This is a genomic window from Hyalangium versicolor (genome assembly GCF_020103695.1).
GTDB lineage: Bacteria > Myxococcota > Myxococcia > Myxococcales > Myxococcaceae > Hyalangium > Hyalangium versicolor.
On the sequence record NZ_JAHXBF010000003.1, the window covers coordinates 1 to 57671 of the forward strand.

Consider the following 57671-nt stretch of genomic DNA (forward strand, 5'->3'; position numbering starts at 1 on the left):
TGTCCCGAAAGGGCAACTGCTGGGACAACGCCGTGGTGGAGAGCTTCTTCAGCAGCCTGAAGATGGAACTGGTCTACCTCACCAACTTCCCCACCCGGCACCACGCTCGCTCGGAGCTCTTCGAGTACATCGAGGTCTTCTACAACCGCAAGCGCCGACACTCGAGCCTCGGCTACCTGAGCCCGAGGGACTATGAACGGGCCGCACTACCTGATAGGTTGGCAGCATAACTCCCGTGTCCACTAAACCGGGGCAAGCCCACCCCCTACTTCGGCCGCGATGTGGAGATCTCACGGAGAGACGGCTTCGATAAGATCTACGAGGTGTATTGGCTCAACGTCTTCGGCCCGAAGCTGGTGGAGACCGTGGGCCGTGAGCGCATGCTGTCCACGCCGGCCCACCTGGTGGACGAGTTGCCCAACGGCTCCATCCTGCTGGTGACGTGTCCCACCGCAGCTGACTTCGCCAGTGAGGAGGCACGCCTGGCCCAGGCCCGCGCTCACGTCCACCTCCGGCCAGAGCTCGACTTCGAGACCGTCCTGCGCACCCTGCGGGAGCGCAGTGCCACGCTCGCACCCGTGGAGCCCCGCTTCCATCCAGACATCGCTCCTCTCCTGGCCCGTGTGGTGGCGGCTGTCGCCATCAGCGAGCGTCAGCGCAAGGTGGCCGAGTTCAATCGCTACGAGCCACCCGATCCGGAGGAGTGGTTGCCCGCAGTCGCCGCGCTGCCCTCGGACGTGGCGGACCCCAAGGCCGCCAGTGAACACTACTCGCTGCTCGCGGAGCACCTCGTGGCGCTGCTGCACACAAAGGTGCCCTCGGTCTTCAAGGAAACCCCCGAGTCGCTCACGGACGTGGACTACCAGTTCTGGCATGAGGAGTTCCCGAGAGTCTTCGAGCGCCGCGACATCGATGAGCATGCCGTGCCAGCGGTGGGCGCGTACCTGGGGCAGGTGCTGGTGCGCAACCTGGGCGGGCAGTGGATCCCGCGCAAGAAGCTCGAGGAGGCGCAGGTGCGCGTGGGCAACCGGGTGTGGCTTCCGTTCCTTCGGGCGCACCGGTACATGCGCTCGTGCCAGTCGCTGCTGGACTACTCCCTCACCCAGCTCTTCCGCGTCGCCGTGCATCACCGCACCTGATGGTGGAGGAGGCTGTGGTCCCAGGGGCGTTCGCCTCCTTCGGCCCCGGGAGGTGTCGGCAAAAAATGAGCGCCGCGGGCGCCGGTTGAACCTCAAGCCCCGCGAGTCGCCACGGCGCGAACGTTGACGCCGTAGCGGTCTCTTTCTCAGTGGATGGTGGGTTCCTGTGAGCTGTTCGGGTTCTTCTGCATCAACTCGAAGCTCGCATCCAGGCAGCCGATGAGAATGAGGGACTCCACGAAGACAGGGCCCCCAGGTTGCTCTGGGAGCCCTTTTCCTGAACCGTGCCGAATTCACTGTGGATCAATGCGGAGGAATGAGCTCCGTGATCTCGACCACGTTGGAGGTGGCCTGGATGTTGGTGGGCAGCAGCGTGCTGTTGTTGGAGGAGATGAAGGCGACCAGCTCCTCGGTTCCGTTGGGCTGGAACTGGACGCTGCAGGAGGTTCCCGTGCCGCAGGTCTTTAGCCACGTCCCGTTCATGTTGAAGAGGGTGATGTAATAAGCCGTAGGGCCCACGTTGATGTTCGTCGTGGCGGTCACCGTGACGAAGCAGTTCTCGCAAGAGGTCTCCGGCGCGCTGAGGCTGATGGTATAGCCAGTGCCCGTCCAGGTCACGTAGCGGACAGCGGTCTCTCCGAAGTTGTTGGCCGGCGGGTAGACGCTGCCATCGTTGGACGAGGTGAGGAAGGCTTTGTACGTGTGCGTTCCCGCCGCAGCCTGGCTGACTGTGGCCGTGCACGTATAACCCGTGCCGCAGCTCTTGATGCGGGTGCCCGCCGTGACGTCGTAGATGTCGAGGTAGAGTGGCCCCGTTGCCAGATCCCGGGTGACGCTCGCGCTCACGGTGGTGCTGGCTCCGAGCCCCACGGTGCTCGAGGCGACCGACAGATCCGTGAACACGTAGTCCCAGTCCACGTAATACACCGCCGTGGCCATGATCGTGTTACCCGAGTAGTCCTCGATGGACGCCTGGTACTGGTGGACGTGATACCAGGTGGAGACCACGTTGGCGGAGCACGTCGTGCCAGTGCCGCAGTTGGCGATGATGGGACCGCCCCAGGCATCACGGATGCGGATGTAGTAGGGCGTGGAGGAGACATCCTGGTTGGCGGTGGCGGTCAGCGTGACGTTCTGGGTCAGCCAGGGAACGCCGGCAGGGGAGGTCTTGTTCAGGCCGACACTCCAAGCGGCGGCCGCGTTCACTGTTCCCAGCGCGCGCTTCTCTGGCAACTCCGCGCCGAGCCCCTCCAGAGGGGGGGAAGCCACTCCAGGGAGCGGCTTGCTGGCCTCTGCACCGGGCTCGGTCTCCGGGAGTCCCGAGGACACACCCTGGTCGGCGGGCCCACAGGCGACAACCCACACACAGACAGCGGACAAGAGGACGTTTTTCACAGGAATCTCCAGAGCGAATGGAAGCGAAGGGTTGCACGACCTTGAGCGAGTTCGTCGCGCTCACCCCCGTGAACGGCCGCCCTGGAAGATCTTCCCGCGCCCATTTTCGGCGCATTATTCGGGCCCGGGGCGTCTCCATCCACCTGGCTGCACCCAGGAGTTCCCCCAGGAAGCAGGTCCTCATGAACGAGCGCGTCGCCCCATCGCAGCAGGCACTCTCTGAAGTTCTCGCTTCGACCACCTGGGTCTGCATTGCCAGGATCATGCGAGAGAAGGCTCCGGAAGTGCCCATCGAGGTACGGGCTCCGGAGAAGCTCGTCGAGTTGGGGCGCAGTCTGGAGCTCGTCGAGGAGGATCCGCAGGTCGTGTGCATGTGCTCCGGGGATGTCGCGCTCGAGCTCCATGACGGCGCGAAGCTCCTGGCCGTTCTCACAGTGCACCATGGTACGTCCATCAGCTGGGATCGCTGGAAGAGCCATGGCGTCCTGCGCGAGCCGCGCCCCATCCTCGACTGGCTGGCCTCGCTCGGGGTCTCGTGGCTCCTGGAGGAGCACCTGGAGGCCCAGCAGCGCAGCGTCGAGGACTCGAAAGCGGAGGCGCGTTGGATCCAGGCCATGCCTCCCTGTCTCGCTCCCTTCTGGGATCCTGCCTACGACGGCAGAGGGATGGATTGGGATTCACTCCAGGAGGCACTGGTCGCGGCCTACCCTGATCCCGAGGCCCGCGTGCGCGCGCTGCTGAGCTGGTTCGGTCAGGGGGAGGGCCCGTGGTCGGGCTTCCCCGTGTACGAGGAGATTCCCGAGGTCCTTCTGCTCGATCACTCCACGGAGGTCATTGTGTCCGCGCTCTTGCGAGATGATCTCTCACCGGCGGAGTGGGAGGGCGCTGCCAGGTACCTGTCTGGCTGGGAGTTCTCGAAGAAGAAGCCTCAGGATCGGCTTTTCCTTCCGGAGAGCCTGCGCACGCGATTGCGTCAGCACGGCATGGCTTCCTCACATAAGGGCAATCGAATGCGAGCGATGCATGCCTTTGCGGAGGACGTCAGTTCTTGCTGAAGTTGTGCTTGAGGATGAAGAACTCGCCTGGCTTGACATTGATGTCGCGCGTCTCTGTTCCGCCGAACTCACGGTTGAGGAGACGGACGATGTGGCGCCCAGACGAGATCTCGATCGCCGCGAAGGGCGTCGTCCCGATCTCTTTCCCATCCAGGAAGACGGTCGCGTAGGGCAGGACTCGAAAATCGATGCGAGCCTTGCCGGGAACGGCATGGGTCGGACGCGGGGGACGAGGAGCCGGGGCCTTGGCACGGACGGTAGCTGGCCTCGGAGTCGGCGGAGGGACGGGCGTGTTATCGGGTACGGGTAACGGAGCAGGTTCTGGGAGTCCCGCGTCAGCAGCAAAGGCCAGTGGTGCCGGGGCTTGTTGCGATATCGGAGTATGCTCCTGGTCACGATGTTCGGGTGGCGGCTCGATGGGGGCTACTTCAAGCACGGGGGTGGAGGTGGAGAACTGAGTGGGGGATGCCGTGTCGCCGCCCCACAGCAGATATCCGCCGCCACTGACTGTGAGGAGCGCGGCAATCGTGGAGAGTGCTACGTGGGCTCTCCTTCGTGGTCGCATCGTCGCTGCGGACGTGTTCGTTGCGGAGGGCTCGGCGGAGGAACCCGGGTGGTCTGTGGAGACACGCAACTGGGGGCTGGCAGGGACTGCTCGTTGCGGGTGCTGGAAGGGCAGGGGCGTTGCGGGGAGTGTCGGGCTCTCGGGTGTCGTTTCTGCTTCCTCTTGCGACGGGAGGACTGACGGAGGCTGCTTCTGAGGCACGGGAGCCTGCAGCGCTACGGCGGTGGAAGGCACCGGCGTTGTCGTCTTCGCCGCATCGGCCTCCATCTGGCCAAGGAGTCGAGCGATGTGAAGAGCGCCCAGGGGCTCGCCCCTCGATAGTACGAACTGCTCGAGATCCGCCTGAAGGGCGAGGCAGTCTGGATAACGCTCATCGCGATTCTTGGAGAGCGCGCGATCCAGAATCTGCTGGATGACCTCGGGGAGCCCGGGACGCCTCTTCTGCGCGGGGATGAAGGGTTCGAAGAGGATGGCATTCAACATTCCCTCTTCTGCCGTGACGGCGAAGGGCTTCTGCGCGGTCAGCAACTCATAGAAGACGAGCCCGAGAGCATAGACATCGGCTCTGCGATCGAGCGGCTGGCCCCGGAGTTGTTCGGGGGGCATGTACGGGAGCTTGCCCTTGAGGATCCCAGCCTGGGTTTGAGGCCCATGACCCGTGACCTTGGCGATGCCGAAGTCCGCTACTTTCACTGCGCCCTGACGTGACAGGAGGATGTTGTCCGGGCTGATGTCGCGGTGGATGAGTCCCAGGGGTTGTTGCGTCACCGGGTCGCGGAAGTCGTGGGCATAAGCCAGTCCCTCGGCGGCGGCGGCAATCATCTTCGCGCAGAGGGTGGACGGCAGGAACGTGTCGAGTTCTCTGGCACGTCTTACGAGTGTGCGCAGATTGGGGCCGTCGATGTACTCCATGGCGACGAAGTAGGAGCCGTCGGCTTCGCCAAAATCGAAGATCTGGACGATGTGCGGGTGATTGAGCTGGGCGACGAGCCTGGCCTCGGCGAGGAACATCTCCACAAAGGCGGGTTCATCCAGCAGGTGGGGGAGGATTCGCTTGAGGACGAGGGTCTTCTCGAATCCGAAGGGGCCAGCCACCTTGGCGAGCAACACTTCGGCCATGCCACCGGCGGCGAGCTTCCGAATAACCTCGTAGCGCCCAATCTTCATTACTGGAAGGACAGTCGAGCGCCCAGGGAAGCACCCTGATGACTGAGCGAGAGGGCAGGTTGGAGGCTGCTCTGAGGAGATGGCTGGACTTGTTCTTGATGGAAAGCTTGGAGCCCCAGGCCTATGCTAATCAGAGCAAGGCCGCTGAGGCCAACCGCTGCTGCCACCGGGCGAAGCGCAGGATCTCGGGTGGTGCGGACTCTTCCTGTGGATGCGGATCCGTAGACGATGAGCCCTGCCACCGCCAGGTTTGCACCAATTGCTATGGCTACCTGATAGCCAGTGGCTCGTGGGGAGGGTTCAGGTGAAGGAGACGGGGCGGGTACCCAGGGAGCAGCGGAAGAAGGGGCAAAGGGAGTCGTGGGTGATGAAGCATCCTTCGTGGGAGCACGAGATTCGGTAAGGGCTTCTGAGGAGTTTGCTGCCTGTTTGTCCTGGACCGATGAGGCAGAGACTGCCTCACGGTCAAGCTGAGGACGTGTAGGAGGTGATTTCTCGCCAGCGAGTGAGTGCGTCGCTTCTCCTGGCGTTTGTACAGAAGGCGGCTCAGAAGTAGTGCTCGGCGTGGCAGAGGCAGAGACTCCCGGTTCCTTCGACGGTGGGACTGGGGTGGAACGAACTGCGAGTTGCTGGTGGATGTCATCGATGGCCGCTCGGAAGACCTGCTCCACCTTGGGTGAGACAGCGACCGGCAGGGTCGCGGAGGGTTGGAGGCGGAGCGCCTCACGAAAAGTATCGCTCGAACGCTGCACATCGCTGAGATTGGCCAGAATGATCCCCTCGTAAAGGAGCGCGAGGACCCGCTCGTCGGCACTCAAACCTGCGGACTTCGCGACTCCGAGCTGTTCGAGCGCTGCCTCGAAATCGAGCCGCTCGTAGAGATGGATCGCCGCAGCCAGTTCGGCTGGACCTTCCGCCTTGCGCTCCGACGAGCGGTTCGTGGATGTAGGGTTCGAGCGCCGTTTCGCAGAAGGGTCGGGCTCGGCAGCAGGCGCCTGGCTCCATCCCAAGCACAGAGAGAGCAGCGCGACAGCGGGGCCATACCGCCTCAATGGGAGCATGCCCGGACGGTACAGAGCAGCTTGTAACAGCGGCCATACGCCCTCAGGAGACTTGCTCCATGGCTGAATCGTAGCCTGGAGGACGAATGCCGGTGGGAAGGTGCCCGAAGCAAAGATCGGAAGCGACGGTCCCTCTCCAGCGTGGTACCCACGGGCTCCTCGAGCGGACCATGGCTGATTCCACGACACATTCCTCTGCGCGGGCCTCGGGAACCTGGGTGTTGATTGCTGTCGGTGTGGGCACCTTCATGTCCGCGCTGGATGGAAGCGTCGTGAACGCCATCCTCCCGGTGATGCGTGAGGCCCTGCACACGGACGTCGCTACCATCGAGTGGGTGGTGACCGTGTACCTGCTCTCCGTCAGCGGGCTGCTGCTGGGCTTTGGCCGCCTGGGAGACGTGCGCGGCCACAAGGGCGTGTACGTGCTCGGGTTTGGCGGCTTCGTGATCAGCTCCGCGCTGTGTGGCATGGCGCCAGGAGTCCACGCGCTCATTGCCTTTCGCGCCCTGCAGGCAGTGGGCGCCGCGATGCTCTTCGCCAACTCGCCGGCCATTCTCACCAAGAGCTTCCCTGCCGAGAAGCGCGGCCGGGTGCTCGGGCTCCAGGCGATGATGACGTACCTGGGCCTCACCGTGGGGCCCTCGCTCGGTGGCTGGCTCACGCAGACCTTCGGGTGGCGCTCCATCTTCTACATCAACGTTCCCGTGGGAATCGTCGCGGTGGCGTTGAGTCTCCGTTTCGTGCCGCGTGACGTTCCCGCCGAAGCAGGGGAGTCCTTCGACTGGACCGGCGCCGTGCTCTTCCTGGCGGGACTCGTCGCCCTGCTGCTCGGGCTCAACCAGGGGCACGCCTGGGGTTGGGGCTCGCCCGCCATCGTGGCGCTGCTCGCCGGGGCTGCGGTGCTGCTCGCGATCTTCGTTGCCGTGGAACGGCGGGTCCGGGCCCCGATGCTCGATCTGAGCCTCTTCCGCCACGCCACCTTCTCCGCCGCCACCGCGAGCGCGCTGCTCAACTACATCTGCATCTACAGCCTCGTCTTCCTGCTCCCGTTCTACCTGCTGCAGGCGCGGAGCATGAACCCAGCCCAGGCCGGGTTGCTCCTGACTGCTCAGCCGCTCGTGATGATGGTGGCCGCTCCCCTGAGCGGAGCGCTGTCCGATCGCATCGGCTCCCGGTGGCCCGCGATCGTGGGCATGACCGTGCTCTCGGCGGGGCTCCTGCTCGAGTCGTTTCTCAGCCCGCAGACGTCGCTGACACACATAGCCCTGGGGCTCGCGGTGTGTGGACTGGGCACGGGCGTCTTCATCGCGCCCAACAACAGCGCGCTCATGGGTGCGGCACCACGCCACCGGCAGGGTATTGCCTCGGGAGTACTTGCGACCGCTCGCAACGTCGGAATGGTGCTGGGCGTGGGACTCGCGGGCGCCATCCTGACGACGATGCTCACCGGCCATTCCGAGCCTGACTCCGCAGAAGCTCTCAGCCTCGCGGTCAGCCGGGGCCTCCAGGTGGCCGCGGGAGTGGCGGCGGTGGGCGTGCTCTTCGCCGCAATTCGTGGGCGGAATGCGGCGGGGAACAGTCCTGCCGCAGCGCCACCCCACGCATCGTCCACTTCGCACGGGTGATTCGACACGGGCGAAGGGGGCGCCCACCCGCGCGGGCCCCGGGACACGGTTGGTTCCCGGGGCCCTGACTTCCTTCCTACTGCTGCGCCGCCACCACCACTGACTCCTGCATCGCGTCAGGCACCGGCTCGTAGGTGGCCAGCCGCAGAGTGGCCATGGCGCGGCCCTGCGTGCGGCCTCGCAGGCTCGTCACGTAGCCGAAGAGGCTGGCCATGGGCACCTGCGCGGACACGTTCCGCACCGCCCCATGGCCCTCCATCCCCCGCACACGCCCCCGCCGAGAGGACAGATCCCCGAGAACGTCCCCGAGGAACTCCTCCGGTGTGGTGACCTCCACGTCCATCACCGGCTCCAGCAACCGCACGCCCGCCTGGCGAGCCGCCTCCTGGAAGGCCAGCGAGCCCGCCACGGTGAACGCCTGGGGAGTGGAGTCCCGCACGTGCGTGCTCCCATCCACCAGCTTCACCTCCACGTCCACCACCGGGTAGCCCGCCAGCACGCCCCGCTGCATCGCGCCCGCCACGCCCTTCTCGATGGCGGGGACGAACTCCTTCGGGATGACGCCGTTGCGCGTGTCATCCACGAAGACAAGCCCCGAGCCCCTCGGCCCAGGCCCCACCTCGAGCACCACATGGGCGTACTGTCCCGGCCCGCCCGTCTGTCGCACGTGGCGGTAGTCCTGGCGGACCTTCTGGCGCAGCGTCTCGCGGTAGGCCACCTTGGGCTGGCCCACCCGCGCCTCCACGCCGTACTCGGTCCTCAGGCGATCCACCACGATCTCCAGGTGCAGCTCTCCCATTCCGGATAGCAACTGCTGCCCGCTCTCCGCGTCCACCTCCACGTGCAGCGAGGGATCCTCCGCCGCCAACCTCGCCAGTCCCTCCTCCATCTTCTGCTGGTCCCCCCGAGTGCGCGCCTCCACCGCGAGCTGGATGACCGGCTCGGGGAAGTGCACGGACTCCAGCACCACCGGAGCCTCCAGCGAGCTCAGCGTGTCGCCGGTGCGCACCCCGCGCAGGTTCAGCGCCGCGCAGATGTCGCCGGCATGCACCTCGTCCACCTCCTCGCGCTTGTTGGCATGCATGAACATGAGCCTTCCCACGCGCTCGCGGCGCTGCTGACGGGTGTTGAGCACGGCCATGCCTGTGCGCAGCGTTCCCGAGTAGACGCGCAGGAAGGCAATGCTCCCCACCGCCTTGTCGTGCATGAGCTTGAAGACGAGCGCGCTCACGGGTTCCTCATCCCTCGCCGGACGGGTGACCTTTACCTGGGTATCCGGCGTCACGCCCTCGACCGCCGGAAGATCCGACGGAGCGGGCAGGTAGTTGACCACTGCATCCAACAGCATCTGCACACCCTTCTTCTTGAAGGCCGCCCCCACGAGCACCGGCACCAACTGCCGCTGCACGGTGCCCGTGCGGAGCGCACGCTCCAACTCCTCCTCCGTGATCTCCGCCACCCGTCCCTCCACGTACTTGCCCATCACCGTGCCATCCACGTCCGCACACGCCTCGATGAGCCGCAGGCGCAGGGCCTCCGCCTCGGCGCGCAGCGGCTCGGGGATCTCCCTCGCCTCGGAGGGCTCTCCCGACGCCTCGTCGAAGAAGAAGGCCTTCATGCGCACCACGTCCACGAGCCCGCGGAACTCCGTTCCCGCTCCGATGGGCAACTGCACCGGCACGGGGTTGGTGCCCAGCCGCTGGCGGATGGACTGCACGCTCATGGCGAAATCCGCGCCCACCTTGTCCATCTTGTTCAGGAAGGCGATGCGGGGCACACCGTGCCGGTTGGCCTGGTGCCACACCGTCTCCGACTGGGGCTCCACGCCCTGGCTGGCGTCGAACACCGCCACCGCGCCGTCCAGGACGCGCAGCGAGCGCTCCACCTCGATGGTGAAGTCCACGTGCCCGGGCGTGTCCAGGATGTTGATGCGGTGAGCGGTGCCCGCGAAGGGCCCGCGCATCGGCTTCCAGAGGGCGGTGGTGGCCGCCGAGGTGATGGTGATGCCGCGCTGCTTCTCCTGCACCATCCAGTCCATCTCGGTGGAGCCCGTGTGCACCTCGCCCATGGCGTGAATGCGCCCGGTGAAGAAGAGGATCCGCTCGGTGAGCGTCGTCTTGCCCGCGTCGATGTGGGCCATGATGCCGATGTTGCGGTAGCGCTCGATACGTGTCGTGCGAGACATAAAAACATCCCATTCCCGCCGGGTGAAACCACCCGCGGGTCGAAAGACAGACACTGGTTGAAGAGGAATTGGCCCGCGGCCCGTCGAGCGGACACACGCATGCCCGGGAGCAGCCCTCAGAGGGCGCTCAGGTCAGCGTGAGGACACACGAAGGCCGAGGTTGATCCGAGGCGGAACCGAGTCCTCTCGGCACACGGGAACCAGTACACCCGCGAGCCAGGGGACCTCGGTCCGCCTGATCAAATGTCGAGCAGCACCTTGTTGCGGGAAGCCAGATGCACGTCCGCCATCGGCGCGAGTACGCGCACGAACGGCACACCCAGAATGGTGGAGACGGGCCTCATGACGGGCCCATATTTAAGGCAGAGGCGCCCGTTGTCAACCGGTGTCTGTCTTTACCCGTTGCCTCAGGGCGAGCAGGCGCAGTCCCCGGAGCGCTCCCCTGCACGGACGGATCGACACCCAGGGCCACCTGAACGGCGCGTAGAAGGGAAGCTGCTACTCGTGGGGCTTGCGTTGGAAGGGGGCCGTGCCGGGAAGGTCACGGTGCCTCCGAGCGGGGGGACACCCAGGCTCCCTCCCGGCTGGCCAGGGACATGGGGTGAACCCAGGTAGAAGGTGCAGAACCTTCTGGAATCGGGCCCCAGGGTGCTAGGGTCCTGGACTCTCGCGAGGTCAGAGTCCTGGACAAGGCTACACTCGACAAGCTTCTCACGGTGGGCGTGCAGAACGGCGCCTCGGATATCCACTTTCGCCCCGGTGATCCGCCGATCTACCGCGTCAACGGTGTGCTGCGTCCGCTTCGCATGGACAAGTTGGCGCCCGAGCACACGCGGGAGGTGGCCCTCCACCTCATTCACGAGCCGAACGTGAAGAATCAGATCGACAGCCTTCAAGAGCATGACGGCTCGTACGGCCTGGTCGGCGTGGCGCGCTTCCGCGTCAACATCTACCGGCAGCGAGGCACGCTCGCGGTCATCCTCCGCATCATCCCGGCGAATGTGCCCACCATGGAGGGGCTCGGGCTGCCGGAGGTCCTCAAGACGATTGCCAGCCAGGACCGCGGTCTGGTGCTCGTGACGGGGGCCACGGGCTCGGGCAAGAGCTCCACGTTGGCGGCGATGATCAACCACATCAACCACAACGAGAGCCTGCACATCCTCACCATCGAGGATCCCATCGAGTTCATCTACAAGAACGTCAAGTCCTCCATCTCCCAGCGAGAGATCGGCCCGGACACCAGCAGCTTCGCCATGGCGCTGCGCGCGGCACTCCGGCAGGACCCGGACGTCATCCTCGTGGGCGAGATGCGCGACACGGAGACGATCGACATCGCCCTCAAGGCCTCCGAGACGGGCCACCTGGTGCTCTCCACGGTGCACACGACGGACGCCTCGCGCACCATCAACCGTCTGGTCTCCGTGTTCAACGCGGAGGAGCAGACGATGGTGCGCATGCGTCTGGCCGACAGCCTCAAGGCCACCGTCTCCCAGCGCCTGCTGCCTCGCGGGGACAACAAGGGCCGCGCGGTGGCGCTGGAGATCATGGTCCAGACGAAGACCGTCCAGGAGTACATCCGCGAGGACCGCGCCAACGAGCTCAAGGACGTCATCGAGAAGGGCCGCGACACCTACGGCATGCAGTCCTTCGATCAGCACCTGAGCCAGCTGTACCGCGGCGGCATCATCACCCTGGAGACGGCGCAGGGCGCGGCCACCAACCCCGCCGACTTCGCGCGCGCTCTCGAGTTCGAGTGAGCGGCTCGGACGCAGTGGTCATGTGAAGTCCGGCGGAAGTGGTCATTTCGGATGGCCACTCCGGCGGGGGACAGTGCGTGGTGCCAGCGCGTTGCTGGCACACAGCCCCCCGCGGAGAACCCAGAGATGGCCACGGCGCCAGGTGGACCGGACTGCACCCTCGTTGAGCTTCGGCAGTACACGCTGCATCCAAGACAGCGGGACACGCTCATCGAGCTGTTCGATCGCGAGTTCGTCGAGAGCCAGGAGGCCTTGGGGATGCGGATCCTGGGGCAGTTCCGGGATCTCGACAGGCCGGATCGCTTCGTCTGGCTGAGAGGCTTCCCCCAGAGGGCGGAGCGGGCTCGCGCGCTCGCGGCCTTCTACGGCGGTCCCGTCTGGAAAAGGCATCGCGAGGCCGCCAACGCCACCATGGTGGACTCGACGAACGTCCTGCAGCTCGCGCCCACCCGGCTCGGCTCTGGCTTCGAGCGGCACCTGGTTGCGCGGCCCCCCGTGGGCGCCACTGAGATTTCTCAGGGGGAGATCGTCGCCACGGTGTACTCGCTCGAGTCGGCTGTGGACGATGGGGTGCTCCGCTTCTTCGAGCAGGAGCTGAAGCCCGCAGTGGAGGCGGCGGGCATCCCTGTCATGGCTCACTTCAAGACGGAGGCGAGCGCCAACGACTTTCCAGCCCTGCCAGTGAGGGAAGGGGAGAACGTTCTGGTCTGGTTCTCGGCGTTGCTCCCGCTTGGTGCCTATCGTGAGCGTCTGGCTCGCTTGAAGGACTCTCGGGCCTGGAGTGAGCAGATCGAGCCGGCATTGAAGCGCTGGCTGAAGTCCTCGCCTGAGATCCTGAGACTCTCGCCCACGGCTCGATCAAGCCTGCGGGCCTGAGTTCGCTTCCAGGCCTACGCTGGGAGCGCCTTTGCCTGCTCCCGCACCTCCGCCGCGAACAGCTCCGCTGCGGGCGGGCGGGGGGCTCCCTTGCGCCAGAGCAGTGCAGCGAGCTCCGAGCGCGGAGTGGGGGAGAGCCGCTTCACCACCAACTTTTCGGCCTCGGAGAGGCGCGGCTCGGGGAGCACGGTGACGGCGAGGCCCGCTCGCACGATGGCCAGCACGGTGGCCACCGCGTTCGATTCGAGCGCAACGGGGGGCGCGATCCGCGTCGCGGCGAACCATGCATCGATTCGCGTGCGCACGCGCAGACCTGGGGAGAGCAGCGCGAAGGGCTCGTTCGCCAGCTGCTTTGCTCCCACGGACTCCATGCTCGCCAGCGCATGCCCCCGCGCGACCACGAGCCCCAGCTTGCTGTCGAAGACAGGCTCCGCGTCGAGGTCCGGAAGGCGGGCGGGCGCGTAGGCCAGCCCCACATCCAGCTTGCCGTCCGCCAGCCGCCGCTCCACCCGGCGCACGAGTGCCTCCTCAGCGCTCAGCTCCAGCCCCGGGTGCCTGCGCAGCACGGCCGCGAGCGCGGGCACCACGACGCCTCGCATGCTCGGGGGGTAGCCCACTCGCAGCGTTCCCGTGGTCAGCCCCCGCAGCGCTCCCACCGCCACCTTCCCGGCATCCACGTCCTCCAGCGCGCGTGAGGCGTAGGTGCGGAACAGCTCTCCCGCCTGGGTCAGCCGCACGCCGCTCCGCGCACGCTCGAAGAGCGGCGTCCCCAGTTCCTCTTCGAGCTGGCGGATCTGCTGCGACAACGTGGGTTGGGAGACGTGGACGCGTCGGGCCGCGCGGCCGAAGTGCAGCACCTCGGCGACGGCGGAGAAGTAGCGCAGGTGGCGGAGCTCCATTCCCCCATCATAGATGGTGCCTATCGACCCCATGGAAACAAACGATTAGACGAATCGAGCCCGGCGCGTAGATTTCCCCTCGTCCACGAGGAGAGACACCCCATGAAAGCATCGGATCTGTTCGTCAAAGCGCTTGAAGCAGAAGGCGTGCGCTACGTCTTCGGGCTTCCCGGCGAGGAGAACCTGGATCTCCTCGAGTCCATGCGCGCCGCGGGCATGCGCCTGGTCGTCACCCGCCACGAGCAGGCCGCGGGCTTCATGGCTGCCACGTGGGGCAGGCTCACCGGACGCGCCGGCGTATGCCTGTCGACGCTGGGGCCAGGCGCCACCAACCTCGTCACTGCCGCGGCGTACGCGCAGCTCGGTGGCATGCCCATGGTCATGCTCACCGGTCAGAAGCCCATCAAGGTCAGCAAGCAGGGCCACTTCCAGATCGTCGATGTCGTCGGGATGATGCGGCCGCTCACCAAGTCCACCCGCACGCTCGTCTCCGCGGAGCACGTCCCATCGGCGGTGCGCGAGGCACTCCGTCGCGCGGAGGAAGAGCGCCCCGGTGCCACGCACATCGAATTGCCCGAGGACGTGGCTCGTGAGTTCACCGAAGCCGCACCGCTCGCGCCCATCGTCTCCCGCCGTCCCGTGGCCGATGAGGGCTCCATCGCGCAGGCGGTCGAGGCCATCGCGTCCGCCCGCCGTCCGCTGCTCATGATCGGCGCGGGCGCCAACCGCAAGCTCACCTCGGAGATGCTTCGCGTCTTCGTGGACCGTGTGGGGATGCCCTTCTTCAGCACCCAGATGGGCAAGGGCGTTGTGGACGAGACGCACCCGCTCTGGATGGGCACGGCTGCTCTCTCGGATGGGGACTTCGTCCACCGCGCCATCGAGGCCTCGGACTGCATCGTCAATGTGGGCCATGACGTCATTGAGAAGCCTCCCTTCGTCATGCGTGACGCCCGCCGCACCGTGGTCCACTTGAACTTCTCTTCCGCCGAGGTGGACCCCGTGTACTTCCCGCAGGTGCAGGTGACGGGCGACATCGCCAACGCCGTGTGGCGCATCGCGGAGGGGGTAGGCCCTCGTGCCCACTGGGACTTCGCGCCCTTCGAGCGGGCTCGCGCGGGGCTCGATGCGCAGCTCGCGCGGGGCACGGATGACAACCGGTTCCCCATCTACCCCGCACGGCTCGTCGCCGAGGTGCGGCGCGTCATGCCGGATGACGGGATCGTGTGCCTCGACAACGGCATGTACAAGCTCTGGTTCGCTCGCTACTACCGCTGCCGGCGGCCCAACACGTTGCTGCTCGACAACGCGCTCGCGACAATGGGGGCCGGGCTCCCCTCCGCCATCGCGGCCAAGATGGTCTACCCTCGCCGCAAGGTGCTTGCGGTCTGTGGCGACGGTGGATTCATGATGAACTCGCAGGAACTCGAGACGGCGGTTCGCCTGAAGCTGGACCTGACGGTGGTCGTGGTGCGCGATGATGGGTACGGGATGATTCGCTGGAAACAGGGGGAGATGGGACTCCCGGACTTCGGCATGGAGTTGGGCAACCCGGACTTCGTTCGCTATGCGGAGGCCTATGGCGCACGCGGGCACCGCCCCACGAGCGCCACGGAGTTCGGCGCCACGCTCACGCGCTGCCTGGAGTCCGGTGGAGTGCACGTCATCGACCTGCCCATCGACTATTCGGACAACACGCGCGCGCTCGGAGCGGGGCCCGAGGAAGGCGCCGCTCGTTGAGGCATGACACTCTGATTGGAAGCGAGGAACACCATGCTGGCTGAACGCTATCCGTACTACCTGGCCAACCGTCCGCGGCAGCCCAACGCGGAGCTGGCCGTGACCGACAAATACTCCGGAGAGATCGTCACGCGCGTGGCGCTCGCGGACGCAGCCGCTGTGCAGGAGGCCATCGCTGCCGCGGTGCGCGCGACAGAGCCGATGCGGAAGCTGGCGCCCTATGTCCGGCAGGAGGTGCTGGAGCACTGCGTCCGCCGCTTCCGGGAGCGGGCCGAGGAATTGGCGCTCGTGCTTTGCAGCGAGGCCGGCAAGCCCATCCGGGATGCGCGCGGCGAAGTCACCCGTCTGATCGAGACGTTCAAGGCGGCAGCCGAGGAGGCCGTGCGCGGTGGGGGCGAGGTGCTGAACCTGGAGGTGTCGAAGCGGACGGCCGGTTACCGGGGCTTCACCCAGCGCGTGCCCGTGGGCCCCTGCTCGTTCATCACGCCCTTCAACTTCCCGCTCAACCTGGTGGCGCACAAGGTGGCGCCCGCTATCGCCGCGGGCTGCCCGTTCGTGCTCAAGCCGTCGGATCGCACCCCCGTGAGCGCCATGATCATGGCCGAGGTGCTCGCCGAGACGGCCTTGCCCGAAGGCGCCTTCTCGGTCATTCCGACGCGCCTCGAGGACGTGGGCCCCTTCATCGAGGATGATCGGCTGAAGCTGCTCTCGTTCACCGGCTCGGAGAAGGTGGGGTGGGATCTCAAGGCCCGAGCGGGCCGCAAGAAGGTGGTTCTGGAACTGGGCGGCAACGCGGCCTGCGTGGTGGACCAGAACCCGGGGCAGTCCCTGGACTTCGTCGCGGACCGCATCGCCCTCGGCGCCTTCTTCCAGTCCGGTCAGAGCTGCATCTCCGTCCAGCGCGTGCTCGTGCACGAGTCGGTATACGAAGGATTGCGAGAGCGCCTGGTGGCACGGGCCAAGGCCCTGCGTGCGGGGAATCCCCGGGACGAGGCCACCACGCTCGGGCCCATGATCGACGAGCCCGCCGCGAAGAGACTCGAGGGCTGGATCCAGAGTGCCGTGAAGCGCGGGGCGCGCGTACTGACGGGAGGAGGGCGGCGTGGAGCGCTGCTCGAGGCCACAGTGCTGGAGGGCGTGCCCGCGGACGAGCCGCTGAGCGCGGAGGAGGCGTTCGGGCCGGTCGTGCTGCTGCAGCCTTTCCGCTCGTTCGACGAGGCGCTCCGGGCCGTGAATGACGGGCGCTACGGACTGCAGGCGGGAATCTTCACGCAGGATCTGTCCCGGGCGATGCAGGCGTGGGACGAACTGGAAGTGGGAGGCGTCGTCGTCGGCGACGTGCCGAGCTTCCGCGTCGACACGATGCCCTATGGTGGAGTGAAGAACTCGGGCCTGGGACGCGAAGGCGTGAAGTACGCCATCGAGGACATGACCGAGCTCCGGCTGCTCGTGCTGCGCCAGACTTCTGGGTGAGTGTCCTCCGGCACGGCTTGGGGGGTGTACAGGTACCCGGGGAGTAAGTTTCTTTCCTGGGTGTAGACTTTATCAATGGCGAATATTCCGGGCTTCACGCTCCTGGGTGCCGTCAGGCCAACGGGCTCGAATATCCTGTTTCACGCGGTACGGAATGTCGACAGCCTCAAAGGCATCATCAAGACGCCGATGGCGGTGTCTCCCTCTCCCCGAGAGCGTGAGCGCTACCGCCGCGAGTTCGGGATCCTGCAGCGGCTCCGGGATGTGAGCGGCGTACCCAAGGCTCACTCCTGTGAGCTCGTCTTCGAGCGCCCGGTGCTGCTCCTGGAGGAGGTGGAGGGCACGCCGCTGTCCGAGTTCATCGGTCAGCCGTTCGAAGTGGCTCGATTCCTCGATGTGGCGATCTCCCTGGCCTCCACCCTGGCGGAGATCCACCGCCACAATGTCATCCACAAGGACATCAAGCCCTCCAACATCATCCTGCTGCCCTCGGGAGAGGCACGCGTCATCGACTTCGGCACCGCCACGCTCCAGCAGATCGAACACGTCGAGGCGGCTCCCACGAACCTGATCGAGGGGACGCTCGCGTACATGTCGCCGGAGCAGACCGGCCGCATGAACCGCACGGTGGACTATCGGACCGATCTCTACTCGCTGGGCGTCACCTTCTACGAGCTGCTGACGGGAACCTTGCCCTTTCGCGGGCGCGATGCGCTCGAGTGGTTCCACGCCCATATGGCGCAGCTGCCCAAGCCTCCGAACAAGCTCATTCCGAGCATTCCGGCCGTGGTGTCTTCCCTCGTCATGCGGCTGTTGGCCAAGGTCGCCGAGGAGCGCTACCAGAGCGCCGAGGGGTTGAAGGCCGATCTCGAGCGGTGCCGCGAGGGGCTGCGCCGGGGCGCGCTCGAGGAATTCCCTCTGGGCACGGAGGATGTTCCTCTCCGCTTCCAACTGCCGCAGCGGCTGTATGGACGGGACGCGCAGGTCACTGCCCTGCTCGAGGGCTTCGAGCGGGTGGTCCAGGATGGCCGGCCCGAGCTCATCCTGGTCAGTGGCTACTCCGGACTGGGCAAGTCCTCGGTGGTGCACGAACTGCACAAACCGGTGGTGCGCCAGCGCGGCTTCTTCCTCACCGGCAAGTTCGATCAGTTCCAACGGGACATCCCCTACGCGACCCTGGCGCAAGCCATCCATGGGCTGGTGGAGCAATTGCTGGCAGGCAGTGACGAGTCGCTCGCCCGCTGGCGCGAGCGCCTGCTCCAGGCCTGGGAGGGACATGGGCAGCTCCTCTTGGACATGGTTCCTCCACTGGAGTTCATCGCGGGCCCCCAGCCGCCGGTCCCCGAGCTGCCTCCCGCCGAGGCGCAGAACCGCTTCATCCGCACCTTCCAGCGCTTCCTCGCTGTCTTCGCCACCGCCGAGCACCCGCTCGCCGTGTTCCTGGATGATCTTCAGTGGGCGGATCTGGCCAGCCTTCGGCTCATCCAGCACCTGCTCACCCAGGAGGGCATGCCTCCGGTGCTGTGGCTCGGCGCCTACCGCGACAACGAACTCAGTCCCTCGCACTCCCTCGTTCTGGCGCTGCAAGAGATCCGCAAGGCGGGCGCGCGGGTGGCGGATCTTCGGCTCGAGCCCTTGAGTCTCGAGCAGGTCCAGCAACTCGTGGCCGACTCGCTCCCAGGTGCGGACAGGGAAGTGGTGGAGCCCCTCTCGGCGCGAGTCCACGAGAAGACCGCGGGCAATCCCTTCTTCCTCGTTCAGTTGCTGAGCACGCTGCATCAGGACGGCCTGCTCGTGCGCACGCAGGAGCGGGGATGGCGGTGGGACGCGGAGGGAGTGAAGGCCCGCGGCTACTCCGACAACGTCGTGGACTTCATGGTGGGCCGGTTGCGTCAGCTCTCCTTTGGAACGCAGCACCTGCTGCGGCTGGCGGCCTGCGTGGGGCATGCGTTCTCGCTCCCGATGCTGGCCACCCTCTCGGGTAGCCTGGAGCCGGAGCAGGTGGAGCAGGAATTGGAGCCCGTGCTCCAGGAGGGCTTCCTGGCACGCAGCGGACCGGAGCAGTACCGCTTCCTCCACGATCGCATCCAGCAGGCGGCTCATGCCCTCATCCCCGAGCAGGATCGCAAGGCCGTGCACCTGCGCATCGGACGACTGTTGCTGGCCAGCCTCTCTCCCGATGAGGTGCACGAGAAGCTCTTCGATGTGGTGAGCCAGCTCAACGCGGGGGCTGAGCTCATCCAGGAGCCCGAAGAGCGTCTGCGCGTCGCGCGTTTGAACGCGGAGGCGGGGTTGAAGGCCAAGGCCTCCATGGCGCACCAGTCGGCCGTCGTCTACTTCAAGAAGGCGCTCGAGTTCTTCCCGGAGGATCCCTGGCAGACGGACTACGAGCTGACCTTCAAGATCGAGATGTCCCAGGCGACGTGCGAGTTCATGAGCGGCAACCTCGCGGAGGTGCGCCACCTGGTCGAGGAGCTGCAACGCCGGGCGCGCACGCGCACGGACATGGCGGCCGCGGCCTGCCTGAGGAGTGAGCTGCACCTCGTCGTTGGAGAGATCCCCCAGGCCGTGGATTGTCTGCTGGAGTTCCTGGGCTCGGTGGGCATGCCCATGTCAGCTCATCCCGCATGGGAGGAGGTGGTGGCGGCCCACGATGAGGTGTGGAACCTCATGGGAGAGCGGTCCGTCGAGAGCCTCGTGGACCTTCCGCTGATGACCGACCCCGACATGCAGGCGGCCATCCACGTCCTCAGCGCGCTGTTCGCCCCTTCGTACTTCACGGACAACAACCTGCTCGCGCTCCAACTGTGCCGGGTGGTCTCCCTGTCGCTTCGGTACGGCAACACCGAGGGGGGCACGCACGGCTATGGCTGGTTCGGCGTGGTGACCGGGTCCTTCTTCAAGCGGTACCAGGAAGGCCATGCCTTCGGCCTGCTCGCGCGGGAACTCGTCGAGCGCCACCGCTTCTTCGCCTTCCGCGGCAAGGTGCTCTTCGCCCAGGAGACGCTCAACCCCTGGACGCAGCCCATGAACTCGTCACTGGAGCTGGCTCGCACTGGCTTCCAGTACTCGCTCCAGGCAGGAGACTTTCCGATTGCCTGCTTCTGCTGCTCGCACATCGTCACGGATCGGCTCAGCCTCGGGCACCGCCTGGAGGACGTCTACCAGGAGGCCGTCTCGCGCCGCGACTTCGCTCGCAAGGTAGGCTACGCCGACATCGATGATGTCATCCGCCTCGCCCAGCAGTACTCGCAGCAGATGCGTGGATTGACGTCGTCATTCAACAGGCTGGATGACGATGGCTTCGACGAGCAGGGCTTCGAAGCTCGATTGACGCCGAACCGCCTGACCACGCTGCATTGCTGGTACTGGCTCACCAAGATGCAGTCGCGCTTCATGTGCGGCGAATTCGAGCAGGCGCGAGAGGCGGGGGAGAAGGTCGCGCCGTTCCTCTGGTCCTCGTTCGGACTGATCCAGCTTCTGGACTACCACCTCTACCGTGCGCTGACGCTGGCCGCTTGCTTCGACGGCGTGACGCCCGACCAGCAGCGCGAGTTCTTGGACGACATGAGGCGGCACCACCACCAGCTCGCGGAGTGGGCCAGGGAGTGCCCCCAGAATTTCCTCGGGCCCGAGCGGATGGTGTTCGCGGAGATCTCCCGTGTCACCGGGCAGCGGGATGAGGCAACCACCGCGTACGAGGAGGCGATCCACTCGGCCCAGGAGAACGGCTTCATCCAGAACGTGGGCCTGGCGAACGAGCTCGCGGCGCGCTTCTGGAACACGCGTCGGGCGCCGAGCATCTTCCGGGCCTTCGCACACGCGGCCCACACGGCCTATGGGCAGTGGGGTGCCCTGGGCAAGGTCCAGCACCTGGAGGCCCAGTGGCCGGAGCTGGTGTCCCCGTCGAGTCGCACGGGGCATCTCACCACCACCACCACGACCACCAGCACGGACTCGATGCAGATCGACGCGCTCACGGTGGTGAAGGCCCAACTCGCCATCTCCAGTGAGATCGTGCTGGAGCGGCTCGTGGCCATGCTGATGCAGGTGGCCCTCGAGAATGCGGGGGCCCAGCGTGGCGCCCTGTTGCTGGCGCGGGGCGACACGCTCGTAGTGGTGGCCACCTCGGGTGCTTCCCAGGGCTGGTTCTCGGCTTCTTCCGAGGAGGAATCCTCCCGCAGGCTGCCGTGGTCGCTCATCGCCTACGTCAAGCGCACGCGTGAGCACGTGCTCGTCGGAGACGCCTCGAAGCCCCACTCCTTCTCGTCCGATGCGTACCTGGAGGGCGGCGGGGTTCGTTCCCTGCTGTGCCTGCCGCTTCTGCGCCAGGAGTCGTTCGACGGAGTGCTGTACCTGGAGAACAACCTCGCCACGAACGCTTTCACCCCGGGACGGCTCTCACTGCTCAAGCACCTGGCGTCCCAGGCCGCCATCTCCATCGAGAACGCCCGGCTGTATGGAGATATCCAGCGGGCTGAAGCGGCGCTGCGCCGGGCCAATGACGATTTGGAGCGGCGGGTGGAGGAGCGCACGCGTGAGCTCCGGGAACTCCAGGAGCGGCTGGTGGACACGGCTCGCGAGGTGGGCATGACGGAGGTGGCCTCCAACGTGCTCCACAGCGTGGGCAATGTGCTCACCAGCACTGTCATCAACTTCGAGGAGATGCTCGGGACACTGAATGGCTCGCGTATCGACCGGGTGAAGAAGGCCTCCTCCATGTTGAAGCAGAGCCCCGAGGAACTGGTGCACTTCCTCACGAGGGATCCTCGCGGCACTCGGTTGGCCTCCTATCTGGAAGAGCTGGGAGACGAGCTGCTCCGCGAGCATGAGCGCCTGCGCGAGGGCTTGTGGACGATGGGCCAGCACATCGAGCACATCCGGGTCATCGTCCAGGTGCAGCAGAACTACGCCAGGACCACGCTGCTGGTGGAGGAGTGCGATCTGTCACAGCTCATCGAGGATGCGCTGCGCATCCAGATGGCGGCGCTCCAGCGCCATGGCGTCTCCGCCATGCGAGAGCTCTCACCGGTGCCTCGCATCCGCGCCGATAAGCACAAGGTGCTGCAGATCCTCATCAACCTGATCAGCAACGCCAAGGACGCGCTGGATTCGTCTCCCGCTGGACAGAGGAGCTTGCTCGTTCGGCTCGAACGTCTGGAGAACCGGGTGCGTGTCCAGGTGGTGGACAACGGCGCGGGGATTGCCCCCGAGATCCGGGAGCACCTCTTCTCCCACGGGTTCACCACGCGGAAGGAGGGGCACGGCTTTGGCCTCCATACGAGCGCCCTGGCGGCACAGATGATGGGAGGGCGCCTCACGCTGGAGAGCGAGGGGCCGGGCAAGGGGGCCACGGCCACCTTGGAGATCCCGCTCGGAGATACCTGACAGAAGGGTGTCACAGCCGGGCTCCAAGGTGCAGGGTGTCCTACAGTCACCCGACGGAGAGGGAGATGGGCTTGCCCAGGCGAAAGACACCCCACACGGCATCCGTGGACCCCGGCAGCGAGTCGGGCCGGGTGCTCAGCCCGCGAGCACTCAACCGGGCCCTGCTCGAGCGGCAGATGCTGCTGCGCCGGTGGAAGCTGTCCGCGGCCGAGGCCATCGAGCGGCTGGTCGGCATGCAATCCCAGGTGCCAGCGTCGCCCTATGTGGGGCTGTGGTCGCGGCTGGAGGGGTTTCTCCCCGAGGAACTGAGCCGGATGATCCAGGACCGGGAGGCGGTGCGCACGGTGTTGATGCGCTCGACGGTGCACCTGGTGACGGCTCGGGACTGCCTGTCCTTGCGCCCGGTGCTGCAGTCCGCGCTGGAGCGATCCTTATATAGTGCCAGTCCGTTTGGCCGACTCCTCGCCGGAATGGACATTCCGGCGCTCCTGGAGGCGGGCAGGGCGCTCGCGGAGGAAAAGCCGCGCACCAAGGCGGAGCTGGGCTTGTTGCTGCGGAAGCGGTGGCCCCGGCGCGATGCCGAATCCCTGGGCAACGCCATCCGCACTTTGGTGCCGTTGGTTCAGGTGCCTCCTCGCGGTCTCTGGGGGGCCAGCGGACAGGCCTTGTGCACCACGGCGGAGGCCTGGCTCGGTCGTCCGATCGAGCAGGACTCTGCTCCGGACTCGCTGGTGTTGCGCTATCTGGCCGCGTTCGGTCCGGCCAGTGTTCGGGATGTGCAAGCCTGGTCGGGATTGACCGGACTGGGCGAGGTGATCGAGCGGCTGCGGCCTCGCCTGCGCTCCTTCGTCAACGAGCAGGGCACCGAGCTGCTCGATCTCCCCGATGCTCCGCTGCCGGATCCCGACACGGTGGCTCCACCGCGATTCCTGCCGGAGTACGACAACGTGCTCGTCGCCTACGTCGATCGGGCGCGCATCATCCCAGAGGAGCACCGCAAGTGGGTGGTGAGCCACCTCGGGCATCAGATGGTGCTCGTGGACGGCTTCGTTCGCGGCACCTGGAAGATCACCCGGCAGCGAGGGGCTATCACCCTGCGCATCCAGCCTTTCGAACGGCTCTCCAGCAAGGACTCGGCTGCGTTGACGCGGGAGGGCGCGGGGTTGCTCGACTTTGTTGCGCCCGAGGTCAGCAAGAGGGACATCCAGCTCACTTCACCGAAGTGAGTCAGTCGAGCAGGTGCGGGTTGCGCACGATGAGCAGCCCGGCCTGGACGGTGCTCACGTAGTCGTTGATGTGGCCGGCGCGGGCGAGCTGGCTCGCGTCGCGGATGCCCGTCTCGCTGATGACCTGGTCCACCTTCTCCTCGCCCTGGTTGTAGCCCGCGAGCGCCAGGCGCCAGTCCCCGTAACGGCCGTACAGGTCGGAGAAGAGGGCCGCCGCGGCCTGTGTTTCCCGCGCGACGTCGAGCCGCTCGTCACGCTGGGCATCCACCGTCAGCCCGTACTTGCGCGCCGTCGAGGGGATGAACATCCACACGCCCGCGCCGCGCATTCCCGGAGCCAGCGACGTCTCTTTCGAGATCTCCGGCAGGTTGCTCACCGCGGACTCGATGACGGCCACCGCCAGGAGCCCCTCGGGCAGATCCTTCGCTCGCAGGGAACTCAAGAGGGCCTCTCGGTGGGTGGTCAGGTTCGTCAGCGCCTTCTGCATGAAGGCTCGGCCCTTGGGCGTGGAGATGAGCTTGTTGAGCTTCTCCACCACCATCTCGTCCACGATGACGGGGAGATCGCCTTGCTTCTGGCTGGCCTGAGCGAGTGCCTTCGCCTCGGCGAGCGTGACGGCTCGGCCCTGGGCGGCGCTCTGGGCCCAGAGCGCCAGCGGGGTGAGCGCCAGGGCCACGGCGACGACGAGCCCAGCGGCGTGGTGCGGACGGCTGGTACGGGACTGGAAGAGCATTTCGATTCTCCGCTGCGTGGGGTGAGCCATTCCGGTGACGCCCAGGGGCAGGGACCGGGAAGGGATGGCGCGCTGTGCCGCCTCGAAGAGGCACCGCGCGTAGTCATGGGGACGCGCCTTGCCTCCGGATACGAGCGCCTCATCGCAGGCGAACTCCTGGCAGGTGGCGAGCCACCGGCCGAAGGCCCGCACGGCGGGGTTCCAGAAGAAGAGGCCGCTCAGGATCAGTCGCAGGTAGGCGAGCACCGTGTCTCGCTGGCGGTGGTGCTGGAGCTCGTGCAGCACCGTCAGCCGCAGGGCCTGGTCATCCTCCAGAAGGGCAGGAGGCACGGCGACCCATGCGCGAGGCCCGGGGCCCAGGCGCGGGAACCAGGCTGAGAACGCGGTGGAGTCCGATTCGCAGAGAACCACGGCCACGCGACCCACCTCGCGCAGGCGAGGCATCGCTTCGAGCCTTCGCAGCAGGCGCAGGTGCTGGTGGAGCTGCCGAGCACAGAGTGCCACCGAGATCGATCCGATGATGAGGACCACGGCCATCCCAACTGGAAGGGGCACAGGAGGCTCGGCAGGGCGGGGCGACGTTGCACGAGGCGTCGAGACCCACGCCAGCTCCGGCAGGCGCGCGGTGTGGCGCACCACGGAGCGATCAAACGTGAAGAGCGGCCCGGTGGGCATGAGCCCTCGCACCGACAGACAGGCCACGGGCAGGAGGATGGCCACAGTGAGCACGGCCCGTCCGGCCCACAGCGTCTGCCGCGCTGGGATGGGCCAGCCCAGACGCCCGAGGGCCGCGAGCGGGACCCGCAGGAGCACGAAGCCCACCGTCAGCAGTGCCGCGACGCTCAGATAGAGCGCGGTCCCATCGCGCCAGAGTGCACTCATGGCTTGGACCTCTTCGAGTCGAGGAGCTTGCGGATCTGAGCAGCTTCCTCGGGAGAGAGAGGGACGGCCTCGACCAGTCGCTCCACCAGGGCGGAAGGGGTTCCTTCGAATACCGTCTCCACGAGGTGCCGGACGCTTTGGACTTCATAGGCCTCGCGTGGCAGCAGCGCTGAGTACAGGTGCCCGCGCCCCACCTTCCGGCTTTGCAGCACCCCCTTCTGTTCGAGGATGCGCAGCACCGTGGAGACCGAGGTGTAGGCCAGCTTGCGCTCGGGCGGCAGGGCCTCGAGCACGTCCGCCACGCTCACCTCGCCCTGCTTCCAGACGATGTGCATGAGCTCCAACTCCACGGGCGTGAGCGGCCGGGCGGCGTCTTCGAGCGGTGACTTGGGCACAGGTCCAACCTCCGGAGGGGCAAACTACTAAGACCTTAGTTGGAATGCAACTAAGGCATTAGTTGATGAGTTTGAGCCTGATGTGTGCGGGAGTGCTTTCATCTGGGCCCGTCCTGGGGCGTGATGGCCGGGCGTGCGTACTCCGACCGATCGTTTCCTGCCTCCCGACCACGAAGCCTTCGTCTCCGCCGAACCGAAGACGGGTCGTGTCATCGTCATCGCCCCCACTCGCGCCGCGTGCGAGACAATCGAGCTGGCCATCGGGCTCCGGCTGGAGACCTATCTGGAGAAGCACCACGGGGCGCGGGTGCGCGAGCTGGCGCGAGCCGGGAAGGGCTTTGGGATCGTTGCGGGAACCGGCACGGGAAAGACGCTCGCCATTCGGCTCATGGCGGAGGAGATCGTCGGCGCGGAGGATGGAGCACCGCTCCGGGTCGGCGTGGTGAATCGAGAGCGCGAGGCGACTCCCGAGATGCCCACCTGGAACGTCATCATCGTGACGACGGGCATCGCTCGGCGTTGGTTCCAGAACGGCGACATCCTGCCGCACGACACGCTCATCATCGATGAGATCCACCAGACATCCGCGGAGCTGGAGTTGTGCCTCGCCCTGGGCAAGCGCGTGGGCTGCCGCTTCATCTGGCTCTCGGCGACGGTGGATCCGTCGTTCTATGCGCGATACCTGAACAGCGCCGACGTACTCGAGGTCCAGGCGTTCGATCCGAAGAAGGTGGCGCGGGTGGTGGTGGATTCCCGGCCGCCGCTCGCGTTCCTCGACGAGAAATTCCTCTGCGCGGTGGAGGACGAGGAGCGTGGAGTGGGCATCTTCCTGCCCACTCGGGCCGCGGTGGAGCAGGTGGCCTCGCACGTCCGCACTCGGTGGCCCGGCATCCACGCGTCGCACTACCACGGCGGAGAGCCCATCCGCGCCATCCGTCCGTTCCTCGAAGGAACCGAGCCCAAGCCTTACCTGCTGGCCATGACGGCCGCGGGGCAGAGCGCGCTCAACGTGCAGGGGCTCGACACGGTCGTCATCGACGACACGCGGTTTGCCAACCTCGTCGAGCGCGGACGCAACGTGCTCACGCGGGTGCACCTCGGGAACAACGAGCTGCTCCAGATGGCCGGGCGCGTGCACGGGCGCGTAGAGGGCGGGCGCGTCTTCATCCTGAGTGATCGGTACATCGACTTCGCCAGGCTGCGCCCCACGGAGCCCGAGTTCCAGCTCGCGGGGGACTCGGAGCGCGTGGCGCTCACGGCGGCGGCGCTCGGCGTTCGCGCGGATGCGCTGGATCTGCCCGTGCCGCTCGATCGCACCGCCTATCGTCGCGTGTTCCAGCGGCTGCAGGATCGCAACATCATCGATGATCAGGGGAAGCTCTCGCAGTACGGGCGCGCGGTGGAGGCGCTGCCAGTGGAGCGAACCTGGGCGGAGCTGATCGTCAACGCGGAAGACGCGCTGCTCCCGTTTCTCGCCGTGTGCAGCGCCATCGAGTCGCTCCACCGCATGACCCGCGAGGAGCGCAACCTGGATGGGGTGCTGGTTCCCGGGAGCGACCATCTCACCTGCTACAACCTCTATGCGGATGCGTACCGGCATGCGGGCTATGTCGGCGAGGTGTACGGGCTGCCGCGGCACCTGTTCGAGCCGGAGAAGATGGCGCAGTGGGCCGAGCGGCGTGGCGTGCTGGTGAAGGCCATCGAGGACGCGGCCCTGGCGATGGCCAGCATCTATCGCAGCGTGGGCGTCGACCTCCCCTCACTCATGCCCTTCGCGGGGGAGCGCGTGCTTCGCCGCCTGGCCGATCTGCTCGCGCGCTTCATGCCGTTTGATCTCGTCATCGATGAGCGCACGGCGTGGGGGCAGGAGGCTCGTGTCTCGAAGACGAGCGTCTGCGGGAGCTTCGGCGCGATAGCCGGGATGCTCCGCTACTTCGCCGACCGCCACGGTTCCACGCAGGCCGCGATCGAGGGAACGCAGGTCCCGCTCGATCTGTTGAGAAGGTACGCGCGCCGCAGCGAGTCGGAGCTGGCCTATGACTCCCAGCGCCGGTCGCTGGTGCTCGAGTGGAGCCTGGAGCACTCGGGATTCGAGCTGGAGCATGAAGTCGAGGTGTTCCGCGCATGGGGGCCGGAGCTGGCCGAGCGCGCGGTGCATGTGCTCGCCCAGGCGATGGCGAGTGGTGAGGCGCGGCACGAGGCGGTGCACCTCAACCTGCCGGCCATCGAGGAGGTGCGAGAGCTGTGGCGGCGCTCGGGTGGACGCACGGCGAAGCTCGGCGAGTTCGAGCTGACGGCCCTCTACGAGGCACAGCTCCAGGGCGTCACCACGATGGACGAGTTCCTTGAGCGCCGGCTGCGTCTCGATCTGGGCTCGTTGGTGTCGCCCGGGGTCCGGGAAGAACTCCTGAGGTTGCCGGGCGCGGTCCTCATCCGTGATCGCGAGGTGGAGCTGGGCTACGAGGTGGAGCAGGCCGCGGACGGCAAGCTGCACGGCGTGGTGCGGCTCCACCTGCCGGAGAAGATGGCGCGCACGCTCGTGCAGGAAGAGATTCTGGTGCTCGATCGCCCCTTGCGTTTCGGGGTGCATCGCGGCCGTCGCGGCGCCATTCGGGCCGACACGTTGCTCGAACTGCAGGAGTTGCTGGACATGCCGTGGAGCCCGGACGAGCTCGAAGCGGAGCGCGACCCTCGACACCGGAGCGGCAGTGGCCGTCCGGTTGTGCACCCAGCACGGGATACACGCGAGGACGGAGGAGGGACTCGTCAGTTCGGGCGCTACGGAGCCGGGCGCTCAGGGGGCGGAGGAGAGCGGCGAGGCGGGGGCCGCGGTGGTGGAGGAGGGCGCAGTGGGGGAGGGCGCAGTGGGGGAGGGCGCAGTGGAGGAGGGGGACGGGGGCATGGAGGGAAGTCGGGACACGGTGGCGGAGCGGGGCGAGGAAAGGGAAACCGGCGCCCGAAGCGTTGAGTGCGCTTGGGTTTGACTGCGCTCGGAGGGGAGCCCCGCGCACGGCCCATGACCGCCAGCGCGATCGCTGACGGGGAAGTCCGGGCGGAGCGGCGCGAGCCTCGCTATATGAGTCCGCCATGAAAGCCATTCGCTATCACCAGACGGGGGGGCCCGAGGTGTTGCGCCTCGAGGAGGTGCCAGAGCCTCAGCCAGGCTCGGGTGAGGTCCAGCTCAGCGTCCACGCGGCGGGAGTGAACTTCGCGGACACGGAGCGGCGACGCGGGCTCTATGACGCGAAGGTGCCGCTGCCCCGGATCCTCGGCTCAGAGGCCGCGGGAATCGTCGCCGACGTAGGCCCCGGTGTGGACAAGGCCCTCGTGGGGAAGCGGGTCGTCGCATGGACGGTGGCCAGCTACGCCGAGCGGGCGATTGCTCCGGTGAGCAGCCTCGTGGCCTTGCCCGACACGGTGCCCTTCGATGTCGCGGCTGCGGTGCCGGTGCAGGGACTGACGGCGTACCACCTGCTCCGCACGGTGGGACAGGTCCAGGAAGGGCAGTCAGTGCTCATCCACGCGGCAGCGGGCGGCGTGGGGGGACTGGCGGTGCAATTGGCCAAGGCGGCGGGGATGCGCGTCTTCGGCACGGTATCCAGTGAGGCGAAGGCGCGGCTCGTCCGGGAACTGGGCGCGGACGAGGTCATCCGCTACGACCATGAGGACGTGGTGGCGGAGGTCCATCAGCGCACGGGAGGCAGGGGCGTGGACCTCGTGCTGGACGCGGTGGGTGCGAGCACGTGGGCCGCGAGCCTTGCGGCGTTGGCCCCCTTCGGGCACCTGGTGAGCTATGGCTCCGCGAGTGGGCCGCCGCCGCCCGTCGATGTGGATTCTCTGTTCGCGAAGTCCGTGAAGGTGAGCGCGTACTGGTTGCACACGCCCCATCCACCCGGAACCCACGTGAGGGCCTTGGAGTCGCTGATCCGCCACGTCGCGGAAGGGAAGCTCCGGATCCTCATCGGCTTGAAGCTCCCGCTGGCCGAAGCCGCCGAGGCACACCGGCGATTGGAGGGCAGGGAGACGGTGGGCAAGGTGGTGCTGACTGTCAGATGAGGAGTGGGCGCCAGCCCTTGGTGCGAAACGCTTGGGATGAGAGCTCCCTGTCGGTCGCGTTGATTCCGAACCTGTCCGACAAGCATACAAGTTGGCCGCGGTCGCGCCCGACAGGGGCACCTCCCCGAGGTTCAGGAGGTGCGGCGCTTGATGAAAGCGCATGCTGTTGCGTGCACGTCTTTCGAATCAGCGAGTGTCCGCCAGCCGTCCGCTTTGAGAAGCACGGGTCTTCCTTCCCGGCACCGAGACCTTCTCTCCTCCCGAAGGCAACCCCGGGTAGCGGGTGATCGTGCCCTCGCGCGGCCCGGGGATTGGATCGCCCACGCCCGTCTCCAGGGCGGGATCTCCCGAGGGAACCTCGCGATGGACCTGGGCAGCGGGCTCGAGGATGGCGTCGCGCCCACGCGTGAAGCTCTGCTCACGAACGATCAGCCGGTACGCCTTGTCCAATTGGAGGGCGCGTTTGGGGCTCGGTAGGAGCAGGGTCGAGATATCAGCACGCAGGGCGTCGGCAGCTTCAGGGCGAAGGGCGCCCTCAGGAGTGAAGAAGCGCGAGATCACCTCGGTGTTCGCGCGGAGTTCATCTCCGGCGCCGTTGTGCTCCAGGTAGTAAGCGTATTCGCCGCGGCCGTCCGCGCGCACGGGCTCGCGTACTCCTTCGAGGCCGCGTTGCGAGGCATGGAACCACCCGGCCTGGAAGGCGGAGTCCGGCAGCTTGCGGCCGAAGGAGAAGACACTGTCATCCGTAGCGCCGATGCCGGAGTGGCAGCCGAGGCAGAACGCGTGCTCCTCCCGGCTCTGCGGACGGAGCTGGCCTCTGGCGTCCTCGATGAAGCCCTGGAGCCTCCATCCCGCTCCATTGCCGAGCCCCTGCTCGGAGGGGACTCCCACACTGCGAGTCTTGTCCGGCGTCTGCTGGGCTTCGAAGGCCTCTCGGTTCGCGGCCTGCATGTGAGCGCCGTAGGTGAGCCAGCCCTTCTTGACCATGTAGCGCAGCTCCTTCAGCCGAGCCGCCATGCGGGGCTTGCCGTCCACCACATCCAGGTACCGCACAGTGTGCGCGAACTCGGTCCCCTCTGGGAACAGCCCGGCCGCCAGGTGGAGTTCGCCCTGCTGCTGGAGCACCCGCGCGCGTCCCACCCAACTCATGGTGTGCTGGGGGGGATCCCACGTGAACTTGACCTGCCTCGCAGTCCCCAGGCGGCCATCTCCATCGAGATCGACCCCGAGCCGTCCCTCCGCCGTGGGAGGAATGGAGACATCCCTGCGAGCCACCAGCGCCTCGAGGATGGCGAGGTTCACGGCGTACACCTCGAGGTCCGCCTTGCCGTTCTCGTCCTGTTGGAGCGCCTCGGGGAGACGGATCAGTGCGTCGCCGAACGAGCCATTGGTAGGCCAGAAGGTGCCAGGGAAGGGGTAGTACGCGAACGTGCGCCACCCGGTGAGACTGCCATCCGGCCGGTGATCGAAGCCGAGCGCGTCGAAGGAGAAGGCGATGTCCGGGATCCACCCGTCCCAGCGGCCGTTGTGATCGAGATCCCAGTCCGCCGGAACCTGCTGCAGCGTTCGTGCGAGCAGGGGCGTTCCATCCGGTGCCAGGTAGTTGCTCTGGCGAACCCAGGCGAGGATCTCCTCATCCGAGGTGGCCGCGATGGCCGCCCGGCGATCCACGAAGAGGTTGGTCCACGGGTTGCGCCGAGCCGTCGAAGGGAAGGAGAAGTCGAGCTGAAGGGCAGCGTCGTCGACGTAGTTGGGAATCAGGGAGCCCTGGTGGCACACGAAGCACGGGTTGTGCGTGCGCCCCAGCGAGTCCTTCGTCTTCGTGTAGCACTGCGGAGGAATGTAGGGCGTGCGGTGCGAGAGCACGTCGTCTCGCATGTCCCGTGGTGCGCTCCCGGTGTTCTGGGGCGTGGCTCCCGGAGCCCCCGCGTCCGAGGACTTGGAGTCCGAGCCGCGGCACGCGCAAGAGATCAGCAGGAGCAACAACAGTGGCAGGGCAGGGCGCGACGGCATCGGTGGGAAGGGCTCCAGAAAGGAGCCGCGGAGGAATGCCTCCGCGGCAGTGGACTCTCTGCATGCACCAGCGCCCGGGCCGGAGCGTGACCAGCCCGGGCACCAGCGACTACTTCAGCGGAGGGAACGGTCCGAAGACGCCCACCCAGCTGTCACGGCCGGTCGCCTCTGAGTCGGTGATGTGCGTGGTGTCGCTCTCGCCGTACGGGTGCTGGACGACGCTCAGCAGGTAGCCGTGGCCGCCGAGTTCCGGGTACCAGAACGGCGAGGTGGTCTCGGAGCCATAGGGCGTGGTGAGGATGCGCGTGAGCTTCTTCGTCACGGTGTTGAAGGCCCAGATGGCGTCGTTCTGGTGGCCGCTGGTGTCCTCGCCGATGATCAGCGTGTTGTACCCAGGCAGGTACGTCACGTTGTCCGGGCTGGAGATGCCGTTGACGCTGCACGTGTTGCCCACGTAGGGGCTGCCCGCCGCGTAGGTGGTCGGCTGGCCGACGACGACGGGATACCAGTTGAGGGGTGCGTACTGGGTCACTACCTTGGCGTCCCCATCCGTCCAGGGGCCGACGTTCAGCGCGAAGACCCCGCCGCACAGGTTGGTCGCCACGCTGATGTGATCAGGTCCACCGCCCGCCTGGGTCGTCATGCCCTTGGAGATCTCCGTCAGGGCGATGTAGACCGTGTGCGAGTCGGGATCGTAGGTGAGGCCCTCCTCCTTGTTCAGTTCGGCGGTGGCGCCCAGCAGGGCCGCGTAGCGCCGCGTCTCGAACCGCGAGGCGGGCAACTCCATCCCAGGCTTGAGCTTGAGGCACTCGAGCGTCTCCGAGTTCGCCGCGCGCACCGACTTGAAGCCGGCGGTCGGGCAGCTGCCGTCGGCGTTGGGCGTCTCCGCTTCGAACATGTCCACGAAGGTGATGCGCGGGGTGTTGTCCGTGGGATGGAGGTAGGCGCGAATCTGGTCGCTGGTGGCGTGGCCCAGGTTGATCCACTCGATGTCCGCGGTGAAGTTCGCCGAGCCCACGGGGCTCGTCTGGTAGGCGCGCATGGCGTACAGCGTGCCGGCGCTCAGGTCCTTGGCCGTGTCGGCGATGAACATGTAGAGGCTCACGTTCGCGCCGTCATCGGTGAGCAGGACGGTCTTGTTGTCCGGCATGACGTAGGGCACTTCGAGCGAGCCGCGCCCCACCGCGTAGTGCTTCTTCAGCGTGGCATTCCCATTGGCATCCAGGGTGATCTCCACCGGGTAGCCCGCGAAGTACGGCGAGTACTTCGCCAGGAAGCTGGCGTAGTCCCCATCGGGGATGCCGTCCGTGTTGGCATCGGTGAGGTCCACGGCGAAGTACTGGGCGGCGAGCTTGAACTCGGCGAACGTGGGCGAGGTGGCCGTGGCCTTGAGGTGCGCCCAGTCCGTGCGGCTCTGCACGAAGCGGGCATCCGGCGGGAACTCCTCGGAGGCCAGGTGCGTGCCCCACGGGCTCTTCGTGCCGGCGCACGAGTACCAGAAGCCATCCAGGGACGATGTATCCAGGGCCCGCGTGGACGTGGCCGAGAGGTGGCCGGCCGCATCCTGGATGATGCTCGTCACGAACATGCCCGCCGGGTTGGACTCGGTCGAGTTGTACATGAAGATCTTGCCACCCGCCTCGATGAAGGACGTGTTGTCCTGGGTGTTGGTGACGACGACCTCTCCGGCGTCATCGCGCAGAGGCTTGCCGGCGGCGGACAGCAGCACGCCCAGGCACGTGTTCGGGCTGTTGACGAGATCGCACTTGCGCTCGGGGCGGGCCGGATCCTGATTGCCGCGCAGGATCGTGTTGAAGCTGATGGGGATCTCGGTGCCGTTGACGTTGGCGGAGCTCGACGCCCGTACCGTGTTCTTCTCCGCGTTGGTGCGGGGGAAACCCACGTCCGCGAAGGACAGCCACTTCGTTGCACCGGCGGGGCCTGGGGGGCCCTCGGGGCCTTGAGGCCCTTCGTTCCCGGTGGCACCGGTTGGGCCCGTGGTGCCCTTGTCGCCAGTACAGGAGGTGAGCGCGAGCGCACTCGCCAACAGGACGGCTCCGGCGGAGCGGCCCGTTCGAATCTTCGTCATGGGGTATGTCCTCTTCCAGGGAGGGAGGCGGAGGATAGCCGGGAGCTCCGACTTTCTGGATCCACCCTCAGGGCGGGTTCGGGAGGCTCATGGTTCCAGACGCGGTGAGTCAGGCCTCAGTGCTCGGCCTTCGACATGGAGCGTCAGATGGCTTCCATTCGCCCGGAGTGCTGGTACAACGGGCCCGCTATGGGACGCATCTTCGAGACACGTAAGGCGACGATGTTCGCCCGCTGGAACAAAATGGCGAAGGTGTTCACGCGCATCAGCAAGGACATTGCGATCGCGGTGAAGGCGGGGGGACCCAACCCCGACTCGAACGCCGCCCTGCGCCGCGCCATGCAGAACGCGCGCGCGGCCAACATGCCCAAGGACAAGGTCGAGGGTGCCATCAAGCGCGCCAGCGGCCACGAGGCCGAGAGCTACGATGTGGTCCTCTACGAGGGCTACGGTCCGCACGGCATCGCCGTCCTGGTGGAGACCGCGACGAACAACGTGGTTCGCACCGTGGCGAATGTGCGCATGCACTTCAACAAGCACGGCGGCAGCTTGGGGACCACGGGCAGCGTGGCCTTCCAGTTCAAGCGCATGGGCGTCTTCCGGCTGAACCCGGAGGGCGTGGACCAGGAGGCGCTGGAGCTGGATCTCATCGACCACGGGCTCGAGGAGATGGGCGAGAGCACGGGCGAGAAGGGCGAGAAGCAGCTCGTCATCCGCTGCGCCTTCAACGACTTCGGGCATCTCCAGGCGGCCATCGAAGCCCGAGGCCTCACGGTCCTGTCCGCGGACTCGGAGTACGTGGCGCAGAATCACCTCGAGCTGCCGGAGGAGCAGGCGAACGAGGTGCTCAAGCTTGTCGACTCGCTGGAGCAGGACGAAGACGTCCAGCGAGTCTTCTACAACCTGGGCTGAGACGGCGACTAGGAAGGGTTCGAACTCCTGGGAGGATGAGTCCTCTCACAGCAGATCGAAGCCTACGCCCGCGGAGCTGGTCAGGACGAAGGAACGGTACTCCGTGGTGTCCTTCACCGAGAGGTACTCGGCGCCGACATCCACCAGGAGGATGAGCCGGTTGGCGGGAGCCAGGCGCAGGCCCGCCACCGCGCCGCCACCATAGGCCTTCGAGCCGGGAACGGCCGTGCCTCGCAATGCCAGACGTGGCTGCACCGAGCCGCTGCCGAGCAGCAGTCCCACCTCGGCGCCGAAGCCCGGGTTCTCGCCCAGCAGCACGCGAGCGTTCACGTCCACAGAGCCGAGTCCGAGCGTCACATCCCCTCCCAGGCCCCAGCCCTTGCCCAGGGGATCGACGAAGCCGAAGACCTCCGGACGCAACTGCACCTGCTTGGACTCCGCGCTCACGGAGGGCACGTCCTCGGGCGGCGGCTTGGAGGAGTTCTCGGCCTGCTCGCGAGCCAGGCGCTCGGCTTCCAGGCGTTGGCGTTCGGCCTCCAGGCGCTGGCGTTCTTCATCCTGGCGCTTGCGCTCGGTCTCCTGGCGTTGGGCATCCACGCTCTTGCGGGCCTTGTCGGCCAGGGCCACGAAGTCAGGAGGGAAGAGGATGGGGTCTACCTGGAGCGCGGGTGCCGTCAACGCCAGCTCCTCGAGTTGGATGCGGGCGGCTTCCTCCGCGCCCGAGGCATGCAGCGCCGCGGCGAGGTACAGGCGCGCCTTGACGCGGTCCTCCTTGGAGAGCTTGGAGGAGCGCAGGTCCTCCTCGAGCGTTTTGCGCGCGCGCGCATAGTCGCCTCGCTCGTACAACAAGACACCGCGCAGCTCCGCATGAGCGGGAAGCGCGGCGAGCAGCACCCATCCCGTGAACAGCAATACGGCCGATCTCATGGCTCCTCGGCGGAATCCGAGCGGACCGCTGGCTGGAACTTCACGGTCTGCTCCAGCGTCTCGCCCGGTTTGATCTCCACGGTGGTCCGATAGGGGCGCAGCGAAGGGCTGGAGATGAGCTCCAACTTGTGTCGGCCCGCGGGCAGCTCCAGGTCATTGAGCGGCGGGACGACGCCCATCGGCTTCTCATCGATGAAGATGTTGGCCCAGCCTCGGATGTTGAGGTGGAGCGTTCCCGTCTTCCCAGCCTTGGCGGTGGGACGGGCGTTGGGTGATCGGCCTGGCTGGGCCATGCCCATGCGCTCCGCGGGCTTCTTCGGCTGAGCCGTGGGCGTGGCATCGGTCTGTTGAGCCACCTGGGTTGCGGAGGTGGCCTCGGGAGGCGGCTTGGGCGCCTCTACCGTGGGCGGGATCACCGGCCCCGGAGTCGAGGGGGGGACAGGTTTCACCTCCACGGCAGGAGGCGTCACGGGGGCGGGCTGGATTGCCTCGGGAGTCCGCTCGGCGACGGGAGTCCCTGCCGGGGGGACGGCGTTCTCGCGGTTGAGGGCCCAGACCCCCATTCCAGCGAGTGCCAGCAGCGCAACGGCCCCCATTGCGATCCGCGGCACGCGGCTGGAGCGAATGGATGGGACGCGCTCGGTACTCGGGGGAGAGAGGGTCGTCGGACGAGAGGACACGTCCTCATCGCTGTCGAATGCCACGGCCTCCGCTCTGCCGGAACTGCCGGCGGGAGAGGTGCGCGTCTCGGGCGCGGGCCGCGAGTGCCTCGGCACAGGCGGAGCGGCATGTGCCGCCACGGCCGCACGCTCACCAGTCCGCACGCGAGGCATCGGGTCCGTGGGCTTCTCGCCCTTCGGAGCCGGCTCGAGGCGTGTCGCCCCATCGGACAGCTGCTTGCTGAGGGTCTTCAGCTCACGGCGAACCGCATCCGCCGAGGCAGGCCGCTCCGCGACGGTCTTCGCCAGCAGCCGCAGCACGAGCTTGTCCAGTGCTGGATGGATGTCCACATAGGTGGAGGGGGCGGGTGGCTTGGACTGCACGTGCTGGATGGCGATCGCCATGCCCGACGGGCCCTCGAAGGGCAGCCGTCGCGTGAGCATCTCGAAGGCGATCACTCCCACCGCGTACAGATCCGTGTGCGGCCCCACCGCCTGGCCCGTGGCCTGCTCCGGAGCCATGTACTCGGGCGTGCCGACGATCATGCTGGCGCGCGTCTGCGGCGTGGTGCCATGGGGCACGTCGCTGCGCTTGGCCAGGCCGAAGTCGAGCACCTTCACGGACTCACCGCCGCCGGAGTCGCGCACCACGAAGATGTTGCCCGGTTTGAGATCGCGGTGGATGACTCCGGTGGCATGAGCAGCCGCGAGCGCCCCAAGCAGCTCGTCCAGCAGCGCGATGACCTCGAGCTCCAACATGGGCGCGCGCTGAGCGATGATCTCGTCGAGCGGCGAGCCCTCCAGGTACTCCATCACCAGGTACTGGCCGACGTGAGGGATGGTGCCGAAGCCGAACACGTCGATGATGCCGCGGTGGCGGATGGCGCTGGCGGCCCGGGCCTCGGCGATGAGATCGCGCGCCCCGCCACCCTCGGAGAACTCCGGCCGCAGGATCTTGATGGCCACCTTGCGGCCGATGATGGGGTGCTCGCCCTCGTAGACGATGCCCATGCCGCCGGCACCGATGCGGCGTTTGACGACGAAATCTCCCAGCTGCTTGCCCACCAGAACGTCGCGCGACACCGTGGCTTCCCAGGTTCCTTCGTCTCGGGGCTCTTCCTCTTCGAAGGCCTCCTCGAGGCGAGGGGATTTCGAGTCTCGGCGAACGGTGGCCTCGTCCCCGAAGGGGTTCTCCGCTACGGCGCGCGCACCATCTCGGGGGCAGACGGAGGCACCGGGCGGCAGCATGGCTCCGCACTGCGAGCACTTCAGCATGCTGCGCGTCGACTGGTTCATAGGTTCCGGCACCCGGACGGACATGAAAACCTCGGGCCGCTTGGTCTCAGGTTCCGCTGGAATCCGATCCCCCCCAGCGGAGCAAAATCTTCCGACCAATATCTCACAGTGAGTTCGAGACGAACAGCAGGCTGGCGGGAACTTTCCACTGAGCGAAGTCTCTGCTGCACGCGTGAGAAAACGCTCTCATGGATGGGCGGCATTTTTACGAAGAGTCTCTGTTCTCAGTGATGCAGCGTGAAGCTTCAGCAGCGGCACGAGGCACGAGACACATCCGCAGCTTCTCGGTGCTGTGGAAGAAGGGGTGATCAGACATCCGGTTCACCCCGGGCCGGTCTCTCAGGCTTGCAGCCCCAGGGAGAGGGACTGTCCTGCTTCGAACTGGGGCGCCTGGCGCAGCTGCTCCAGCACCTGCTCGTGGCAGCGCAGCGTGACCATGGGGAGCGAACCCGGCTCGCTCACCCACTTGACGGCGCTCATCAGCTCGTGCGTGTGCAGATAGTTCAACACCCGCTGACGGAACTGCAGGCTCTCGTTGCGGGCAGCCTCGTAGAGCGCTCGACGGTTGCGCTGGGGCGAAGGACGGTACGAACTCTCCTCTTCCCGCGGCATGACGATCGCTTCAATCCACATTCCGAGCACCCTCCGGTTTGCGCATCCGAAGGTAGCAAGGGTGGTGATGGATGCATCCGCCTCGCGTTGCATTCAGCCGCCGAATGGTTGCGTGCGAACGCCAACCGGGCCAAAGTCAAGAGGGGAAGGGACTTCAGGAAAAACCAGCAAACATCAGGACCGGGCGCGTAAGCTCTTGTCTTGACTGGGTTTTTCGCAGGTAGACCGAAAACAGGGATTCGGCCGTTCAACAGGGGCGAGCAGGTCCCGAGGACGCCACCCCGGGCTGCTCAGGACTGCAACTCGAGGGAGAGGGACTGACCCGCCTCGAACTCAGGAGCCTTGCGCAGGCGATCCAGCACTCGCTCCTGGCAGCGCAACATCACCATGGGAAGCGATCCCGGCTCGCTCACCCACTTGACGGCGCCCATGAGCTGATTGGCCTGCAGGAAGTTGAGCACCGTGGCTCGGAACTCCAGGCTCTCGTGCTGGCCGGCGGAGTAGACCGCGCGGCGATCGCGCGGCGGCGACGGGCGGTAGGGCCTGGAGTCCTCACGGGGCATGACGATCGCCTCGATCCACATGTTCGGCCCTCCGCGTGTGCGGGAAGAAACGCGCTACAGGGATCATCGTGAGCCCTGTCCGGTTGTTGCGTCCAGATGCAAAACGACATGGAGCGAAGAATCCTGAAAGTTTTGCGTAGTGGCACCTAAAGTCGCGCCAGATCAGGAGAATTTCCTCGGATCAGCCCGATCTGGCAGCCCGCGTCGAGGCCTCGTCCACGCGGGGTTGTCGCGACTCGAAGGGTTTCCATTCCTTCGTTGGCGGAATTTCCAAACGGGTGGACCTGGAGTGGCGTGCGAGCCAGTGACGACCTGTCACGTCTGACAATCGGCGGTGCCGCGCGCGCCTGGAGCGCGTCACTCGTCGGCTGCGGGCAGGCGGTTGACCTTGATGAAGCTGGGGTTCGTCGGCGAGCGGTACACGCGGTGCGTGGCCTTCACGAAGTCGCTCTCCTTGGCCTCGAAGATGTTGGGCACGAAGGTCTGCGGGTTCCGGTCGATGAAGGGGAACCACGAGGACTGGACCTGGATCATCACCCGATGGCCTTGCTGGAAGGTGTGGAACACGTCGTTGATGACGAAGTGCACGTGGGTGGGCTCGCCGGGCTTGAAGGGCTTGGGCTCGGAGTAGCTGTCCCGGAAGCGGCCGCGAAACGGCTCGCCGCGCACGAGGGTCTGCTGGCTGCCGCGGTTCTGCTTGCCGGCCTCGTCATCGGCTCGGTTCCAGCCCGGCATCTTTCCCGGGTTCACGTCGATGAGCTTGACCACCCAGTCGGCGTCGGTGCCCGTGGTGGACACCCAGAGGTCGGCCTCGAGCGGCCCGGCGAAGGTCACGTCCTTCTCGAGCGGCTCGGTCTGGTAGACGAGGACGTCGGGTCTGCGTGAGGCGAAGCGCTGGTCCTCGGCCATGTACTTCTTGCTCCAGCCCGCGGTGATCTCCGCCGTGTACGGCACGGGCTTCGCCGGATCGCTGATGTACTCGTCGAAGAGCGAGGTGCCCGAACCCGCGGGCGGAGTGAAGGCCAGGCCCTGCCCGGGCTGGAAGTAGAGGCGTGCCTCGCGCACGTTCTTGGGAGGCCAGGAGTCGAAGCGGCGCCAGCGGTTGACGCCTCCCTCGAAGACCATGGCCTCGGGCAGATCCGGCTTCTCGCCGCCCTTGAGGTGGTGCTTGAAGAAGGCGAGCGAGAGTTCCAGGTACGTGTTGCTGGTGGCGAAGCCGAAGTCCGCGTCTCCCAGGGATGTCCCATCCGTGCGCTGCCAGCCCCCGTGCGGCCAGGGGCCCATCATCAGCATGTTGGTGGTGCCCGGGTTCAGCTTCTCGATGGCGCTGTACGTGTGGAGCGGGCCGTAGAGATCCTCGGTGTCATACCAGCCGCCCACGGTGAGCACCGCGGCCTTGATGTTGCGCAGGTGGGGCAGGAGGCTTCGTGACTTCCAGAAGTCGTCGTAGTTGGGGTGGGAGATGATGTCCTTCCAGAACGCGATGCCGTTCTTGAAGTAGCGCCCGTCCGCGTTGCTCAGGGGCCCCAGATCCAGGAAGAACTGGTAGCTGTCCGGAGTGCCGTGCTCGAAGCGCTCCCACTCCTCGCTGGAGGTGGGCTGGGGGCGGGCCTTTCCGAAGGACGCGAAGAAGTTGAAGGCCAGCGCCAGGTTGAAGGCGCCATGGCGGTGCATGTCATCCCAGAACCAGTCCGCGATGGGCGCCTGCGGAGACACGGCCTTGAGCGCCGGGTGCGAGTCGATGGCTCCCGCCGAGGTGTAGTAGCCCGGGTACGAGATGCCATAGATGCCCACGCGCCCGTTGTTGCCGGGCACGTTCTTCACGAGCCAGTCGATGGTGTCGTAGGTGTCGGTGCTCTCGTCGACGTCCTTGGCTCCGCGCTTCGGCGGCAGGGGTGGGCGCACGTTCACGAACTCGCCCTCGGACATGTGCTGGCCGCGCACGTCCTGGAAGCCGAAGATGAAGCCCTCCTTCTCGTAGGCGATATCCGGTCCGAGCGCCTTCTTGTACCGGTCCTGGCCATAGGGCGAGACCGAGTAGGGCGTGCGCGAGAGCAGGATGGGGTAGCGCTTGTTCGCCGTGGCGTCGTTGGGGACGTAGAGCGTGGTGAACAGGTGCACGCCATCCCTCATGGGGATGCGGTACTCGAACTTGCTGTAGTGCGAGCGGATGTAATCGGCGCGCTCGGCCGCTGGATCCGATGCGGGCTTGGGGGGTGGGGCGGGAGGCTGTGCGCCCGCCGAGCCAGTGAGGGTGAGCAGCGTGAGCACTGCGAGACAGCGGGACGTGTGACGCATGCACTCTCCATGAGAGAGGGGAAGGGGAGGGGAGGGCTGCTACCAGGCGATGCCGTAGTCATCGCCGTGATGGCTGGAGCCGCCCCAGAGCGTGTGGTGCTGCTGATCGACATAGATGGCGTTGATCGGGCCCGAGGTGCGGGATTCGAAGGTCAGCTCGTAGCCCATGCGCTTCAGCTCGGAGCGCACCCACGGCGGCACCTGATCCTGCAACAGGAGTCTGCCCGGCTTCGAAGTGTGATCCGTGAACGAGTTGCGCAGCTGGAAGCTGTTGATGTTCGCGGCTTCCGTGGCCTCCTGCACGTTCATCCCGAACTCCACCACGTTCAGGAAGAACTGCAGCAGGTTCTGGTCCTGGCTGTCTCCGCCCTGCACCGCGAAGGAGAGGAACGGCTTGCCGTTCTTCAGGGCCAGGCTCGGTGTCAGCGTGGCCCGCGGCCTCTTGCCCGGCTCCAGCACGTTGAACGGATTCTCCGCCGGGTCCATCACGAAGCTCTGCATGCGCTGGCTGAGTCCTACTCCCGTGCGCCCTGCGATGACCGCTGGCAGCCAGCCGCCGCTCGGAGTCACCGATACCACCCAGCCCTGTTCATCCGCCGCCTCGATGGATGTCGTCCCCGCGTAGAAGGCCCGATCGAAGTCCTCGATGCTCGTCTGCTGCGAGCCTTGTGCGTCCTTGTCCGCCGACGGCTTGGGCGGCCACTGCTCCAAGAGCTTCGTATAGGGGTTGGTCTCGCCCTGGAAGGGGTAGGGGTCTCCTGGCTTCACGTTCGGATCGTTCTTCTCCCAGTTGATGAGCTTCGCCCGCGACTTCGCGTACTCCTTGGACAGCAGGCCTCGCACGGGCTCTGCGGGCGGGAAGTACGGATCTCCGTAGTAGAAGTCGCGATCCGCGAAGGCCAGGTTCATCGCCTGGTAGAGCGCGTGGATGTACCGGGCGCTGTTGTAGCCCATCGACTTGAGATCCTGCGTCTCCAGGATGTTGAGCGCCTGGAGCAGCACCGGCCCCTGCACCCACGTCGTGAGTTTGTAGACCTCGATGCCCTTGTAGTCCGTCTTCACGGGCTCCTCGATCTGCACCTTCCACCGTGCCAGATCCTCCAGCGTGATGAGCCCTCCCTCCTCCTGGGTGCCGCGCACCAGCTCGCGCGCGATGTCGCCTCGATAGAAGCGCTCGTAGGCCGCCATGATGGCCTGCTTGCGGTTCTTGCCCGCCTTCAGTGCCTGCTGTTCCGCCTCGACCAGCTTCTTCAGCGTGGCCGCCAGATCCTTCTGTTGGAACACCTCGCCCGGCTGAGGTCCTTCGTGCTCCTCGCCCTTATGCGGGAACAGCACCTCGCGCGAGTAACGCCACTGCTTCAGCTTGTCCTTGTTGCGCTCGAGGCTCTTGGCCACCTGCGCCTCGACAGGGTAGCCCTCGTCGGCCATCTGGATCGCGGGTCCAAGCACCTCTCGCAGCGAGAGCGTCCCGTACTCCGCGAGCATCACCATCAGCCCTCCCGGCGTCCCTGGGGTGACGGCCGCCAGGGGACCGAACTCGGGCGGGTAATTCATGCCTTTCTGCCGGAAGAACTCCACCGTCGCACCGGTGGGGGCCACACCGAGCGCATTGATGCCCACCACCTTGCGCGTGCGCGGATCGTAGATGAGCGCTTGGGTCTCGCCTCCCCAGCCCAGTGTGTCCCACATGGTGCAGGTCGCGGCGAGCATCGCGCAGGTGGCGTCCACCGCGTTGCCGCCCTTTTGGAACATCATCGCCCCCGCCGTGGCAGCGAGCGGCTTGCCGGTGATCGCCACCCAGTGCTTGCCGTGAAGGACGGGCTTCGCTGTCTGCTGCGCATGGCCCTGTGGCGCCGCGATCGCCACCATCAAGAGCAGACCGGATACGGCTCGTCGGAGCATCCCTGCTGCGTTCATGGTTCTTCCCAGGGGAGAAGGAGGGGCCGGGAGCCTAACGCCCTGGAATCACTCGGGGGACACTTCTGTGTCACTCGCTCGACCTCACGTGTGGGACAGTTCCGGGAGGCAGCACCGGGCCCGGGGGTGAATAGAACAGGCAGGCAGGCGTCTGATTCCCTGCTGCACCGGTTTATTCCTCCATATCCGGAGTGCCGCCGTGGCTTCCTTCCGAGCAATGCTCTCGTCGGGGCTCGTCCTTGCCCTCGTGCTGACCACCTTCCCGGCCGAGGCTCGCTTCGGGAAGAGTTCCTCCTCGAGCAATTCCCAGCAGGGAGAGAGCAAGGTCCACGATGCCACCGCCGTGGGCGAGGACTCGGATGACGATGGCTCGGATGACTCGTCGTCCTCCAGCGGTGGTTCCGATCAGGTCAGCTCCGACGTGACGGTCTCGGATGTGTCGGCGATGGTGGACCTGTTCTCCTTCATTTTCACTGTCGGCAACCACCGCACTCCGCTGGCCACTGAGTTCGCCTCGGATGGGCAGGTGCACGGGCAGCGCCACGCGGCATCGATGTCCTTCCGAACGGGCATCCAGGGCGGACCGATGAACGATGACAGTGGCAGCAATGTGGATTTCTTCCTCGGCCTGGAGGGCTACCGCTTCGGTGTGGACGGGATGCTGACGGGGCTGGCGCTGGACGCGGACGACGGGTCCTCCGGGACGGACTCCATCTCCCTGCTGGAGGCCCACCTCACCTGGGCGCTCGTCGTGCAGCCTCGGGCGCGGCTTCGCATCGAGGCGGGTTTGAGCAGCGCCAGCGCGCCGGAGGCCTCCTGGGTGGGCTTCAGCATGGCCGCATCCGGTGAGGCGTGCCTGCTGGGGCCGCTGGATTTCGAGGCGCGAATGCAGATCACCCCCTTCCCCTATCGCCAGTTCGATGCGAGCGCCGCCCTGGCGCTGCACCTGGGAGGACTGGTGCTGCGTGGTGGCTATCGCGGGTTGGTGCTGGACGACGCAGGCCTCCTGGATGGCGTTGCCCACCGTGATGTGCTCGGCGGGCCCTTTGCCGGGTTGGGCCTCACCTTCTGAGGCCCGGACTCCGGGTAGGACTCCTTCGCTGGGCCCCCCTGCACAGCCGGTCCCGAATTCCGGTAAAGGATGGGGGCGGGTGCCTGCCTCCTTCGGGAGGGCTCGTTGCAGGCACCTTGCGCAAGAGGGGATCCTCGTGTCGTCTGCGTCCGGCTTCAACCCGTTCCTCTCCCGGTGGTGGCTCCTCGCCGCGCTGGCGTTGTTCCTGGCATGTGAGCGCAGCCAGCCTCCTGCGCCGCCGCCTCCTGCCCCTGTGGCCGCGCCGGTGACTCCTCCGGCCCCCGAGCCGGAGGATCCAATCTTCCCCGAGACGCCGCCGCCGCCGCCCGCGCAGCCTGCTCTCGAACCCGAGCCGCCGAAGTCCACGGGCGATCTGGCGGCCATCCGCGCCAGTGGCGCGCTCCGGGTTCTGGTGGAGGGCACCGACGAGGACTTCCTGCCCCGCCAGGGCATGCCCAAGGCGCAGGATCGATTGCTCCTGGAGCGCTTCGCCGAGAAGCAGGGGCTCACCGTGGAGTTCATCCAGGCTCCTGCCTTCGACCAGCTCATCCCCATGCTGCGCGAGGGCCGGGGAGACGTCATCGCCGCGGATCTGACGGTGACATCCGCCCGTGCAAAGGAGATCGCCTTCACCCGACCTCTCCGAGTGGTGAGCGAGTTCGTCGTCGGAAAGCGCGGTGCGGCGGATCTGCCCCGGAAGCCGGAGCAGCTCGCGGGCCGCACCGTCCACGTGCGCGAGAGCAATTCCTTCGTCGACTCGCTCAAGGAACTGGCGCAGAGCAAGGCCCCCGGTCTCGTCATCGCGCCGGTGCCCGAGTCCACCGAGACCGAGGAGATCGTCTATCAGGTGTCTCGTGGCGAGCTTCCGCTCACCGTGGCGGACAGCCACCTGCTGGCGGCGATCGAGACCTACAACCCGGACGTGGAGCGGCTCTTTCCCATCGCCGAGGGTCGGCAGATCGCCTGGGCCGTGCGGCAGGAGAACCCCGAGCTGCGCCTCGCCCTGGACTCCTTCATCACCGAGCACGTCCTCACCGAGTACGCCGCCGAGCGCTTCACGGGCGATCTGCCGGCCATTCGCAAGCGCGGGGTGCTGCGGGTTCTCACCCGGAACAACCCCGTCACCTACTTCCTGCACCGTGGCGAGCAGCATGGCTTCGACTTCGAACTGGCCAAGACCGCCGCGGAGCAGATGGGCGTACGGCTGGAGATCGTGGTGCCTCCCTCCCGCGATCTGCTCATTCCCTGGCTCAACGAGGGCAGGGGAGACGTCATCGCCGCTTCGCTCACCGTCACGCCCGAGCGCTCGGCGGAGGTGGCCTTCTCCCGCCCGTATCTCTTCGTGGACGAAGTCCTCGTGCAGCGTGCCGAGGGGCCGAAGCTGGCCTCGCTCGCGGAGTTGAAGGGGCAGAAGATCCACGTCCGCGCCTCCTCCAGCTATCACTCCACGCTGCTCGCGCTGCAGAAGGCCCACGGTCCCTTCGAGATCGTCCAGGAGCCCGAGGAGGTGGAGACGGAGGCGCTGCTCGACCGGACCGCCGAGGGCGAGATCCCCTTTACCGTGGCCGACAGTCACCTGTTCGCGGCCGAGCAGGCCTACCGGGATGGGCTCGAGGTAGCCTTCCCGCTCCCGGTGGAGGGCACTCCCGCGAGCAAGGAGGGCTCTCGCGCCATCGCCTTCGCCGTGCGCAAGGACGCCACGAAGCTGCGCGGCTTCTTCGATGGCTTCGTCAAGAAGATGTACCGCGGCACCCTCTACAACATGTGGCGCAAGCGCTACTTCGAGAACTCCCGCCGCGTCTTCGAGGCGAAGGTGGAGCGCGTAGAGGTCTCCGGCACGCTGTCGCCGTATGACTTGATCTTCCAGTCGTACTCGTCTCGCTACGGCATGGATTGGCGCTTGATGGCGGCGCAGGCCTACCAGGAGAGCCGCTTCAACCCCAAGCTCAAGAGCTGGGTGGGTGCCATCGGGCTCTTCCAAGTCATGCCCGCCACAGGCCGCTCGCTCGGGTTCCGCAAGCTGGAGGACCCGGACCAGGGCACTCACGCGGGCGTCATGTACATGCAACAGCTCGTGAACCGCTTCGAGCCCGAGATCCCCTTCAAGCACCGGCTGCGCTTCGCACTGGCCTCCTACAACGCCGGGATGGGCCACGTTCAGGACGCGCGGCGCATCGCAAAGGAGAAGGGCTGGAACCCGAACAAGTGGTTCGGCAACGTCGAGAAGGCCATGCTCCTGCTCGAGCGCCCCGAGTACTACCGCCGCGCGCGCTATGGGTACTGCCGGGGCTCCGAGCCGGTGAAGTACGTCTCGGAGATCCAGAACCGCTACACCAGCTACGTGGAGCTGATTCCTCACTGATGAGCGATCCCCTCCAACAGAAAGGGCCCACCGCCCAGGACCAGGAGCGCCACGCTGCGGAAGCTCCTCCGCCTCAGAGGACGCTGCTCCAGCCAGGAGCGGAAGTGCTCACCATGCTGGTGCGCCGGGGCTTCCAGCCCACCCTGGCCACGCTGGATCTCCCGTTCCCGCCCGATGTGGACGAAGTCCTGGCCGAGCGTCTCGCCGAACGCCTCAGCCACTATGCCTTCCGCCTCTTCCTCCGGGGCGCGATCCTCCGGCGCGGGAGCTTCCTGCCCGAGGAGGCCTCGAAGTACGTCGAGGCCGCTCGGGCCACCGAGATGTCGGAAGAACTCGTGACTCTGGGGCTCGCCGCGCGGGAGGACGGTGGGCGCTACCGGCTGCTGTACCCGGTCCGCAACTTCGGCGGCACGCTGGAGTGGTACGTGGCTCGTGAGCTGCGGGGCCGCCTGGGCTTCGACGTAGCCGTGGGCGTGAAGTTCCACGCGCCCGAGGTGGGTGGCGACCTCGACGTGGTGGCCGCCGCGGAGGGCCGACTCCTCTATCTGGAGATGAAGTCCTCGCCTCCCAAGCACCTGGCTCCCGATGAGGTGGCCGCGTTCTTCCGCCGTGTGAGGGCACTGCGCCCCCACCTGGCCATCTTCGTCATGGACACGGCCCTGCGTCTCTCCGACAAGGTCCTGCCCCTGCTCCAGGCCGAGCTGAGCGCTCCCGTCCAGGAGCCTCGCCGCATCCTCCGTGAGGTCTGGGCGCTGACTCCCTACCTCTATGTGGTGAACGCGAAGCAGGATCTGATGGCCAACGTGGGCATCGCCATCGCTGAAGGATGGAGAGCACTTTCGCCGCCGCCGCCGTGAGACGACTTCCCGGGATCAGGCGCGCGGCCCGGCCGTCGCCGGCGCCTGGGCCACCAGCGTGCGGATGTGCTCCGGATCGAAGGGCTTGTCGATGCGCGGGAAGGGCATCGTCTGAAGGAAGGTGCGCGCGCGCTCGGTGAAGCTGCCCCCCGTCATGAAGACGAACCGGTCCAGGCAGTTCTGCCGCCGGGATGACAGCGCCTCGTACACATCCATCCCCGTCAGGTCCGCCATCATCAGATCGCAGAAGATGCGATCGAACTTGTCGTCCCTCTCCAGGAGGGCGAGCGCCTCGCGGCCACTCTGCACCACCACCACCTCGTGCGAGCGGCCGATGATGCGCTTGAACACCGCCGCGATGCCCGGCTCGTCGTCGATGACCAGCACCCGCTTGGGCCGGGAGGCTCGCGCCGCCGACATGGGCGTCAACATCGGAGCGGGCTGAGTGCTCGTCGGCAGCACCACCCGGAACGTGCTCCCGATTCCCAGTCGGCTGGTGGCGCTCATCTCTCCCTTCATGCTTTGCACCAACCCCAGGCAGATGGACAGCCCCAGTCCCATCCCATCGCCCACGTTTCGCGTCGTGAAGAACGGCTGGAAGGCGCGCTCCAACACCTCGGGCGTCATCCCCCGGCCCGTGTCGCTCACCTCCACCACCACCCGCGCATTCTCCATCCGCGTGGTCAGCGTGATCCGGTGGCGGGCCACGTCCCCCTCGGGGATGGCCTGCGCGGCGTTCATCAACAGGTTGAGGAACACCTGTCCCAGCTTGGCCTCGTTGCCCAGCACCGTCGGCACCGGGCTGTAACGCCGCTCCACCTGTGCCCGGTGGCGGATATGCGGCATCGCCATGGAGATGCTGAACTCCAGCGCCTCGCGCACGTCCACTGGCCCCAGCAGGGACTCGTCCGCCCGCGCAAAGCGCTTCAGGTCCGTGAGGATGGCGCGGATGCGCTCGGCCCCCGCTCGCGCGTCCTTCAGCGCCTCGATGGGCTCCTGCAGCACCTCCGCGTCCGGCAGCGGCTCTCCCAGCCCCTCCAGGAACTCCATCGCGAAGTGCAGGTTGCCGATCACGAACGACAGCGGGTTGTTGATCTCGTGCCCCACGCCCGCCGCGAACTGTCCGGCCACCGCCAGCTTCTCCGACTGCACCAGCTTCTCCTGCGCCGCGAACAGCTCCTTCGCGCGGTGCTGCGCGAGCGCCTCCGCTTCCAGCCGCAGCGAGTACTCCCGTGCCAGCAGTGCGTCGCGCTCCGCCTCCAGCCGCTTCTGCTCGCGGATCTCCCGGAAGAAGGCCGACAGGCCCTGCCCCGAGGGGTACGCATGCACGTCGTACCAGTGGTCCGGCGGGAGCTTCAGCTCGAAGTGGTTCGGAGCCCGCTCGGCCATGATGCGCCGGAGCACTTGCTCGTGGGGCGCCTCCGCGAGCTTTGGCAGCATCTCCCACAGGCTGTGGCCCAGCATCTGTTCGCGCGATGAGCCCGAGATCCCCTCGGTGCGCTCGTTCACGTAGGTGAAGTTCCAGTTCGCATCCACCGAAAAGAAGGCCCCGGGATTGCCCTCCAGGATCTCCACCATCCGGTCGCGCGTCCGCTGCAGCGCCTCGTCGGTGCGCCGCGAGGCGCTGACGTCCCGGAACCGCGCGACGAGGAAGCCCCGAAGCTTCATCGCCGTGCAGTGGAGCCACCCCTCGCCCCGGTTGTCCGGGCGCGCCGCCGACAACTCCGCCGACACGGACTGGCCCGAGGTCTCCGCCGCGCAAAGCACCGCGACCCAGCCCACCGCATCGCGCTCCGGCAGCAGCTTGCGCAGGGGCTGTCCGCTCAGCCCTCCCTCGATGGGGCCCAGGATGGACTCGGCTGACAGGTTGGCATCGAGGCACTCGAAGTCGGTGATCGTTCCCGCGGGATCGCGCAGGGGCGCGAGGAACAGGCAGCCCTCCGGCGAGAGGCGCTCCAGTTCCATGAGCGCCCGCAGCAGCGTGGTGTCCGGGATGGGGGCCGACTCCTGTTGTCGTTCGGTCGAGGCGGACATCACGGCTCTCCAGCCGAGAGGATAAGCGCACCTGCCAGCTGGGTGGACCCCTTCACCTGAATTCCGCTCCCCATGCTGCAAGCCTACTCCACCCGAGGCCCGGGGGGAGGCTCGAAACCCAGACATCCCTCGGGCCGAATGAGGCCATGCTGGGCCCGAGGCCTGAGTGCCTTGACACCTCGTAAGGTGGGGGCTGGCCCCTATGTGTGCCAAGAAAGAGCGAGGGCCCCCAGGTTGCCCTGGGAGCCCTCTCATACGCCTGCAATCTTCCACCCTCCCATGCGGGCCGCAGCGGCCATCACAGAGGGTGGAGAGGGTTTAGCGCTCGGTGCGACGGCCCTGCGTCAGCGCCTTGACAGGCGTGGCCTTCCCGGACGACCTCCTCGCGAGCGGCGAGGAGACGGTGAAGACCAGGTCATCCCGGTCGTCGTAGCCGCCCGTGGTGCAGCTGCCAGCCGAAGTGCTGAACCGGAAGTTGCCGCGGATGGCCTGCTGGCCGGTGGTCGTGCCGCTCAGCGTGAACGTCTGGGTGAAGGTGTAGAAGCCGCGCGTGGACGGGCAGGACAGCCCCGTGGCCAGCGCGGTCCACGTCGGCGTGGCCGCCGTGGGGTTCGTCGCGTAGTACAGATCCAGCTTGTCCGTGGAGCTGTAGCACCACACCTTTACGTCCACCTTCACCTGCTTGCCCGGCGCGAGGATGCCCTCGTCCGTGCTCTTGATCGTGATCTGCTCCAGGCTCTCGTCCGTCTGGTAGGTGCCGGAGTTGCCGTCGGCGCAGGCCGCGCCCAGGGTGTTGGGCCGGTTGGTCTCGTTGCCGCCGCTCAGCGTTCCACGGCCCTTGATGGCGGTGGCGCCGGTGTCACAGCCGCACGCGGCGGTGCAGGCCGGGACCTTGAGGGTGGAGTGGAAGGCGGCCAACTGCGGCGTGCAGATGTTCGCCGTGGTGAAGCTGAAGGTGGCGCTGGAGCCGCCCGCGCCGCACGTGTCCTTGCCCAGCGCACGCCAGTAGTAGGTGGTGTTGGGGTTCAGGGCCGGAGACACCGTCCAGGCGCTGGTCGCCAGCGTCGAGGCCGAGGCCACCACGTTGGTGAAGGCCGAGTCCGTGGCCACCTGCACCTCATAGGCGGAGGCGCCCGTCACATCGCTCCAGTCCAGGGCCGCCGAGGCAGACACGCCAGTGGCGCCATTGATCGGGCTGGCCAGGATGGGCGAGCCCAGAGCGATGCAGCCGCGCGTGGCGAAGGTGCTGCTCGAGGACCAGGCGCTGGTGCCGCCACAGGTGTTGGCCGAGCGCACCCGCCAGTAGTACGTGGAGGTGGGGTTGAGCGTCGGAGTCACCGTCCAGGTGCTCGCCGTCAGCCCCGAGGCCGAGGCCACCACGTTGGTGAAGGCCGAGTCCGTGGCCACCTGCACGTCATAGAGGGCGCCCGTCACGTCGTTCCAAGCCAGCACCGCGGCGAAGTCCACGCCCGTGGCCCCGCTGGCCGGGCTGGAGAGCGACGGCGTGGTGGGCGCGGCACAGGTCGGCGTCGCGCACACGCAGCTGCTGGCATTGCTGTAGCAGGCGGCGTTCGAGCCAGCCGCGACGATCGAGTAGCAGTACTGCCGGCCGTTGGCGACCTCGCCATCCGTGTAGCTGGTGCCCGTCACGGTGGCCACCTTCGCCTTGCCGAAGTTGCAGCCGGCGAAGCCCTCGGTCTTCATCACCCAGTACTGGGTGGCGTTGCTCGAGGTCGTCCAGTTCAGGGACACCTGGCCATCGCCCGCGGTGGCCGTGGCGGCGGGGGCCTCGGCGGGCGCGCTCGCGCAGCCGCTGTTCACGGGCGCCGGGGTGCTGCAGGCGATGTTGTGGCGGTTGAAGGCCGCGTAGATGGCCGTCATGTGCGGCGTGCCGTCGTTCAGGTTGCCGTTGTCGTCATCCGCCGCCAGCCAGGACATGTACCCGTTGGTGGCGCCGCAGCCGTTCGAGGTGCCCGCGGTGCAGTCGCACGAGTGCCACGCGCCGATGTTGCCGCTGCCCTGGTAGAAGACCTTGTTGGCGACGATGAAGGCGGTGTTCGAGTCATAGTTGAACGGCGCCGCGCGCAGATCCCTCGCGACGAAGTCCCAGGCGGCCTGGCGCGCGGGAGCGGCGGCGCAGTGCACCTGGCGGCTGCAGGGGCCCGTGCCGGAGCTGCACCGCGGGCACACGTGGTTCTGCGGCGTGTCCGGCGTGTGGTCCGCGTGCTGATCCCAGTCGGCGTCACGGACGCCGGAGCACTTCAGATCGCAGTGGGCCGCGCCCGTCTGCGCCTCGTTCGAGTTGTAGCCCGTGCCGTCCGGCGTCTGGCCGCAGCCGGGGTTGGACGTCTGGAAGAAGCCGTAGCCCACGCACGAAGTCTGCAGGCGGTAGATGGCCGCGATGTCCGCGTAGCCCTCGCTGGAGTTGCTCAGCGTGCCGTTGGAATCGAAGTTGTCCATGCCGTGGCCCCACTCGTGGTCGAACACCGCGCCGATCTCGCCCGTGTTCCGGCAGCCACCGCCGCTCTTGTAGAAGTTGACGGTGGAGCCGTTCCAGAAGGCGTTGCAGGTGCTGTTGATGTTCACGTTGGAGGTGAGCTGCCCCTGGAGCCACGTGTTGTTGGGCAGCCAGCCGCGGGCCTGCTCCTTCAGCTTGTTGAGCTCGTAGAAGGACGAGCGCGCCGCGGAGGTGTTGCCCGCGCCGCCGCCCGCCGTGACGCAGTCGTGGTTGCCGTTCACGCCGCCCAGGTCCATGCTGCCCGTGGCGGAGCTGAAGCTGACCGCGCCGCACGAGTCGGCGATCTTCACGTACTTGCCGGCCAGCGTCGTGGTGGCCGTGCCGGAGGTGTAGCTGTAGATGCCCGCGCCATCCGTGAAGTTGTTGGGCGCGGCGAAGCCCGTGTTCGCCCACGGCATGGGCGTGTTCGGCTGCAGGGTGCCGCACGTCTCGTTGGACGCGCACACCTCGACGTTGGTGGACGGGTACACGCCGCCGGTGACGGTGGCGTCTAGGTAGTGGTTGTCGTCCTCGATGGCGAGCACCTCGTTGGTCTCGGCATCCACCGTCACCTTCCAGCGCTCATTCTCGCCGGGGCGCTGGAAGCCGTAGGTCCACACCAGGGCGTGGGTGTAGCCCTGGCCGAAGGTGCCGATGAACGTCTGGCCCTGCTGCACGTCCGCGCGGGCCATCGGCGCGATCTCCAGCGTGGGCTCCTTCCACAGTTCGCCCGGCGTCTCGAGCAGCCCCAGGTAGTCTCCGGCGGAGGCCATGGCCTGCTGCGCCGTCATCGCCGGCTTGGTGGCGACCTTCGGCTGGGCCCACGCCTCGGTGCCCAGGAGGATGAGGTTTCCGTGGCTGATCACGGCGGCCACTCGCGCATCTCGCACGGGCACGCCATTGAGCTGCTGCGGAATGTGGACCTGCCACAGCGTCTCCGTCACCTGCGTCACGCGCGGCTCGCCCAGCTGCAGCGGATCCACGCCGATGGCCGCCGCGTTCTCCGCGATGAACTTGACGATCAGGTCGCCCACTACCGCCTCGTTCACCTGGCTCACCGCGCGCCCGAGCTGCTGGCGCATGCTGTTGAGCGTCACGGTGTTGCCCACGCCGTCGCCCGGGATGAGCGGAATCACGCCCTGGATGGCGGTGGCCGTGCCCGTACGCGGATCCACGTAGACATGGAAGTCCTTGCCGTTGCGCTTGAAGAAGTCATTCCACGCGCTGGTGCCCAGCGTGGACAGCTGCGGCTGTACCTCCTCCAGCGGCGTGTTGGTGATGGGGAGAGAGAGCTCCGGCTTGAAGAAGGCCTTGCTCGACAAGGGGCTCGGAGTGGGGCGGGGGGGGACGATCGCGTGGCTCGCCGCGGAACACAACAACGCGAGACAGCCGATCAACTTCGCGACATGGCGCATACGGTACGGTTCTCCTGATGAGGGAACGCGGGACTGCATGGGGGTGTGGATTTCCCCTAGTCCTGGCAGCGCGGAGTTGGCGACTGAAGGGAGAACTGCCGCCAGAACCTGATTCGGGGGCAGTCTCTCTAAACCAGAAACATTAGTCAGACAAGGACTACGCGTACGAGCTGCAATTGCTTGAAGTCATGCTCAAGTTTTCGGCCAGATCTGTACCCAATCGTCTTGGATGAGTTTGCCGCCCGTCCTGTCCGTAGTGCCGCTGGCGGAGAAGGCGCGGGGCTCGCGCATGGCGAGCGCTCCGGCCTCGAGCCAGAACAGGAGCAGGGCCACCGTGGCGAGCGCGGGGAGCCTGCCGGTGAGGGAGGGGCGGCGGGAGGCGAGCGCCTTCGCGGGCAGGAGCAGCAGTGGGAGCAGGGCCGGGAAGATGGCCAGCAGTCCGCGCGCATAGCCGAAGAAGGCGAGGGTGATGAGCAGGCGGTGCAGCACCACGAGCGTGAGCAGGCTGAAGGCTCGGTAGGGCTTGCGCAGGGAGAGCGCGGCTCCGGCCAGGAGCAACAGGGTGAGAGGCCATGAGAGCCAGGAGCTCTCGGGCACGAAGACATCCACGGGAGGCCGGGCCCCGCGCAGCCCCGAGGGGAAGTCCGAGGCTCCGAGCCCCAGGCTCAGCCCATCCAGCCATCGCCTCAGCTTGGAGAGCAGCAGGTTCACCGCGTCGCCGGGGTGTTCGCTCATCCATCCCAGGCCTTCGGCATAGCCATGGATGAGCAGATGCCGCTGGGCCGGGTTGGCCACGTCGAGGTTGCCATTGGCCCCGAGCTGGGTGACGGCATCCGGCGTGAAGCCTCCCGTCGCCCGGGCGTTGTTGGCCATGGCGAAGTTGATGGGCCCGTAGACGGTGACCAGGGTCAGCTCGGGGAGCGGCTCGAGGTCCGGGTTGCGAGCGTTGATCTCCTGGAGCACGCGCGCGTTGCGCAGGCTCCACGGCACGAGCACTGCCAGGCATATCGCTACTGCCAGGGCCCAGCGGACGAGCTGGGGCTTCCAGGGCACCTGGGGATCCCTGTCGAAGGCGATGTACGCGAGGAGGAAGGGCCAGAGATAGAGGTGCTCGGCCCTCGTCAGTGAGCCCAGTCCCATGATGATGCCCAGCAGCACCGCGGCCCACCATGCAAGGCCTCGGGTGGATTGGAGCACCAGCCAGCACGTGGCCGAGAGGAAGAGGGCGTAGAGCACCTCATTGCTATACGTGGTGGAGAGCAGCAGCCAGCCGAAGCTGGCCGAGAAGAGCCCCGCGGCGAGGAGGCTCCAGCCTGTTCCGAGCACCCGTCTCCACCACACCCATGTCAATGCCACTGTGGCCGAGTTCAACACGGCCAGGCTCAGCTTGTAGGGGAACGCGCTGCCCTGAGGCTCTCCCAGCACCTGGTACAGCAGCCCGAGGAACCAGGGGAACAGGGGAGGGTGGTACGGGAGCGTGGCCTGCGCCGGCCTGTCCCTCACCCAGTCCAGGGCGTAGGTGTGGAAGAAGCGGGTGTCTCCATAGAAGAAGATGGAGAAGGGCCAATCCCGGTCCGGCGAGCCCAGCAGGTACAGCAGCCGGAGCAGGAAGCTGAGCAGGAACGTCACGGAGACGCCCAGCGCCACGGGGTGCCGCGTGCAGAACTGTCTTGTGTTGAGGAGGAGCCGACGCATGGGAGGCCTCCGCACCTTATATGCAAGTGTCCTGGAGGGATCTCCCATCCGAATCTCTCGGGGGATCAGGATGGGCTCTACCATGCCCAACCCCTCCGAGCCCTTCTTCTCCGCTGTCCGTGCACGCCTCGGTCCCGACGCCGTGGACACGGCTCCCGAGACCCTGGCGCGCTATGGAGCGAACATGTTGCCCTGCGGCGCCCTGCCTCCGGCCGGCGTCGTGTTTCCGGGCTCGACCGAGGACGTGCAAGCCATTGTCCGCATGGCCAACGAGCATGGTGTGCCTCTCTGGCCGACCAGCACCGGTGAGAACCGCGGGCTCGGCCTCAAGTCTCCGGTGCAGCCGGGACAGGTGGTGGTGGATCTGGGGCGGCGCATGAACCGCATCGTCGAGATCGACGAGACGCTCGCCTATGCCGTGGTGGAGCCTGGTGTCACCTATGCGCAGCTCCATGAGGAACTGGGCCGCCGCGGCCACAAGCTGATGTTGGATACCACCTCCGGTCCTCCGGACGGAGGCATTCTCGGCAACACGCTCGACAAGGGCGCCGGGTACACGCCGTACTTCGATCACTTCGGCATGAGCTGTGGCTTCGAGGTCGTCCTTCCTACCGGTGAAGTCTTGCGCACCTCCGATGGCGCTCTGCCAGGGTCGAAGACGCAATATCTCTCCAAGTATGGCTATGGCCCGTTCCTCGATGGGCTCTTCATCCAGTCGAACCTGGGCATCGTCACGCGGCTGGGCGTGTGGCTGATGCCTCGGCCGCCCGTGAGCCGCGCCTTCTTCTTCACCTTCCCGGAGGATGAGGATCTCGCCGAGATTGTCGAGCTGGTCCGCCCCCTCAAGCTCAACAACCTGGTGCCCACCCTCATCAAGGTCACTTCGGACGTCTATGCGTTCGGAACCGAGGAGGCCTATCCCTTCGAGCGGACCGGCGGCCGGACTCCGCTGCCCCTCGAACTGCGCAAGGAGCTGCGGGAGAAGCACGGATTGGGGGCGTGGCTCGTCTCCGGAGCCTTCTATGGACCTTCGGAGGAGGCCGTGCAGCCGCTCATCGAGCGGGTGAAGGCGCACTTCCTCCGCTCGGGCAAGGCCCGGTACATCTCCCACGCCGAGGGCGAGCAGAGCCGGGTGTTGAAGATCCACCTCGACACGTTCAGTGGCCAGCCCACTCGGGACGAATTGGGGCTGCTCCAGTGGAGGCCTGGGAGCGGCGCCACCTGGTTCCTACCGGCCTCGCCGATGGTGGGGCGCATCGCCAACGAGCAGCAGGCCCTGTCCCGGCGCATCCTCGCCGAGCATGGCTTCGAGTTCGTGATCGAGTACGTGTGCGGCCCGCGCATGGCCCGAGCGCTGCACATCCTCCTCTATAACCGCCAGGACTCCGAGGAGCGCGAGCGCGCCGGGCGCTGCTTCCGAGCCCTGCTGCAGGCCTACGCCGAGGCCGGCTTCATGGTGGCTCGGGCGCCGCTCGACATGCAGCAGGAGGCCATGGCGAAACTCCAAGGCGTCCCCGAGGTGCTCTCGCGCATCAAGCACGCCCTGGACCCGGAGCACATCCTGGCTCCGGGCAAGTACGGCGTCTCCTGACGGGCAGAGCCCTTCTCGGTGGAGTGTCTACCCGCTCACCTACCGGGCAGGTAGCCAGGAGCTGTGACCTACGGCCAGCGGCAAGGGCCGGAGTCTGGATAGTACACAACCCATTCAGTAGTGTGGTATCTGCACGACCTGTTACCACCCATCCGGAGGAGGACTCCTCCGTATCGACAGGAGCTGTCATGCCCCCCACTGACGAGCGGGACTACTTCGAGCGCATCTACAAGGTCGTGAACCACATCCCCCGAGGCAAGGTGGCCACCTACGGAGACGTCGCCGCCATCGTGGGCGATGGCTGTGACGGGCGCATCGTCGGCCATGCGTTGGGCGCTCTGGGCCCGCGCTCGGTGCAAGTGGCCTGGCAGCGCGTCATCGGCCGCAACGGGAAGATCACCACCTCCGGTCTGCACCAACCCGACAAGCTGGCTGCGGAGAGCGTCGAGTTCGATGAGCGCGGCTATGTGGTCATGAGCCGGTGCCACTGGGAGGGTCCCAGCGAGGAGTGGGTCCTGGCCAACGGCTTCCAGATGCTCCCCAAGGGCGGGGCCACCGAAGACGTCCCCGACAACCAGCTCCGCTTGTTCTGAGGCGGAAAGCCGAGAGGCCTCGAGGCGACTCGTGGGATTCTCGGTGCATGACCGAGATTGAAACCCTCGAGGCCTTCGAGCGGCATCTGCGCAGCGGAGCCTCCCTGCGCGGCGTGGTCCTCCAAGGTCTCGATCTGCGTGGCTTCTCCCGGGAGCTCGCCTCTGTCGTGTTGGCGGGCTCCGTCTTCCTGGGGTGCCAGCTCGAACAGGAGTCCTTGCAGGCCGCGCTCTCGCAGGGCGCCATGGTCTTCCCGCCCTTCCTGGGGCTGCCCTATCTGCCGTACCGGAGCAGCCTCTACACTCCCGAAGAGCTCTACGCCGAGTTCGATCCGGCCAGACCCGAGAGCTACGCCCTGACGCTGGATGCGCGCATCTATGCGCACTGGAATGCCCAGGGGCGCGCTCACCCCCCCGCGATCCTGGAGGCGCTGGCACAGCGGCTCCACGATCACGCCATCACCGATGCGATGGAGGAGCTCCTGGCGGGGCAGGGTAAGCCGCGCAAGGTGGTGGCCATCATGGGCGGGCACTCCCTGCTCCGAGGGCAGCCGGCCTATCGAGACGTGGCCCTGCTCGCGCGGGAGCTGACCCGGCGTGGGTTCTTCATGGTGAGCGGTGGTGGACCTGGGGCCATGGAGGCCACCCACCTGGG

At 66.8% G+C, this 57671-nt stretch carries 34 protein-coding genes and 2 pseudogenes (1 of these 36 running past the window's edge); 19 read left to right on the plus strand and 17 right to left on the minus strand.

All coding sequences use genetic code 11. From position 1 onward, the window contains the following. Positions 1-230 (plus strand): IS3 family transposase (locus KY501_RS06515; protein WP_224361720.1); only part of this gene is annotated, 230 nt, incomplete at its 5' end. Between the two features lie 33 nt (positions 231-263). Beyond that, positions 264-1139 (plus strand): annotated as a pseudogene (locus tag KY501_RS06520) (hypothetical protein); the annotation flags it as partial. 303 nt (positions 1140-1442) lie between these two features. Here KY501_RS06520 and KY501_RS06525 read toward each other — a convergent pair. After that, on the minus strand, positions 1443-2534 hold the full coding sequence (locus KY501_RS06525) for a hypothetical protein (RefSeq protein WP_224361722.1): 1092 nt from the start codon (positions 2532-2534) through the stop codon (positions 1443-1445). A gap of 182 nt (positions 2535-2716) precedes the next feature. Between KY501_RS06525 and KY501_RS06530 the strand changes: the two genes are divergently transcribed. Further along, positions 2717-3589, plus strand: a complete 873-nt coding sequence (locus tag KY501_RS06530) for a hypothetical protein (RefSeq protein ID WP_224361723.1) — start codon at positions 2717-2719, stop codon at positions 3587-3589. Positions 3590-4448: 859 nt separating this feature from the next. On the opposite strand, the pseudogene KY501_RS54555 reads toward KY501_RS06530, so the two are convergent. After that, a pseudogene (locus KY501_RS54555) lies at positions 4449-5321 on the minus strand (serine/threonine protein kinase); the annotation flags it as partial. A 1231-nt stretch (positions 5322-6552) separates the two neighbouring features. On the opposite strand from KY501_RS54555, the gene KY501_RS06540 reads away from it, so the two are divergent. Beyond that, positions 6553-8007 carry an MFS transporter gene (locus tag KY501_RS06540; RefSeq protein ID WP_224361725.1) on the plus strand — a complete coding sequence of 485 codons (1455 nt, stop codon included), beginning with the start codon at positions 6553-6555 and terminating at the stop codon, positions 8005-8007. 76 nt (positions 8008-8083) lie between these two features. Here the strand turns inward: KY501_RS06540 and fusA are convergent, their stop codons facing one another. Then, positions 8084-10192 (minus strand): elongation factor G, encoded by a 2109-nt coding sequence (fusA, locus tag KY501_RS06545; protein ID WP_224361726.1) that lies wholly within the window; start codon positions 10190-10192, stop codon positions 8084-8086. A gap of 683 nt (positions 10193-10875) precedes the next feature. Between fusA and KY501_RS06550 the strand changes: the two genes are divergently transcribed. Next, on the plus strand, positions 10876-11949 hold the full coding sequence (locus tag KY501_RS06550) for a type IV pilus twitching motility protein PilT (protein ID WP_224362325.1): 1074 nt from the start codon (positions 10876-10878) through the stop codon (positions 11947-11949). 126 nt (positions 11950-12075) lie between these two features. Beyond that, the gene (locus KY501_RS06555) at positions 12076-12825 is read left to right on the plus strand and encodes an NIPSNAP family protein (protein WP_224361727.1); all 750 of its coding nucleotides are present in this window, start codon (positions 12076-12078) and stop codon (positions 12823-12825) included. A 14-nt stretch (positions 12826-12839) separates the two neighbouring features. On the opposite strand, the gene KY501_RS06560 is transcribed toward KY501_RS06555, so the two are convergent. Continuing rightward, the gene (locus KY501_RS06560; protein ID WP_224361729.1) at positions 12840-13724 is read right to left on the minus strand and encodes a LysR substrate-binding domain-containing protein; all 885 of its coding nucleotides are present in this window, start codon (positions 13722-13724) and stop codon (positions 12840-12842) included. Between the two features lie 102 nt (positions 13725-13826). On the opposite strand from KY501_RS06560, the gene KY501_RS06565 reads away from it, so the two are divergent. From KY501_RS06565 to KY501_RS06580, 4 genes are all read left to right on the plus strand, one after another. Continuing rightward, a complete protein-coding gene (locus KY501_RS06565; RefSeq protein ID WP_224361730.1) occupies positions 13827-15464 on the plus strand; it encodes an acetolactate synthase large subunit in 1638 nt (545 codons plus the stop codon). Between the two features lie 33 nt (positions 15465-15497). Next, complete coding sequence (locus tag KY501_RS06570) at positions 15498-16937, plus strand: aldehyde dehydrogenase family protein (RefSeq protein ID WP_224361732.1); 1440 nt, start codon at positions 15498-15500, stop codon at positions 16935-16937. Positions 16938-17012: 75 nt separating this feature from the next. Next, positions 17013-22325, plus strand: coding sequence for a trifunctional serine/threonine-protein kinase/ATP-binding protein/sensor histidine kinase (locus KY501_RS06575; protein WP_224361734.1), 5313 nt, complete (start codon positions 17013-17015; stop codon positions 22323-22325). Between the two features lie 71 nt (positions 22326-22396). Continuing rightward, positions 22397-23551, plus strand: coding sequence for a winged helix DNA-binding domain-containing protein (locus KY501_RS06580; RefSeq protein WP_224361735.1), 1155 nt, complete (start codon positions 22397-22399; stop codon positions 23549-23551). Between the two features lies 1 nt (position 23552). Here the strand turns inward: KY501_RS06580 and KY501_RS06585 are convergent, their stop codons facing one another. Together KY501_RS06585 and KY501_RS06590 are read right to left on the minus strand one after the other, a co-directional pair. After that, entirely contained in the window at positions 23553-25166 is a 1614-nt protein-coding gene (locus tag KY501_RS06585) for a M56 and MltD domain-containing protein (protein ID WP_224361736.1), read from the minus strand. Next, a complete protein-coding gene (locus KY501_RS06590; RefSeq protein ID WP_224361737.1) occupies positions 25163-25561 on the minus strand; it encodes a BlaI/MecI/CopY family transcriptional regulator in 399 nt (132 codons plus the stop codon). The genes KY501_RS06585 and KY501_RS06590 overlap by 4 nt, the downstream gene beginning before the upstream one ends. A gap of 133 nt (positions 25562-25694) precedes the next feature. Between KY501_RS06590 and KY501_RS06595 the strand changes: the two genes are divergently transcribed. Next, positions 25695-28529 carry a DEAD/DEAH box helicase gene (locus tag KY501_RS06595; RefSeq protein WP_224361738.1) on the plus strand — a complete coding sequence of 945 codons (2835 nt, stop codon included), beginning with the start codon at positions 25695-25697 and terminating at the stop codon, positions 28527-28529. A 119-nt stretch (positions 28530-28648) separates the two neighbouring features. Continuing rightward, positions 28649-29617, plus strand: coding sequence for a quinone oxidoreductase family protein (locus KY501_RS06600; RefSeq protein ID WP_224361739.1), 969 nt, complete (start codon positions 28649-28651; stop codon positions 29615-29617). Positions 29618-29803: 186 nt separating this feature from the next. Here KY501_RS06600 and KY501_RS06605 read toward each other — a convergent pair whose 3' ends face one another. Together KY501_RS06605 and KY501_RS06610 are read right to left on the minus strand one after the other, a co-directional pair. After that, positions 29804-31630: an Aq_1262 family (lipo)protein gene (locus KY501_RS06605; protein WP_224361740.1), complete on the minus strand. Its 1827-nt coding sequence runs from the start codon at positions 31628-31630 to the stop codon at positions 29804-29806. Between the two features lie 109 nt (positions 31631-31739). After that, positions 31740-33719, minus strand: a complete 1980-nt coding sequence (locus KY501_RS06610) for an alkaline phosphatase PhoX (protein WP_304608601.1) — start codon at positions 33717-33719, stop codon at positions 31740-31742. A 189-nt stretch (positions 33720-33908) separates the two neighbouring features. Between KY501_RS06610 and KY501_RS06615 the strand changes: the two genes are divergently transcribed. After that, positions 33909-34631, plus strand: coding sequence for a YebC/PmpR family DNA-binding transcriptional regulator (locus KY501_RS06615; protein ID WP_224362327.1), 723 nt, complete (start codon positions 33909-33911; stop codon positions 34629-34631). Between the two features lie 45 nt (positions 34632-34676). Here the strand turns inward: KY501_RS06615 and KY501_RS06620 are convergent, their stop codons facing one another. From KY501_RS06620 to KY501_RS06645, 6 genes are all read right to left on the minus strand, one after another. After that, the gene (locus KY501_RS06620) at positions 34677-35558 is read right to left on the minus strand and encodes a hypothetical protein (RefSeq protein ID WP_224361742.1); all 882 of its coding nucleotides are present in this window, start codon (positions 35556-35558) and stop codon (positions 34677-34679) included. Further along, positions 35555-37513, minus strand: a complete 1959-nt coding sequence (locus KY501_RS06625) for a serine/threonine-protein kinase (RefSeq protein ID WP_224361745.1) — start codon at positions 37511-37513, stop codon at positions 35555-35557. The genes KY501_RS06620 and KY501_RS06625 overlap by 4 nt, the downstream gene beginning before the upstream one ends. 339 nt (positions 37514-37852) lie before the next feature. Further along, positions 37853-38146 (minus strand): hypothetical protein, encoded by a 294-nt coding sequence (locus tag KY501_RS06630; RefSeq protein WP_224361747.1) that lies wholly within the window; start codon positions 38144-38146, stop codon positions 37853-37855. 269 nt (positions 38147-38415) lie between these two features. After that, the gene (locus KY501_RS06635; RefSeq protein ID WP_224361749.1) at positions 38416-38709 is read right to left on the minus strand and encodes a hypothetical protein; all 294 of its coding nucleotides are present in this window, start codon (positions 38707-38709) and stop codon (positions 38416-38418) included. A gap of 336 nt (positions 38710-39045) precedes the next feature. After that, positions 39046-40986: a CocE/NonD family hydrolase gene (locus tag KY501_RS06640; RefSeq protein ID WP_224361751.1), complete on the minus strand. Its 1941-nt coding sequence runs from the start codon at positions 40984-40986 to the stop codon at positions 39046-39048. Between the two features lie 39 nt (positions 40987-41025). Next, positions 41026-42903: a gamma-glutamyltransferase family protein gene (locus KY501_RS06645; RefSeq protein ID WP_224361753.1), complete on the minus strand. Its 1878-nt coding sequence runs from the start codon at positions 42901-42903 to the stop codon at positions 41026-41028. Between the two features lie 199 nt (positions 42904-43102). On the opposite strand from KY501_RS06645, the gene KY501_RS06650 reads away from it, so the two are divergent. From KY501_RS06650 to KY501_RS06660, 3 genes are all read left to right on the plus strand, one after another. Continuing rightward, entirely contained in the window at positions 43103-43975 is an 873-nt protein-coding gene (locus KY501_RS06650; protein ID WP_224361755.1) for a hypothetical protein, read from the plus strand. A 136-nt stretch (positions 43976-44111) separates the two neighbouring features. Then, on the plus strand, positions 44112-46337 hold the full coding sequence (locus KY501_RS06655; protein ID WP_224361757.1) for an MltF family protein: 2226 nt from the start codon (positions 44112-44114) through the stop codon (positions 46335-46337). Continuing rightward, positions 46337-47194 carry a hypothetical protein gene (locus KY501_RS06660; protein WP_224361759.1) on the plus strand — a complete coding sequence of 286 codons (858 nt, stop codon included), beginning with the start codon at positions 46337-46339 and terminating at the stop codon, positions 47192-47194. Before KY501_RS06655 ends, KY501_RS06660 begins: the two co-directional genes overlap by 1 nt. Before the next feature lie 15 nt (positions 47195-47209). On the opposite strand, the gene KY501_RS06665 is transcribed toward KY501_RS06660, so the two are convergent. The 3 genes from KY501_RS06665 to KY501_RS06675 form a co-directional block, all read right to left on the minus strand. After that, positions 47210-49228, minus strand: coding sequence for a hybrid sensor histidine kinase/response regulator (locus tag KY501_RS06665; RefSeq protein WP_224361761.1), 2019 nt, complete (start codon positions 49226-49228; stop codon positions 47210-47212). A gap of 318 nt (positions 49229-49546) precedes the next feature. Then, on the minus strand, positions 49547-53140 hold the full coding sequence (locus tag KY501_RS06670; RefSeq protein WP_224361763.1) for an endopeptidase: 3594 nt from the start codon (positions 53138-53140) through the stop codon (positions 49547-49549). Positions 53141-53332: 192 nt separating this feature from the next. After that, on the minus strand, positions 53333-54835 hold the full coding sequence (locus KY501_RS06675; RefSeq protein ID WP_224361764.1) for an ArnT family glycosyltransferase: 1503 nt from the start codon (positions 54833-54835) through the stop codon (positions 53333-53335). An 82-nt stretch (positions 54836-54917) separates the two neighbouring features. Here KY501_RS06675 and KY501_RS06680 point away from each other — a divergent pair, with 82 nt between their 5' ends. The 3 genes from KY501_RS06680 to KY501_RS06690 all read left to right on the plus strand — a co-directional run. Continuing rightward, positions 54918-56426, plus strand: coding sequence for an FAD-binding oxidoreductase (locus KY501_RS06680; RefSeq protein WP_224361765.1), 1509 nt, complete (start codon positions 54918-54920; stop codon positions 56424-56426). 188 nt (positions 56427-56614) lie between these two features. Continuing rightward, positions 56615-57019, plus strand: coding sequence for an MGMT family protein (locus KY501_RS06685; protein WP_224361766.1), 405 nt, complete (start codon positions 56615-56617; stop codon positions 57017-57019). 47 nt (positions 57020-57066) lie between these two features. Then, positions 57067-57671 carry the 5' portion of an LOG family protein gene (locus KY501_RS06690; RefSeq protein WP_224361767.1) on the plus strand. Its footprint extends 559 nt past the window's final position, so only the first 605 of its 1164 coding nucleotides appear in the window; the start codon lies at positions 57067-57069; its stop codon lies off the right edge, out of view.

Bases quoted from the DNA above. Each gene is read 5' to 3' on its own strand.
- KY501_RS06530 (WP_224361723.1), top strand. From the start codon at position 2,717: ATGAACGAGCGCGTCGCCCCATCGCAGCAGGCACTCTCTGAAGTTCTC.
- KY501_RS06540 (WP_224361725.1), top strand. From the start codon at position 6,553: ATGGCTGATTCCACGACACATTCCTCTGCGCGGGCCTCGGGAACCTGG.
- fusA (WP_224361726.1), bottom strand. From the start codon at position 10,192: ATGTCTCGCACGACACGTATCGAGCGCTACCGCAACATCGGCATCATG.
- KY501_RS06555 (WP_224361727.1), top strand. From the start codon at position 12,076: ATGGCCACGGCGCCAGGTGGACCGGACTGCACCCTCGTTGAGCTTCGG.
- KY501_RS06560 (WP_224361729.1), bottom strand. From the start codon at position 13,724: ATGGAGCTCCGCCACCTGCGCTACTTCTCCGCCGTCGCCGAGGTGCTG.
- KY501_RS06565 (WP_224361730.1), top strand. From the start codon at position 13,827: ATGAAAGCATCGGATCTGTTCGTCAAAGCGCTTGAAGCAGAAGGCGTG.
- KY501_RS06570 (WP_224361732.1), top strand. From the start codon at position 15,498: ATGCTGGCTGAACGCTATCCGTACTACCTGGCCAACCGTCCGCGGCAG.
- KY501_RS06575 (WP_224361734.1), top strand. From the start codon at position 17,013: ATGGCGAATATTCCGGGCTTCACGCTCCTGGGTGCCGTCAGGCCAACG.
- KY501_RS06585 (WP_224361736.1), bottom strand. From the start codon at position 25,166: ATGAGTGCACTCTGGCGCGATGGGACCGCGCTCTATCTGAGCGTCGCG.
- KY501_RS06600 (WP_224361739.1), top strand. From the start codon at position 28,649: ATGAAAGCCATTCGCTATCACCAGACGGGGGGGCCCGAGGTGTTGCGC.
- KY501_RS06605 (WP_224361740.1), bottom strand. From the start codon at position 31,630: ATGCCGTCGCGCCCTGCCCTGCCACTGTTGTTGCTCCTGCTGATCTCT.
- KY501_RS06610 (WP_304608601.1), bottom strand. From the start codon at position 33,719: ATGACGAAGATTCGAACGGGCCGCTCCGCCGGAGCCGTCCTGTTGGCG.
- KY501_RS06615 (WP_224362327.1), top strand. From the start codon at position 33,909: ATGGGACGCATCTTCGAGACACGTAAGGCGACGATGTTCGCCCGCTGG.
- KY501_RS06620 (WP_224361742.1), bottom strand. From the start codon at position 35,558: ATGAGATCGGCCGTATTGCTGTTCACGGGATGGGTGCTGCTCGCCGCG.
- KY501_RS06625 (WP_224361745.1), bottom strand. From the start codon at position 37,513: ATGAACCAGTCGACGCGCAGCATGCTGAAGTGCTCGCAGTGCGGAGCC.
- KY501_RS06630 (WP_224361747.1), bottom strand. From the start codon at position 38,146: ATGTGGATTGAAGCGATCGTCATGCCGCGGGAAGAGGAGAGTTCGTAC.
- KY501_RS06635 (WP_224361749.1), bottom strand. From the start codon at position 38,709: ATGTGGATCGAGGCGATCGTCATGCCCCGTGAGGACTCCAGGCCCTAC.
- KY501_RS06640 (WP_224361751.1), bottom strand. From the start codon at position 40,986: ATGCGTCACACGTCCCGCTGTCTCGCAGTGCTCACGCTGCTCACCCTC.
- KY501_RS06645 (WP_224361753.1), bottom strand. From the start codon at position 42,903: ATGAACGCAGCAGGGATGCTCCGACGAGCCGTATCCGGTCTGCTCTTG.
- KY501_RS06660 (WP_224361759.1), top strand. From the start codon at position 46,337: ATGAGCGATCCCCTCCAACAGAAAGGGCCCACCGCCCAGGACCAGGAG.
- KY501_RS06665 (WP_224361761.1), bottom strand. From the start codon at position 49,228: ATGTCCGCCTCGACCGAACGACAACAGGAGTCGGCCCCCATCCCGGAC.
- KY501_RS06670 (WP_224361763.1), bottom strand. From the start codon at position 53,140: ATGCGCCATGTCGCGAAGTTGATCGGCTGTCTCGCGTTGTTGTGTTCC.
- KY501_RS06675 (WP_224361764.1), bottom strand. From the start codon at position 54,835: ATGCGTCGGCTCCTCCTCAACACAAGACAGTTCTGCACGCGGCACCCC.
- KY501_RS06680 (WP_224361765.1), top strand. From the start codon at position 54,918: ATGCCCAACCCCTCCGAGCCCTTCTTCTCCGCTGTCCGTGCACGCCTC.
- KY501_RS06685 (WP_224361766.1), top strand. From the start codon at position 56,615: ATGCCCCCCACTGACGAGCGGGACTACTTCGAGCGCATCTACAAGGTC.